This window comes from Aeromonas sp. S9(2024), from assembly GCF_041403185.1.
Lineage (GTDB): Bacteria > Pseudomonadota > Gammaproteobacteria > Enterobacterales > Aeromonadaceae > Aeromonas > Aeromonas enteropelogenes.
In genome coordinates this window covers 1-56785 of the sequence record NZ_JBGLRE010000015.1, presented here as the reverse complement: position 1 = coordinate 56785, position 56785 = coordinate 1, and the positions used below count along the sequence as shown (strand labels likewise).

The window sequence follows — 56785 nt, the reverse complement described above, 5'->3', positions numbered from 1 at the left end:
CAGCACCCGTTTGGGCCCGTTGAACGGGCCTGCGGCCCTGACACTGGCGATCTGCTGCTGCACGGCGGCCCGGCAGCCGATGGGGTGACAGTTACGGGCGACGCAGCCCTGGATCTGGGGAGTAATGATCATGACGGTGTCTCCAAGGGAATTGGCTACAGCATAACCAAGCGCAGGGAGATTACCTTGATACCGGGCGGATTCCGGAGAAGAAAAACGGCAGAAAAACAAAAGGGAGCCGAGGCTCCCCAAAGCGGTATTCAAATGCTTTTTGTTGTTTTGTGTTCATTGCGAAGCACGGGCACATCCTATGCCTCTCCCTTGCCAGGAGCAAGCCGGGGGATGTGACCCGCTTCAAACTATTGTTCATTTAATATACAAACAATGCTGTTGTTGCGAGCAAGCGCACGCTCCCGGCAACCATTCAAGCCCGTTCAAATCCCTAAACTGTGCCCTCGGCACCATTTTAGTTTCAGCGGAGATTGGTATAGTGGGCTCAGGATCAGTGAGGAGATATCCCATGAGTGGAACCTATTACAAACACATTCTGGCCGCGATCGATCTGTCGGAAGACAACCGCAAGGTGATCGAGAAGGCGGTCGATCGGGCCCGTTCCAACGGCGCCAAGTTGTCGGTGATCCATGTCGATGTGGACCTCAAGGACCTCTACACCGAGATGATCGATATCGACATCGACAACGTGCAGGATCAGGTGATCGCCGAAGCGAAGGAGAAGCTGGAGACCTTCCTGGCCTCGGTGGACTACCCCATCGAGAAGAAGCTGGTGATCTGCGGCGACCTCAGCGAACGGGTCAACCAGGCGGTCAAGGATTACCAGATCGACCTGCTGGTGTGCGGCCATCGCCAGAGCTTCTGGAGCCTGCTCACCTCCAGCGCCCGCCAGCTGATGAATACCGTGCCCTGCGATCTGCTGGTGGTGCCCTTGCAGAAGTGATCAAACAGGCGTAGCTTGATTTGCCATGAATATGACCATCTTCACTCACAACTACTGGTGGTGCTGCTTCTAAACAGGCGGCACTGCTTTTCTATGTGAAATTTTCCCGAAGAAAACACCGTGACCGCCGAGAGGCGGTCAACTGTTTTTACTCCCTTGTCGCCTCCCGGCCCACCCCCAACTGGAGAGAGTGACATGCAAAACCCCGTTATCCTGACCGGCGATCGCCCCACCGGCAAACTGCACATAGGCCACTATGTCGGCTCACTGCGCCAGCGCGTCGAGGCCCAGCACCATTACCGCCAGTTCGTGATGATCGCCGATCTGCAGGCGCTGACCGACAATGGCCACAACCCGGCCAAGGTGACCGATCACGTGCTGGAAGTGATGGCCGACTATCTGGCCGCCGGTCTCGACCCCGCCAAGACCACTTTCTGCCTGCAAAGTGCCCTGCCCGCCCTCGCCGAGCTCACCACCTATTACCTCAATCTGGTCAGCGTCGCCCGGCTGGAGCGCAACCCCACCGTCAAGGCGGAGATCCAGCAAAAAGGGTTCGAGCGCAGCCTGCCGGCCGGTTTTCTGGTCTATCCGGTCAGCCAGGCCGCCGACATCACCGCCTTTCGCGCCACCCATGTACCGGTGGGGGAAGATCAGCTACCCATGCTGGAGCAGACCAACGAGATAGTGCGCCGCTTCAACGGTCTGGTGGGCAGGGAGGTGCTGACCGAATGCCAGCCGATCCTGAGCGACACTGGCCGCCTGCCCGGCATAGACGGCAAGGCCAAGATGTCCAAGTCCATCGGCAACACCATAGAGCTCGGCATGTCGAGCGACGAGATCAAACAGGCGGTGTTCGCCATGTATACCGACCCGGACCACCTCAGGGTGAGCGATCCGGGGCGGGTGGAGGGCAATATTGTGTTCGCCTATCTGGATGCCTTCCATCCCGACAAGGCGTTGGTGGCCGAGATGAAGGCCCACTACCAGCGCGGCGGCCTGGGAGACATACGCTGTAAGCAGGTGCTGAACGACTGCCTGCAAACCCTGCTCGCCCCCATGCGGGAGCGGCGCCAGGCCGCCATCGCCGACAAAGATAGCCTGCTGGCGTTGCTCTATCAGGGCACGGAGCAAGCCCGCCTTCTCACCGGCGAGGTGCTGGCCGAGGTGAAGGGCGCCCTGGGACTCGACTACTTCGCCAGGCTGCGCTGAGCGGGAGAGCCCAGCGCATCGTCGCCATAGAGGTCGAAGGCGATCCGGTGCAGCAGACTCTTGAACCAGCCGATCGCCTCGTCGTGGGCGGTGAGCGGATGGCCCGCCATCAGATAGACGATGGGGATGGCGGGATCCAGCTGATGGAGGCGCAGTGGATAGTAGCGGCAGAAGTGGCGCCCGATCATCTCGGGCACCACAACAAGATAGCGGCCGGTCGCCATCAGCGGCGGCACCGCCATAAAGCTCGGCAACCTGACCCCCAGTTCACGCTCCACCCCGAACCGGGCCAGCCAGAGCTCTACCATGGCCTGGCTGTGACCCCAGCTGGAGGTGTGGATATGGGGTCGGCTGACCAGCTCGCGCGGGCCCAGCGCATCGGGCAGTTCACTGCCCAGCGGTGACAGGCAGACCAGCGGGTTGTTGAACCAGTCCTCGCGCCACAGCCGGGGCGAGAGGTGGTTGGCACCGGCAAACCCGATCACCAGATCCAGCTCTCCCTTCTCCAGCTCCCGTTCGTAGTCGCTGTCCGCCAGCTCGCACACCTCCAGCCGACAGTGAGGCGCCTGCCGGTACAACCGGTCCACCAGCACAGGAACCAGACCATGCTCTACCGATCCCGGGGTGGCGATGCGAAAGATCCGTCGTGCGCTGGCAGGATCGAACCCCTTGGCCTGACGCAACCCCTGCTCCAGCATGGCGAGCGCCTGACGCACCGGCCCGGCCAGCGCCTTGGCCCGCTCGGTCGGCATCATCTCGCGCCGGCTCATGACAAACAGCGGATCGTCGAGCGCCGTTCGCAACCGCCCCAGGGCGTGGCTGACGGTGGACTGGGAGAGGTGCAGCCGCTCGGCGGCACGGGTGACGTTGCGCTCCTGCATCAACATGTCGAACACGGTGAGCAGGTTAAGGTCGAGGCGGGAGAGGGAAGTTTCCATCGATAATGACCATAGTTGAATGCCAACAATTCATTTTTGACATAGTAACAGATTGCCTAGAATGCGCAGGCTCAATACATCGGAGATTAAAATGCGTAGCTATTTGTTATTGCTGGCCATTGGCCTGCTGTGGGGTTCCCAGTTCATCTTCATGCACCAAGCCGTTGCCGAGTTGCCCCCCATCCTGGTGGCTGCCGGTCGTGCCCTGTGCGGCAGCCTGACCCTGGGTCTGCTCTGCCTGTTCATGCGTCTCAAGAGCGAGCACACCCCGTGGCGCACCTACATGCTGATCGCCCTGCTGGATGCCACCATCCCCTTCATCATGGTGGCCTGGGGTCAGCAGTATGTGGATAGCGCCATCGCCGCCGTGGTGATGGGTTGTATCCCGTTTGTCACCATCCTGATGGCACCGCTGTTTATTTCTGGTGAAAGAATCACCAAGAGCGGCCTGCTCTCCGTGGTCATCGGCTTTGCCGGTGTGCTCACCCTGTTCTGGCCGAAACTCTCCCAGGGCATGAACGCCGGCCTGCTCGGCTCCATGGCCATCTTGTTCGGCGCCAGCTGCTTCGCCATCGGTCTGCTGATGATCAAGCGCTTCGCCAAAGACCATCCGGTCGTGGTGGCCCGCAACATCCTGATCTCCTCTGCCACCCAGCTGCTGATTGCCGCGCCTTTCGTCGCCGATCTGGGCAGCCTGGCCATGCCGAGCAGCCAGGCCCTCAACGCCATCGCCGTACTGGGCATCTTCTGTACTGGTCTGGTCTACTTCCTCTACATGGCGCTGATCCAGAAGGCAGGCCCGACCTTCGCCTCCTTCAGCAACTATCTGGTGCCGCTGTTCGGCGTCATGCTGGGTGCCCTGTTCCTCGGCGAGCAGATCCAGTCCACCACGGGTGTCGCACTGGCGCTGATCCTGGGTTCCGTCGCCATGAACCAGTGGGCCCAGCAACGCCGGGTGCAGCGTGAGGCACAGCTATGTCAGGCATCCTGACAACCCTGTGCGGCGGCCTGGTGTTGATTGCCAGCTGGCAATATCGCCAGCGACTGGCCGGGGTGGTAGGCCTCTTGATGGTGCTGCTGCCCTGGTTCTTCGACAGCAAGCTGCAGGCGATGCTGAGCTATGCGCTAAGTGCCTGAGCTGACCTGAATGTGTGACGAGAGTGTGTCTCTCCTGTTTGTGGGACCGTTTTAAATAAAAAACCTCCGATTTGTCCCCGCTACCGGCGCCTTGCGCCGGTTTTTTTATGCCTCTTTTCTTGCCGTCGCCGGCACTCATATCCGGTAGCGATAGCTCAGCCCCTCGTTCTTGCGCGGGCCGGTGATCTGCCAGGTGAGCAGAAAGCCGTTGTCGGTCGGCGTCAGTTCGGCACGGTAGTGATCCTGACCGCACAGGTGGGGCTCGGCGGTAAACCAGCGGCCATCATCCCCCGGCCTCAGCTCGAACAATTCGACCGGTTTCTCGTGACGCAGGTGGGAGAGGCGCACTCCCTGTTCGGTGCGCTGCCACCAGAAGCGATTGTGCATCGCCAGCACCCGGCCATGGGGCGTGGTATAGCGGCCCGTCTCGACAAACAGCCAGCCGCCATGATGATCGGTCACCTGCACCTCCCCCTCCCCGCGACCATTCCAGTCGGTCGCCGAGCCCACTCCGTTGTTCGCCGCAAAGGCAAATGCTCCGATCTGTGGCAACTGGCGCCATAAACGCTGGATCACGGCTTCCATCTCGGCCATCATAGCCCCCTTTCAAATTGACAACTGACGACAAATCAACCACATGAACTACTTGATAGGGGTTACCCTGCTCTGGTCATTCTCCTTTAGCCTGATCGGGGTCTACCTCGCCGGCCAGGTGGATGCCTACTTCTCGGTGCTGACCCGCATCGCCCTCGCCAGCCTGGTGTTTCTCCCCTTCCTGCGTCGCCGCTGGCTGCGACCCGAACTGGTGCTCAAGCTGATGGCGCTCGGCGCCATCCAGCTCGGCATCATGTATCTCTTCTATTACCACTCCTTCCTGCTGCTGACGGTACCGGAAGTACTGGTGTTCACCATCTTCACCCCCATCTATGTCACCCTGATCCACGATCTGCTGGAGCGGCGCTTCAAGCCTGCCTATCTGTGGGGTGCCCTGCTGGCAGTAGCCGGCGCTGCCATCATCCGTTTCGACGGACTGACCGAGAGCTACATCCTGGGATTCCTGGTGGTACAGGGGGCCAACATCTGCTTCGCCCTGGGCCAGGTCGGCTACAAGGTGGTGCTGGCCCGGGAGGCAGAGCAGCCGCCGCAACAGGCGATCTTCGGCTGCTTCTATCTGGGGGCCCTGGCCGTCGCCCTGCCCGCTTGGTGGCTACTGGGCAAACCCCAGTATCCGACCAGCGAACTGCAGTGGGGCATATTGCTGTGGCTGGGGATTGGCGCCTCGGGACTTGGCTACTTCCTGTGGAACAAGGGGGCGACGCTGGTCAGCAGCGGCGTGCTGGCGATCATGAACAACGCGCTGATCCCGGCGGGCCTGCTGGTCAACCTGCTGCTCTGGGGCAAGGATACCGATCTGGTGCGGCTGACCCTTGGCGGCCTCTTGATGCTGGCCTCCCTCAAGGTGTGCCAGCGCCACGCAACCACCTCCTCCTGACGACCGTCAGCCGACGACTGTGTTGTGTTCCCGTCTGGCCTGGCCATGGCAGCTCGCCAGACGGGCCAGCAGGTGATCGAGCATCTCGCCCGGCTGGCTCTGCACCAATCCGACACTGACGGTAACCGGCCGCTGGGGCAGCAAACTGGCATCGGCTATCTCGAGGCGCAGCCGCTCGGCGATCTCCAGGCCGCTCGCCCGCTCGGTCTGGGAGAGCATCAGGATAAAGCCGTCTTCGTCCCAACGGGCGAAGGGGTCCTCCCGGCGCAACTCGTGACGCACGATGCGCGCCAGCTTGGCCAGCATGGCGTCACAGGCCGCCTCGCCAAACAGCTGCTGGATCTTGGTCATGTGATCGACGGAAAACTGCATCAGGCTGAAACTGCCGCTATCGGTCGCCAAACGATCCTCCAGCAGCAATTCGAAGCTGTTGCGGCTCTCCAGCCCGGTGAGGGGATCCGTGCCGTGACGCTCTTCAACCGACTCCTCGACCGAATCAAGATGGCGCACCGCCCCCAGCAGATGGCCGCGCTCGTCACAACGAATGCGCTCTTCCAGCCGGATGTAGTGGCCGTGGTGATGAAGGATGCGGTACTCGAGGCGCAGAGTGGCGCTGCGGCCACTCTGGCAGGCGAGCAGCGCTTCCTCCAGCCGGGAGACATCGTCGGGATGCACCCGATCCAGCCAGCCCATGTCATCCGGCCAGCTATCCCCCAGCCCCAACAGATGCAGGCAGCTGGGGTCCCGGCGCAGTCCCTGCTGCACAGACCAGGTCCAGAGTCCCGCCTCCAGCAGATTCATGGCGTCAGACAAGAGACCCGGGTCAAGCCGGGTCGTCACATCCACCAAAGGTGTCTTGAGTGTTTCCATGGGGCACCTCGAAACCAGATCTAAATAGCAGCAGCTCAATAAGTAACATTGGCTCCGGCGGCGAGCAACAGGGTCAGAGCGCTTTTCCCTGATAGCCCTTCATCAGGGTTTGCCAGTTCTCCGGTACGAAGTGGAAACTGGTATGCAATTGGGCCTCTTTATTGAAGGAGCGCAGCAGCCGCTCCAGATTGGCCTTCTGCCACTCCCCCGGTGCGCGGATGGCGCCCTTGTCAAAGTCGATCACCCACACCTTGCCCGCCTTGTCGATCAACAGGTTGTGGCTGTTGAGATCGGCGTGATAGACGCCCGCGTCGTGCAGCTGGCGCACCGTCTGGCCGGCTTTGTGCCAGAGCTCGGGGGCAATCGGTCCCTGTTTGAGCAGGGCCACCATGTCTTTGGCACCGCGGATGCGCTCGATCAGGATGTCGGCACGATAGAAGGGCCCCTGCTTGACCATGCGGGCACCAAACGGACGTGGCACCGGCAGCCCCAGCTCGCTTAACTTGGCGAGCAGGGTGTATTCGGCCATGGCGCGGCTCGATTCCACTCCTTCGAACCAGAAGCGATCTCGCACCACCTTACCCACCATGCCGCCGCGATAGTAGTGGCGCAGCACCAGATGGCGGGATTCATCCTTGACGAACCAGGTCACTCCCCGACCTAAAGAGGTCCCCACCACCTGTCGATTGCTCTGCCACCAGGCAGGATCGAATAACTGGGGAGAGGGGTCGCGAAAGGCCCCTTCGGCATACCAGCAAATTTGGTTGTGTTCGGTCTGTATTCGCATCATGAGCTCCCGCTCGGTGGGTCATTGCTCGCTAGGTTTGCAACTGCGATGAGGCTGTCGTGGCAACCACCTGCAATATGGTCAATATCCTGTGCCGGCACAGGTCAGCCACAACCGGGAGGTCATGGCGAAACCGGGCTGGCGATTGCGCGCAATTTTACAATCCACAGGGGAGTTTGCATAATGCCATCCACCCTTTTTGCCAGCCGTGCCGCACATCATGCCGCTATTTCAAACGCCTCCTTCCTCCATCTGCATCCTGCGGCTCTCCGCCATCGGCGATTGTTGCCACGCGCTGGCACTGGTTCGCGTTATTCAACGGGAGTGGCCGCAGACCCGCATCACCTGGATCACCGGTAAAATCGAGGCCACCCTGTTCGCCGATCTGCCTGGGGTGGAGGTCATTGCCTTCGACAAGAGCAAGGGTTGGCGTGGCTATCGCGATCTGTGGCACACCCTCAAGGGACGCAAGTTCGATGCCCTGCTGCACCTGCAGGCCGCCATGCGGGCCAGCATTGCCACCCTCGGCATCAGGGCAAACATCAAACTCGGTTTCGACAAGGAGCGGGCCAACGACGGCCAGTGGCTGTTCACCAATCACAGGGTACCCTCGCCTGCCTCTCCTCATGTGCTGGATGGCTTTCTCGCCTTCGCCAGGGAACTCGGCATCCGGGATCTGACGCCGGACTGGCAGTTGCCCATCTGCGCCGAGCACCAGGCCTGGGCCCAGGAGAAGATTGCTGGCAAGCCGACCCTGCTCATCTGCGCCGCCGCCAGCAAGCCTTTCAAGAATTGGACCGCCGCAGGCTATGCTGCGCTGACGGATCACGCTGCGAGCAAGGGATTCCAAGTCTATCTATGCGGCGGACCGGCCAAACTGGAGCGGGATCTGGCCGCCGACATCCAGCGACTGAGCCACAGCAAGCCGGTGGATCTGGTGGGTCAGACCAACCTCAAACAGCTACTGGCACTGATTGGTGAGGCCAGTCTGGTGCTGGCGCCCGATACCGGCCCCGCCCACATGGCCACCCTGGTGGGCACGCCGGTGATCGGTCTCTATGCCCATCACAACCCGGATCGCACCGGCCCCTATCTGTGCCGCGATTATGTGGTCAGCGTCTATCAGGAACTGATTGAGCAGGAGACCGGCAAGCCGCTAGCCGAACTGGGTTGGCGCACCCGCCTCAAGGATCCGGATGCCATGGGCAAGATCAGCAGCGAGCGGGTCATTGCCGCCTTTGACAAGCTGTGTGCCGATAAACATCTGCCCGGGCAATTCGAAAATCCCGAGCAATAAGGCAGGGATAACCTGATGGCCCCGCCCCAATAGCCACGGCAAAATGGCAACCAATGTGGGTTACGCTCCCGCAGCAAGCTACGAATCCTTTGATCGGCTGGAATATGATTCCGGCCGTTTTTTTATTCGCCACCTTCTGTTAAAATTCGCCGCCTTTACATCCCCCTGATTCTGAATTTTTCCGCGTTTTGCGTTGGGCTGTCTCCCTTTCGGGCACAAGACGGCGGCCTCTGCTACAACCAAAAACACGGTTATCGATTAAAGGTAATAACATGGCGCAACAAGGCACTCTCTATATCATCTCCTCCCCGAGCGGTGCGGGTAAATCCAGCCTGCTCAATGCCTTGCTGACTCACCATAACGCGGCTGGCAAGATGCAGCTGTCGGTCTCCCACACCACTCGTGCCACCCGCCCCGGTGAAGAAAATGGCGTTCACTACCATTTCGTCCCGGTGGAAGAGTTCAAGTCGCTGATCGAGCGCGGTGATTTTCTGGAGTGGGCCGAAGTGTTCGGCAACTACTACGGCACCTCTCGCGCCGCCATCGAGGCCTGCCTGGCCCAGGGCATCGACGTCTTCCTCGATATTGACTGGCAGGGTGCCCGCCAGATCCGTGAACTGATGCCGACCAAATCCATCTTCATCCTGCCTCCCAGCCGTGAAGAGCTGGAACGCCGCCTGATTGGCCGCGGCCAGGACAGCGCCGAGGTGATCAAGGGGCGGATGGAGAAAGCCATTGCCGAAATGGTGCACTATGACGAATATGACTATGTCATTATCAATGAAGACTTTGAGCTGGCACTGTTCCAGCTGAGGGCCATTATTGAGTGCCAACGGCTGGAAATGCGTCAGCAACAGCAGGCACAACAAAACTTGCTGCAACAGTTACTGGCAGAGTAAGCCAAAAACGAGTAAACTTTTGCGTCATTTTTAAACACCGCTTTTCTAAACACAGAAAGCCCACATACTGGAGTCCTGCATGGCACGCGTTACTGTAGAAGATGCTGTAAAACAGGTTGGTAACCGTTTTGACCTGGTGCTGGTCGCCGCACGCCGCGCCCGTCAAATCGCGGTTCAAGGCAAAGATCCCCTGGTTGAAGAAGAGAACGACAAGCCGACCGTGATCGCCCTGCGTGAGATCGAACTGGGTCTGGTAAACAACCAGGTGATGGACACCCAGGACCGTTACGAGCAGCAAGAGCAGGAAGCCGCTGAGCTGGCTGCCGTTGCTGCCATCGCCGAAGGCCGCGGTTAAGTCATTCTTTCGGTTGGCACCCGCCCGGGTGCCAACTGTTCATCCCCATTTACAACCGCTCCAAAACCTCGCAAACTCAGGGCTATACCCTCGATTCCACGAATTGCCGTTTCACCGCAGCGGGGACTGTCTTGTATTTATTTGAAAATCTTAAAGAAATAGCCAGTTCCTACCTGCCGGCAGAGCAGGTCGAGAAGCTCAGGCAAGCCTATGTGGTGGCCCGTGATGCTCACCAGGGTCAGCTGCGTTCCAGCGGTGAACCCTATATCACCCATCCGGTCGCCGTAGCCCGCATCCTGGGCGACATGCGCCTCGATCATGAAACCCTGATGGCCGCCGTGCTGCACGACGTCATCGAAGATACCCCCGTTACCAAGGACGACCTGGCCGAGCAGTTTGGCGACGCCGTGGCCGAACTGGTTTCCGGCGTATCCAAGCTCGACAAGCTGAAGTTTCGCGATCGCAAGGAGGCCCAGGCCGAGAACTTTCGCAAGATGGTGATGGCCATGACCCAGGATATCCGGGTCATCCTGATCAAGCTCGCCGACCGCACCCACAACATGCGCACCCTGGGCTCACTGCGCCCGGACAAGCGCCGCCGCATCGCCCGCGAGACCCTCGAGATCTTCGCCCCCATCGCCAACCGCCTCGGTATCCACACCATGAAGAACGAGCTGGAAGAGCTGGGCTTCGAGGCGCTCTATCCGATGCGCTCTCGGGTGCTGCGCGAATCGGTGCGCCGTGCCCGCGGCAATCGCCGCGAGATCATCGACTCCATCCAGAGCGAAATCAGTGGTCGGTTGCGGGAGGCGGGTATCGAGGCCCAGGTGAGCGGCCGTGAGAAGAACCTCTTCTCCATCTACAACAAGATGGAAAAGAAGGAGCTGCAATTTCATGAGGTGATGGATATCTACGCCTTCCGGGTCAAGGTGAAGGATATCGACACCTGTTACCGGGTACTCGGCCAGATGCACAGCCTCTACAAGCCGCGCCCCGGTCGCTTCAAGGATTACATCGCCATCCCCAAGACCAACGGCTACCAGTCCCTGCACACCTCCCTAGTGGGGCCGCACGGGGTACCGGTGGAGGTGCAGATCCGCACAGAGTTCATGGACCAGATGGCCGACAAGGGGGTTGCTGCCCATTGGGCCTACAAGCAGGATGGTGACAGCTCGGGCACCACGGCCCAGATCCGCGCCCAGCGATGGATGCAGAGCCTGCTCGAGCTGCAGCAGAGCGCCGGCAGCTCCTTTGAATTCATCGAAGGGGTCAAAACCGATCTCTTCCCGGACGAAATCTATGTCTTCACCCCGGAAGGGCGCATCATGGAGCTGCCCGCCGGCGCCACCCCGGTGGACTTCGCCTACACGGTGCACACCGACATCGGTCACGCCTGCGTCGGCTCCCGGGTCGACCGCCATCCCTATCCCCTGAGCAGCCCGCTGCACTCGGGCCAGACGGTGGAAATCATCACGGCCCCCGGCGCCCGCCCGAACGCGGCCTGGCTCAACTTCGTGGTGACCACCAAGGCGCGCTCCAAGATCCGCCAGTTCCTCAAGAACCTGCGCACCGAAGAGTCGGTGGTGCTGGGCCGTCGCCTGCTCAACCATGCGCTCGGCGCCAAGAACATCGAAGACATCCCCGAGCCACGCATCAAGCAGGTGCTGGCCGATACCAAGCACGAAAACCTGCAGGGGCTGCTGGCCGACGTGGGCCTTGGCAACGCCATGAGCGTCATGGTGGCGCGCCGCATGCTGGGTGACGAACTGCCGCCGGAAGATCAACCCAAGTCCAGCAGCAAGAAGATGCCGATCAAGGGTGCCGACGGCATGCTGGTCACCTTCGCCAACTGCTGCCGCCCGATCCCCGGGGACGCCATCATCGCCCATATCAGCCCGGGCAAGGGACTGGTGATCCACCAGGAAGCCTGCCGCAACATCAAGGGCTACAGCAAGGAACCGGACAAGTACCTGCCGGTCCAGTGGGAAGTGGACAAGGAGCAGGAACAGGAGTTCCGCACCGGTATCAGCATCGAGATCATCAACCATCAGGGTGCTCTGGCCGAGCTGGCCAACGTGATCGCCGCCACCGGCGCCAACATCCACGCCATCAGCACCGAAGAGAAGGATGGCCGGGTCTATCAGGTCAGCCTGCTCATCACTACCAAGAGCCGCATCCACCTGGCCAACATCATGCGCAAGATCCGCGTGATGCCCAACGTGCTCAAGGTGAGCCGGCAGAAGAACTGAACACAGGCGGCGCAAGCCGCCTGCTGTTTTTACAGAGACAATGGAATGGCCCACTGCGCTGCCAGCGCGCCACCGGCATGCCAGCCCGATATGACCATCTGCAGCACCAGCCTCATCGCATAGAAACTGATATGACACCTGAACGCTTTAAACGGATTTCCGACATGCTGGCCCAGCGCCAACTCGATTTGACCGTCTGCATGGAAGAGGTGCACAAGCCTCACAACCTGGCCGCCATCGTGCGCACCGCCGACGCCATCGGCATCCACCGGGTACACGCCGTCTGGCCCAAGACCTGGATCCACAAGCGCAAGGGCACCGCCCGCGGCAGCCAGAACTGGGTGGATGTGAAGCTGCACCCGGACATCGGCAGCGCGGTGGCAGAGCTCAAAGCCAGCGGTATGCAGATCCTGGCGACCCACCTTTCCGACAGCTCGGTGGACTTTCGCGCCATCGACTACACCAAACCCACCGCCATCCTGGTGGGCCAGGAGAAGCACGGCATCGGCGAAGAAGCGCTGGCCCTGGCCGATCACCATATCGTCATCCCCATGGTGGGCATGGTGCAGTCTCTCAACGTCTCGGTGGCGGCCGCCGCCATTCTCTACGAAGCCCAGCGCCAGCGCGAGCTGGCCGGTTGCTATCAACGCGGCTGCCCGCTCAGCCTGGAAGAGCAGAACAGCATACTGTTCGAGGGGGGTTACCCCGTCTATGCCCAGCTCTGCAAAGAGAAAGAGATACCCTATCCCCAGCTCGGCCCGGCCGGCGAGATCCTGGCGGACGAGCGCTGGTGGCAGCAGATGCAGCTGACCCGCAAGGGCTGGGCTGCCCAGCAGGAAGAGGATGAATGGCAGGAGCAATGATGGAAAATCCATTCGGTAGCTGGCTGGAATCCCAAGTAATACGGGATCACCTGACCAATCCCAATATCGAGGCCGGGGAGTACAGCTACTACTCCGGCTACTACCACGGCAAATCATTCGAAGATCACTGTGTGCGCTACCTGCTCGGCGATGGGTCGACCCGCGCCACCTGGGAGAGCGGCATCTGGGGTGACGTAGATCGCCTCATCATCGGCAAGTTCTGCTCCATCGGCTCGGGGGCCACCTTCTTGCTGGCGGGCAACCAGGGTCATCGCATGGAGTGGGCCTCCACCTTCCCGTTCGATCCGGGCACCTTTGGTGAGGGGGTTCGCAACGGCTTCCAGCGCAAGGGTGACACCCGGGTTGGAAACGACGTCTGGATCGGCTCGGAGGCGATGATCATGCCGGGCATCACCATAGGGGATGGGGCCGTGATCGCCACCCGCGCCGTGGTCACCCGGGATGTGGAGCCCTATACCATAGTGGGGGGCAACCCGGCCCAGCCTATCCGCCGCCGCTTCGACGAGGAGCAGATCGCCATGCTGCAAGCCATGCAGTGGTGGGGCTGGCCACTGCCCCGTTTGCAGGCCGCCATGCCTCTGATCTGCTCGAGCGACATAGCGGCGCTCTACCACCATTGGCGAGAGGAGCTTGCCCGATGACATATTTCTCTCTTCCCCTGCTGGCCCTGACCCTGTTTTCTGCCGGAGCCCTTGCCGTGAACAACCCCTATCAGCTGACCATTGAAGCCGACGTACCCACCCTCTATCAACAGACCCTGCCCGACTTCTGGCGCGAGCATGCGGTGGAAGGGGAGTTCAAGGGCAAGGACGGGATCAGCATCCGCTATGCGGCCCTGCGTCAACCTAAGGTCGATCGCGCCATCCTCATCGTCAACGGCCGGGTCGAGAGCTACCTCAAGTATCAGGAGCTGGCCTGGGATCTGTGGCGCCAAGGCTACAGCCTCTACCTCATCGACCACCGCGGTCAGGGAATGTCGGATCGCATGCTGAACGATCGGGAGAAGGGATATGTCGACCAGTTCGACGATTATGTGGTCGATCTCAAGCAGTTTCATGATGAGGTGATCCTGGCGGACAAGCCCGCCAAGCTGTTCCTGCTGGCCCACTCCATGGGCGGCGCCATCTCGGCCCGCTATCTGGAACGCTGGCCGAATGACGTCAAGGCCGCCGTGCTCTCCTCCCCCATGATGGGCATCAACCTCGGCGGCCTGCCCAAGTGGCTGGCCAAAGGACTGGCTGCCACCATAGGTTCCGTCGGTGGCTGGTTTGGCGAGGCCCCTTACGGCCCGGGCCAGGGCCCCTATCAGGATCAGGGCTTCGCCGACAACGAGCTGACCCACAGCACGGTGCGCTATCAGGCCTTCCGCCAGATCTACGAACAGCATCCACAGATCAAGCTGGGCGGGGCCACCGCCCACTGGATCCATCAAGGCATTACCGGGGCGGATGCGGCGATCGCCGATGCCGGCGCCATCAGGACGCCGCTGCTGCTGCTGCAGGCCGGTGAGGACAGCGTGGTGGACAACGCCGCCCAGGATGCCTTCTGCACCAGGGCCAACTGTGAAGGGAGCAAGCCGCTGCGCATCGAGGGCGCCTGGCACGAGCTCTTCATCGAGGCGGATCCCCAGCGTCAGGCCGCGCTCAATGCGACTCTGGCCTTCTTCGCGCGCTACTAAAACTGGTTATTTTTTGGATCCCAAAAGAAATGGGGTGACACACGACGCTGGGGTACACTGCGCCAGCGTTCAATAGATGGTGAGGTAATGATGTTCAAGGTAGTTGTATCCGATCTCGATGGCACCCTGCTCAACAAGCAGCACCAGATCTCCCCCCGCACCCGTGACACCCTGCACCGTCTGGTGGAGCAGGGAGTGAAGTTCGTGGTGGCCACCGGTCGGCACCATGTGGATGTGCGCAGCATCCGCGATACCCTGGGGCTGGACATCTACCTCATCACCTCCAATGGCGCCGTCGTCCACGACAAGCAGGATCAGCTGGTCTACAACCAGGCGCTGCCGGATACGGTAGCCGCAGAGCTGATCGCGCTGGAGCGGGATCCCTCCATCCACCTCAACGTCTACTACGGCGACGAGTGGCTGGTGGAAGAGGAGCTGCCCTGGCTGCTGCAATTCCACCACGATTCCGGCTTCACCTACCGCCTGACCGATCTCGCCAGCCACCCGATGGACAAGATCAACAAGGTGTTCTACATCGGCGAGCACGAGAAGCTGCTGAAGATCGAAGCGCACCTGAACCAGCAATATGGTGATCGACTCAACGTCACCTTCTCCCTGCCGGATTGTCTCGAGGTGATGCACGCCGGGGTGCACAAGGGCAATGCCGTGCGCGCCGTGCTGGAACAGCACGGGCTGGAGATGTCCCAAGCCGTGGCCTTCGGCGATGGCATGAACGACTTCGAGATGCTGAGCATGGTGGGTCGCGGCGTGGTGATGGGCAACGCCCATGACCGTCTCAAACTGGCACTGGCGAATCACGAGCAGACCCTGAGTTCGGATGAGGATGGCGTCGCCGTCTATCTGGAGCAGCTGTTCGCCCTCGACAAGGTCAACGCGGCCTGATCCCTTAGCCATGGATACCACACCGGGTGGTATCCATGGGCTCGCCTGTCAACGCTCGAAGCTGTGACCGCACCCCTGGCAGCGGTATTGCCGGGAGATCTGGCGATCCAGGGTGCGGCCAAGCCACAATCCCGCCCCACCGCCGGTCGCCCCACCCAGCAGGGCGCCGCCCAGCGCACCGGCGATGGCGCCGAGAGGCACACCAATCCCCCCCAGAGCGGCCCCCATGCCGGCTCCCACCTTGGCGAAGCTGGCGGCACAGGCAAAGCCGCCTGCGGCGCCGAATCCCATGGCACAGGCCCGCCCCACCCGTTCATCCAATGCCTTATCAACCCCCTCTTTCAGACACCTCGGACATCTCATGATGCACCCCCTTGGCCGGCAGAACTGAATTCCCTGTTCATTCCCTGAACAGTTTCGCTCTTATCGGCATTGACTGCACTCGATTATGTGCCGGTAATAACTCAATTTTTTCCTGATCCCACCCGATAGCGTGATCCTCGTCTGAACCCCCAGCACATCCGAAGCCCGATAATGGAACGTCATTCATCTCCCCTTGCGAGACTCACCGTCATGACACTTCTCAATCGCTTGTCCCTCACGACCAAAACCCGTCTGCCCGTGGTGATTGTGCTGACCATCATGTCCAGCGTGGTCGCCGTCGCCTACACCAGCTTCACCGAGCAGCAGCGGGTCAATCGCACCGTCGTCGAGCAGATACTGCCGGTACAAAATTCACTGGAAGATGCCTATCGCGATCTCTATCAGGTCATTGCTGCAGGTCAGGGGCTCATCGTGGGTGGCCTCACCACCGACAACGTGGCGCATCAGAAAGCGGAGTTTCTTGATAATGGCAACAAGGCGAGAGACAGGATGAGCCAGGTGCAGACCCTGATCGATGCGGGCCTCATCGGCAAGCAGCACCAGACCACGCTGGACCTGATGCTGGCAGGATTTGACGACTGGCTCGCCCACTATCAGGCCGTCTTTGCCGATCCCCACGAGAGCAGCCATCTGCTCTCCAGCCAGTTCCAGGCCTCGCAGCAGCAGTTCACTACCATCCGTCAGCAGCTCAATCAGCTCAAGGATGCCATCGAGCAGTCCCAGCAGGAGCTCAGACTGGAGGTTCAGAATTCGAGCCAGCACGCCCAGCTGGTCCTGAGCCTGGGCACCCTGATCGCCATTGCGCTGGCCCTGGTGCTCACCTGGGTTGTCACCCGACTCACCCTCAAGCCCCTCAACCAGATGCAGCAGGCCCTTGAAGATATTGCCCAGGGCGAAGGTGATCTTACCCGTCGTATCACCATCACCTCCCGCGACGAGATTGGCACCCTCGGCGCCACTTTCAACCGCTTCATCGATCAGGTGCACAGGATAGTCAGCGACGTCAGCCAGACCGCCAGCACGGTGCAATCGGCATCACGCCAACTGTACTCCCTGATGGAGGGGATGGTGACCAACGCCGAGGATCAGCAGCGCCAGAGCGATCAGATTGCCGCCGCCGTGGAGGAGCAGAGTGCCACCAGCGCCCTCATGGTGGCGCACGCCAGCCAGACCGAGAACGCCTCGGCCGAGGCGGCCAGCCAGGTACAGAGCGCCACGACGGATCTGATGAACACCGTCACGGCGATGGAGGCACTGGCGCGGGACATTCACGTGTCTGAGCAGGGTATCCAGCGGCTGGAGCAGGATGTCGGACACATCTCCTCCGTGCTGGAGGTGATCCGCGGCATCGCTGATCAGACCAACCTGCTGGCACTCAACGCCGCCATCGAAGCGGCCCGGGCCGGAGAGCAGGGGCGTGGTTTCGCTGTGGTGGCCGACGAGGTGCGCACCCTGGCCAGCAAGACCCAGCACAGCACGGGTGAAATCCAGCAGATGATCGAGCGGTTGCAGCAGGGCAGCCAGGAGGCGGTGCAGAAGATGGGGGCCAGCAGCCACAGCGGCACCCAGGCTGTCGCCCAGGCCCACCAGACCCGGGAGAGCCTGGGTCAAATGACCCGGGCTATCACCATCATCAACGAGATGAACGGCCAGATAAGGGACGCCGCCCATGAACAGAGCGGCGTCAGCACCGAAATAAACCACAACCTGAGCGTCGTCGCGGGCAATGGTCGCGCCATGCTGGAGAATCTGGAGATCATTCGCCAGACCTGTGGCCAGCTGGAGGCCCAGAGCCGGCAACTGGCCACCCGGGTGCAGCAATTCAAGCTCTGAGGGCTCAACCGGCGGGCTTGAACTGATCCTTGTCGAGGTTGTGCTTTTTCATGCGCAGATAGAGCTTCTTGCGCGGGATGCCGAGGTACTGGGCTGCCTCGGTCACCCGGCCGGAGAACAGGAACAAGGTATCCTCGATCACTCGCCGCTCAAACTCTTCCACCAGATCGTCCAGCGGCTCCTTGGCATTGGCGAGCGGCATGGCCCGCTCTACCCCGGCCAGCTTGACGATGCCCACCGCATAGAGCTCGGCCACGTTGCGAAGCTCCCTCAGGTTGCCTGGCCACTGGTGACGCTTGAGGGTCTCCAGATAGGCGCGATCGACCGCCGGCACCGGCTTGCCAATCCGCTTGCATCCCTGGCGCAGGAAGGCGCGAAACAGGGGGATGATGTCGCAGCTGCGCTCCACCAGGCGGGGCAGCTTGAGCCGTACCTGGGAGAGGAAGTAGTAGAGCTCGGGCATCAGTTGCTGCTGTTCTACCAGCCCTTCCGGTGACTCCTCGAACAACGCTATGGTGCGCAGCGACTTGCCCCCTCTGCGCTCCTGCTCCAGCAGATGGTTGCCGAGCCAGCGCTGGCACTCGGCCGTCAGCCGGGCCGGCGATTGCAGTACCAGAGTTCCCTGTTCAGCCTGCGCCAGGCTCTCCTGCACTTCGGCCAGCGAACTTGCCGACGCGCAGTCGTGCAGGTGGAAAGCCTGCTCTCTGCGGGCACTGATCTTGTGCAGCAACAACGCCAGGGTGTGGCGTCCCGAGCCAGCCGGCCCCTCCAGCATCAGATCCTTGTCGGTCTGCGCCAGCTGGTTGATCTGGTTGCGGATGGCGACGATCTGTGGGCTGGTGCCGATCAGCTCGTCGTCGATCGTCTCCTGGATCTCGTTGCGCCGCGCCAGCACCTCGCTGCGCTGCTTGCAGGCCCGCTCCAGCAGCCCCAGCAGAGCCTGCGGGTTGAGCGGTTTCTCCAGGAAGTCGAATGCCCCCTGCTTCACCGCCTTCACCGCCAGGGGGATGTCGCCATGACCGGTGATCATGATGACCGGGATCTCGGCATCTATCTCGTGAACCCGGGTCAACAGCTCCATGCCGTTCATGGCGGGCATGTAAATATCGGAGACCACCACACCGGGCCACTGGCTGGCCAGCAGTTCCAGCGCCTCGTGGGGGGAGGTGGTCGCCTTGGGTTGATAGCCGGAAAGCCTCAGCAGGTGACAATAGGACTCCAGCACGTCCTCATCGTCATCCACCAGCAACACGTTGGCCGGGCGGCTACGGGGTAACAACATCGACTGACTTCTCCTCATTCAAATACGCTTTGGATTCGGCGCCCTCCTGCGACCGGGCCGACGGGGGCTCGCCAAACTCCAGGATCACCATGGCCCCTCCCCCCAAGTCGGAGCCCAGCAAGATCCCGGCATCACAGCGGGCCAGCAGGGAGCGACAGATGGTCAGCCCCAGGCCCAGCCCCACCTCCTTGGAAGTGGTGAAGGGGGTAAACAGCCTGGGCAGTATGGCCTCGCCAAAACCGGCGCCGCTGTCGGCGATCCCGATCTTCAGCTGGCTGCCACGCTGCTCCAGCAGCAACAGACGGATTTCGCGGATATCCCGCCCGGCGATGGCATCCATGCCGTTGACCAGCAGATTGACCAGCACCTGCTCCACCAGCACGGGATCGGCCTCGATCCAGAGCCCGGCGGGCAGCTCATTTTTCAGGGTACAACCATCCCGCTTGGCTCGGGTCTCCAGCAGCAGCAGCGCCTGATCCGCCAGCTCCCCGAGATCGAGCCGAACCCGGGTCTCCTCGGTCGGCGACTTGCGGGCAAAGTTGCGCAGGGCATTGATGATGCGGCTCATGCGCTGGCCCAGCATCTCTATCTTGCCGAGATCCTTGTCCAGCAGCTGGAACTCTCCGGCCCCGATGGCGGTACGGCTGGTGTAAAGATACGTCATCATGGCCGACAGGGGCTGGTTGAGCTCGTGAGCCAGGCTGGTCATCGCCTGCCCCACCACCGCCATCTTGGCCGCCTGGATCAGCTCATCCTGGGTCTGCAGCAGGTTGCGCTGGGCCTGCTGGCGCTGCACTACCTCCGCCGCCAGCAGGCGGTTGTTCTCGGTCAGCTCGCGGGTGCGCTCCTCCACCAGCTGGCCCAGCTCCCTGGCGGTCAGCTCCTGGCGGGTCACATCCGTGACCGTGATGATGAAGCGATAACCGCGTCCCTGCTCGAAGCGGCGCAGGTTGAAGTGCAAAAAGCGCGGCTCGTCGTGGGGCCCGGTGGCCACGGTGCATTCACTGTGACCCAGCCGGTGCAGCGGCTGATCAGGCTCAAACTGGCTGGCCAGCACGGCGCCAGCCTCCTCGGGGAAAACTTGCCACAGCGGCAGATCCGGGCTGATGGTCGCCTGCCTGAACAGGGTCAAGGCGCTCGGGTTGACCGATTCTATGGTACCGTCCGGATAACAGGTGATGAGGCAGGCCTGGGTGTTGTTGATGAGGTTCAGGGCGTTGGAGCGCTCCATCTGCTGCAGTTGCTGGCAGAAGTGGCGCAGGTTCTCGCCCAGCTGGCCAATCTCGTCCCGCCCGCTGGTCTGGATCGGCACATCCATCTTGCCAGCCGCCACCCGGGCCAGATCCTGGCCCAGCACATCAAGCCGCCCGATCAGCCTCCGCCCGATCAGCACCACCAGCACGAAGATGCTGAGCAGGATGGCGAGGGCCAGCACCACCAGGATCACCAGCTTGCCGGTCGCCACCATCTGGCTGCTGTTGTTGCCAAGCACGTGGAGAGAGCGGTTCGCCTCGCTCACCGTCTGGCTGACCTTCCGGTGATAACGCGAGACGGCATCATCCAGCTTGGGACGCAGGGCCATCAGCCGCTGATGAGTCAGGGCGTCGGCTTGCAACAACCGGTGCAGCTGGCCATTCGGTTTCACCAGGGTGACGATATCCTGCAGGATCTGGCGATAGCTGACGGTAGAGGGGTACTCGGCCAGCCGGGAAGTCAGTTCGTCCATTTCATCGATCTTGTAACCGATGAACAGGAAGGCGCTCTGCAGATCCTGCTGGTAGCGCTGGTCGATCACCTCATTGACCAGCGCCTGCAGCTCGTTCTCCTTGAAGGTAAGGTCCTGCAGGGCGGAGAACTCCTTGATGACATTGCCAAATTCGCTCATGTCGTCGGAACTGTTCACCATGCTGGTCAGGTGCCACTCCACCTCCTGCAGCAGGGGCGCCACGTCGTCCACCAGATCCTGATGCAGCCAGTTGCTGCGCTTTTGCAACTGCTGCAGGGTTTCGGCATGGACGATTTGCTGCTTCAGGTAGCGGGCGTGATCCGCCACCAGGGCACTCAGCTCCTCGAACGCCCGCTGCTGGGAGAGCGCCTCGTCATCATCCTGCGACCCCAGCAGGTAGGCATTCTGGATATCCTGCAGTGTGGTGGAGACCGAGAGGGAGAGCCGCTTGTACTGCACCGGGTCCCGGGTATCCCGCAACTGCGCCAGCAGCAACAGCAGACGGGAACTGGCCCGCTCCAGCTGGTAGGCGCTGCCGATGGCGGGCAGGCTCTCCCTGACGATCTGGTTGACCTGCTGTCCCAGCCGATCCCACACCATGTAGGCCGCCATCCCCATGATCCCGGTCAGGGTCGTGATGGCCAGGAAGGCGAGGATCAGCCGCCGTCCCAGGCTGCTCGGCAGACGCAGGCTGCGCCCCAGGCGACTCATGGCTTGCTGGCCTGTTCGACCAGCCGCTGTGCTTCGTTCAGCCGCGCCTCCGTCGTCTGGCGCCACTGGTGCATCACGCGCTCGGCCCGGGGGTTGCTCTGATCCCGCTCGTACATGCCGTCAAACAGCGCCAGCAGCGCCGGATCCCTGGCCTCCTGCTCGCTCAGGGGCGGCGTACTCGCCAGCACCTTCGCCTGCTCGACCAGCTTGATCCGTTCGGGATCGTTTCGGGTGTCCGCCCCGTTGATCCCCCGCCAGGTCATCTTCAGTTTGGGCAACTGCTGGGTGATGGTCTGTTCGAACAGGGCCTTGAGCAGACCCGCCCGCCGGTAGAGCAGCGCCTTGTCGGTCACGTAATGGATCTTCCTGGCCAGCTCGGGCTGACTCAGGGTCGCCTTGGCCATGCCGGGGGTGCCGATGATCGCCTGCCCCTTGTCGGAGAGCAGGTACTGGATGAACAGGGCACCGTTTTGCGGATTGTCCGTGCTGCGGGGCACCCCGAGGTAGGTCGGCAGGATCACCGAATCCGCCATGGTGCTGAAGCCGATGTGCTTGAAGAGTGCCTGGCTGTTGAGGGCATAGCTGTCGATCACCGGGCCGGCCCCCGCCAGACCGCGGGCGATACCGTCACTCACTCCGAAGCTGCGCGCCGTGATGGCGGACAGGTTGCTGCCAAGGCGCATCAGCAGGGCCCAACCCCGATCCCAGCCATATTGTTGCAGTATGCTCTCCACCATCATGTGGGTGGTGCCGGACTGGGAGGGAGAACTCATCATGACATGGCCCATGAACACCGGCGACGCCAGCTGTTGCCAGCTGCCGGGTTGTGGCAATTGATATTTGGCCAGATAGTGGCGGTTATACATGATGCCGCTGCTGGAATATCCCACCACCGCCACCTTGTTGCTTAATCCCAGGGTATGGGGACTCAACCAATCCGGTGGAATGGTGGCCGTTGGCAAGGGAGCCAGTAAACCTTCTTTATCGAGGGTGTTAAAAAATGTCGGTGACGATGACATGATAATATCGACCGACGGCGCCTCTGCCTCCGTTAATAAGCGCAAAGAGGGGATGGTTCGCCGATAAATAACCTCGACCCGGATCCCGGGATATTGCTGAACGAATCCGTCTATCACCGATTTGACCGGCGTCTCCGAAAAAGAGGTGAGCACGGTCAGTGACCCGGCCTGAGGGGCGCCAAAGGGCAACAAAATAGCCACCAGACTCACAGGCAGCAGTCGAGAAAATAGAGACATGGGGGTCGTTCTGCTCACTATCAAAAACGGATTATGTGCGGTACATCTAATAATTGGTAGTTCACATTATTTTTATTAGAGAGGGGATGAGCCAATTCTGACTCATATCTCTCTGGTGATATGACTATTGTTATTCATCGCTTATCAATAGGACAGTCAGAATATGCCATTTCTGACTCATGGTTTTCCCTCGCTCGAGTCATAAATGACTCATTTCCGACTTTTTGCCGCCTTAATTTCTCCCTTCATATCATGGCATCCGTGATCAGAGCTTCCTCTGAAACCATGCTGCCAAAATAGAAACGGAGAACACCATGTTCAACTTCTTCAAGACGCGAGCAGACCTACCGGTCATGGATGCCTCGCCAGATAAAATTCGCTCGATTTACCGCAAGTACCAATGGCAGGTCTTCCTGGGCCTGGTACTCGGTTACGCCATGTTCTACGTAGTTCGTATGAGCCTTAACGTAGTCAAGAAGCCCATGCTGGACTCCGGTGTGGTCACTCTGGAAGAGCTGGGCGTCATCGGTTCTGCCTTCCTGTTCACCTACGCCGTCGGCAAGTTCTCCAACGGCTTCCTGTCCGACTACGCCAACATCGGCCGCTTCATGTCGGTGGCCCTCGGCCTGTCGTCCATCTGTACCATCCTGATGGGCATGAACACCGCCACCTTCTTCCTGGTCCTGATGTGGGGTCTGAACGGCTGGTTCCAGTCCGTCGGTTCAGCGCCGTCCTGCGTCTCCATCTTCCAGTGGTTCTCGCCCAAGCAGCGGGGCTCCGTCTACTCGGTCTGGGGCGGCTCGCGCAACATAGGTGAAGGCATCTCCTGGATCCTGACCGCTACCATCGTCAGCTACTTCGGCTGGAAAGCCGGCTTCATCGGCGCCGGTATCGCCTCCCTGATCGCCGCCCTGTGCATGTACCTGGTGCTGAAGGATCGCCCGCAGACCTACGGCCTGCCGGAACCTGCCGTTGCCTTTGGTGAAGAGCCGGAGATCTCCAAGAAAGTGGAGCCGGCCGAAATTCGCCGTGCCCAGCTGTTCGTGCTCAAGCAGCCCACCGTGTGGCTCATCGCCGCCGCCTGTGCCTGCATGTACATGTCCCGCTACGCCATGAGCTCCTGGGCCGTGCTCTATCTGCAGGAGCAGAAGGGTTACAGCCTGATCGATGCCGGTTTCGCCATGTCGGCCTACCCCATCGCCGGTTTCCTCGGCGCCATCCTGGCCGGGATCATCTCTGACAAGGTGTTCAACGCCAACCGCCACATCCCGACCCTGCTGTACGGATTGGCCAACATCGCCGGTATGTGCCTGATGTTTTGGGGCCCGCAGAGCCGCATGATGGATGCCGTCGCCCTCGCCCTGATCGGTTATGCCATCGGTGGTCTGGTGGTCTTCCTGGCCGGTCTGACCGCCTGTGACCTGATGCCCAAGACTGCGGTCGGTGCGGTGAAAGGCTTCATCGGCCTGTGCTCCTACATCGCCGCCTCCATTCAGGAACTGGTCTCCTCCGCGCTGATCAAGACCGACGTGATCGACGGCGTGACCCGCTACGACTTCAGCAACGCCCAATACTTCTGGCTGGGTGCCTCCGTGGTCTCCATGCTGCTCGCCATGACGGTGTGGAACGCCAAGAAAGTCGTCAACTACTGATATTTGCCCATAAAAAGGGTGGTCCGGTGACCACCCTTTTTCACGTCGTCGCAACAGGAGTAACCCATGCGCAAGACCAAAATTGTTGCCACTCTGGGCCCCGCCAGCTCATCGGAAGCCATGGTGGAGAAGCTGATCCTGGCGGGAGCCAACGTCTTTCGGCTGAACTTTTCCCACGGCACCGCGGAGCAGCACCTGGCGCTGGCCACGCGGATCCGCGCCACCGCCGCCCGCCTCAACACCCATGTCGGCATTCTGGCCGACCTGCAGGGCCCCAAGATCCGCATCGCCTGCTTTGCCGATGACAGCATCCGGCTGCAGATCGGCGATTCCTTCGTGATCGATGTCGGCCTCGGCAGCCATGAGGGCGACCAATATCGGGTCGGTACCGACTACCCGGCGCTGGTCCATGAAGTGCAGGCAGGCAACACCCTGCTGCTGGACGATGGCCGCATCCAGCTGCATGTCGAGCGGGTGGAAGGGGAACAGGTCGTGACCCGCGTGCTGGTGGGCGGCATCCTCTCCAACCGCAAGGGCATCAACGTACTGGGTGGTGGCCTGAGCGCCCCGGCTCTGACCACCAAGGACAAGGAAGACATCCTTACCGCGCGCCAGCTGGAAGCGGACTTCGTGGCCGTCTCCTTCCCCCGCAGCGCCGCTGACCTCGAAGAGGCGAGAACCCTCATTCGCGCCACCGGCAGCAAGGCGGCCATCGTCGCCAAGGTGGAACGGGCCGAGGTAGTGGCATCCGTCGAAGCTATGGACGAGATCATTCAAGCCTCTGACATCATCATGGTCGCCCGTGGCGATCTGGGGGTGGAGATCGGGGATGCGCGCCTGCCGGGGGTACAGAAGAAGCTGATCAAGCGCTGCCGCGCCCTGGGTCGCCCCGTCATCACCGCCACCCAGATGATGGAGTCCATGATCGGCAACCCCATGCCGACCCGCGCCGAAGTGCTGGACGTGGCCAATGCGGTCATGGATGGCACCGATGCCGTGATGCTGTCGGCCGAATCGGCGGCGGGACTCTACCCGGTCGAGGCGGTCGAGGCCATGGCGCGCATCGCGCTGGGTGCCGAGCAGGAGATGGAACCCATACAGCCACGCTGGCGCCGGGAGAGCAGCCAGGCCGACCACTCGGGCCGCTGCATGGCGCTGGCCGCCATGACCTCCGCCTTCAGTCAGGATCGCTCCTGCGGCATCGCCGTGTTGACCAATCAGGGAGAGGCGGTGATCGCCATCTCGCGCGGGGGTCTTCACAACCCGATCTGGGCCCTGTCGGACAATCCGCAGCTGCTCAACCAGATGACCATACTGCGTGGGGTCACGCCGATTTTCTTTCAGGAAAATGCTCCCCAGCCCCATCACGAGCACCTGATCGCGGCCCTGCAACAGGCCGATCAGCTGGATGGCATCCACTCCCTGCTGATTAGCCGCCTCGACTCCCTTGAGGGGGCTGGCCATGAGGATGTCTGCCGTCTGGTCTCCCTGAGCGGCGTCGCCCATCAACCCGTACCGGCGGCCCCCGCCACGGTCGCTGTCAGCCACTCACACTGAGTTCAAGTCACCTCGAATGGACGAAAAGCCTCAACGGATGAGGCTTTTCAACTCCAGCTGCTCCAGCAGACTCTCTTCACGCTTCCACTCGAAACTCTGGTTGGCCCCGCCAAAGCACTCCGCCAAGCGCAGCGGAGTACCCGGCTTGTGACGACGTCCTGCCACATCCAGGCAGAGCGCGGCCTGCCGATTGAACAGGCGATCCCCCTGCCACTGCCATTGATAGCTCGTCTCCTGGCACTCGGCCACGGCCAGTTCGCTCCGGCCACTGGCGACCAGACAGCCCCGGGCCAACTCCAGCGCACCGGCATCCCAGCTGAACTGCTGATTGGCGCTCTCGTCACAGGGTTGGGTAAGCAGCTGCTGGCCACTCAGGGTCACGCAGAAGCCTGCACTGGTCACCAAAGCGGATGTGATATCGGTGCGCTGCATAGGTGCAGAGCCCATCAGGAGATCGTCTGGCGTGGGCTTGTACGAACAGCCGCTGATCACCACGGCAACCAGCGCCAGCATACTGACGCGAACGGAATTAGGGTGCATATGAGGTATCTGCCTGAAATGTGATCCATGATGCCCGCTTGCTGCGGATCTGCGCTCAGCATACGCGAAGCCGGGTTGGGAGAAACCAGCAAAAATGTAAACAGACGTGACGGGGAAAAGGCAGGAAATGGCGACACCGGAAAGCAAAAAACCTCGCCTAAGCGAGGTTTTTCTGAAATTGGTCGGTGATAAAGGATTCGAACCTTTGACCCTCTGGTCCCAAACCAGATGCGCTACCGGGCTGCGCTAATCACCGAGATTATTTTAAAAATAGTGTTTTTCAAAAAACAAAGACGACCAAAAGGTCATCCTCGTTATACAGCAAGTATGGTGCGAAGAGAGGGACTCGAACCCTCACACCCGGGGGGCACTAACACCTGAAGCTAGCGCGTCTACCAATTCCGCCACCTTCGCGTACCTGACAAGCTGTAAAATGGGGTGGCTGATGGGGCTCGAACCCACGACAACCGGAATCACAATCCGGGACTCTACCAACTGAGCTACAGCCACCACAGCTGTTTTCGTTCCACAACACCGCCCGTTTAACCGGCGCACTTTTGATGGTGCGCCCGACAGGATTCGAACCTGTGACCTCTGCCTCCGGAGGGCAGCGCTCTATCCAGCTGAGCTACGGGCGCTACGCTGTCGAACGGGGCACGATATTAATGATGGGGGGCATGCTTGTCTACACTTTTTTTCTTTTGCTGAATCAACCGTTGTTTTTTCAAACACATTGAGCACTTTTTTAGCGTCTGTGACGAGATATTCCACCGGACTGGGATATTTTTCGGCTTCAACCCCCGTGTAGCCAATACGAATCGGTTTGCTGCCTTGACTTGGTTTAAGGCCCATCTAGAATGAATGAACGTTCATTCACAAGGTGATGCCGATGAGTCAGGATAAAAACCAGGACAAAAAAGAGAGCATCTTCAACGCAGCCCATGAAGTGCTGGGTGAACGGGGTTTTCACGGCCTGTCGATCGCCGAGGTAGCCAAAAAAGCCAATGTGGCGACCGGCACCATCTACCGCTACTTCAGCGACAAGGATGACCTGATCCGGCAACTGTATCAGCACACCATATTGCAGTGCGTCCCCATGGTGATGGCCGATGTGGATGTTGAAAAGGTTTCATTTGAGCAGTTTCAAAAGATATGGCGAAATATCCACGCCATCTTTGTCAACGACCCCAACGCCATCAAATGCAAATTGCAGTATGAAAGCTCTCCTTTGGGAGCCGCACTGGAAACCGAGCCGGTCATGCTGGCTGCATGGGGGCCACTGGACAGTTTTTTTGCCCGGGGCGTTGAGCAGAAGCTGTTTGTGGATTTACCCATACGGGCACTGCAGGTGTTGAGCCTGGATTGTGTCATGCATCTGGCCCTGCAATGCAGGGTTCACCACTTTACGCTGACCGAGGTGCAGTTGGAGACTGCCATTCGTGCCAGCTGGAATGCCATTTTATCCCCCCACATTTCCACCTCAGGAGCCTGTTCATGAAAAAATGGATGGCCATTATGTTGCTGATCGCGATTGCCCTGTTTGGCAGCGTGATCGGCTTCAATGTGTTCAAGCAGAAGATGATTGCCGACTATCTGGCCAACCGGCCGGAGCCCGAGTTCCCGGTGACTTCCATGGTCACCAAGGCACAGGACTGGGTGCCCACCATCGAAGCCATCGGCTTCATCGAGCCCAATCAGGGGGTCACTCTCTCCACCGAGCTGGCGGGCACCATAGATGCCATCAGCTTCGAATCGGGCAAGCCGGTCAAGGCAGACCAGCTGCTGCTGAGCCTGGACTCCAGTGTGGAAAAAGCCAATCTGCGCGCCTCCCAGGCCAAGCTGCCGGCAGCGAAGGCCAAGTTCGATCGTTTCCAGAACCTCTACAAGACCAGCTCCATCTCCAAGGAGCAGCTGGATGAGGCCGAAGCAGCCTATCGCTCGCTGGAGGCCGACATCGAGAGCCTGAAGGCCACCATAGCCCGGCGCGAGGTGCGTGCCCCCTTCAGCGGCATGGTCGGCCTGCGCAACGTCTTCCTCGGTCAGTATCTGCAACCGGGCACAGATATCGTGCGGCTGGAAGATACCAGCGTGATGCGCCTGCGCTTCACCGTGCCCCAGACTGACATCTCCAAGATCACCCTGGGCCAGCCCATCGAAATCAAGGTGGATGCCTACCCCCAGACCCGGTTTGATGGCCATATCTCCGCCATCGAGCCCGCCGTCAACTTCCAGAGCGGCCTGATCCAGGTCCAGGCGGACATCCCGAACAACGATGGCCAGCTGCGATCCGGCATGTTTGCCCGCGCCAGCATCATTCTGCCCACGGTGAAAGATCAGATCGTGATCCCGCAGACCGCCATCTCCTTCACCCTCTACGGTCAGAACATCTACGTGATCAAGGAGAGCGAGGAGACCGACAAAGATGGCAACAAGGTGAAGGTCAAACGAGCCAAGCAGGTAGTGGTCAAGGCGGGCGAGCGTCGCGGCAACGACGTGCACGTGCTCTCCGGCATCCAGGCTGGCGACGAGATAGTGCTCTCCGGCCAGGTACGCCTGAGCAACGACACCAGGGTGCGCGTGGTCCAAAACGATGCCCTGGCCGTCCCGGCACAAACCCCGATGCTGTAAGCGCGGAGATCAGCGATGCGATTTACTGACATTTTCATCAAACGGCCTGTGCTGGCGATCTCGCTCAGCTTTCTGATCGCCCTGCTGGGCTTTCAGGCCATCTTCAAGATGCAGGTACGGGAATACCCCGAGGTGACCAATACGGTGATCACCGTCAGCACCAGCTACTATGGCGCCGGTGCCGACCTGATCCAGGGGTTCATCACCCAGCCGCTCGAACAGGCGGTCGCGCAAGCCGACAACATCGACTTCATGACCTCCTCCAGCCAGCTGGGCAGCTCCACCATCACCGCCTACATGAAGCTCAACACCGACCCCAACGCCGCGCTGTCCGACATCCTGGCCAAGGTCAACTCGGTGCGCTCCCAGTTGCCGAAAGAGGCGGAAGACCCCTCGGTCACCTCCTCCACCGGCTCCACCACGGCGGTGCTCTACCTCGGCTTCACCAGCCCGGAGCTCAACTCCAGCCAGATCACCGACTATCTGGAGCGGGTCATCAAGCCGCAGCTGTTTACCGTGGGGGGCGTTTCCAAGGTGGATCTGTATGGCGGCGTCGAGTTTGCCCTGCGGGTATGGCTGGATCCGGCCAAGATGGCAGCCTTCAACCTGACCGCCAGCGACGTGATGACGGTGCTCAACAGCAACAACTATCAATCAGCCACCGGCCAAGCCACCGGCTATTTCACCTTGTTCAACGGCAATGCCGAGACCCAGGTGAGCGATACGGACGAGCTCAAGCGGCTGGTGGTTGCCACTCGCGACAGCAAGGTGATCCGCCTCTCCGACATCGCCAAGGTGACCCTGGAGAAGAGCCACGACATCTACCGCGCCAGCGCCAACGGCCGCGAGGCCGTGGTCATGGCGGTCAACGCCGCCCCGACCGCCAACCCCATCAACATCGCCCACGATGTGCTGGAGCTGCTGCCGAGCCTGAAGCGCAACATGCCGAGCACCCTGCAGGCTGACGTGCTCTATGACTCCACCATCGCCATCAACGAATCCATCAGCGAGGTGATCAAGACCATCCTCGAGGCGGCCGCCATCGTACTGGTGGTGATCACCCTGTTCCTCGGCTCGTTCCGGGCGGTCATCATCCCCATCATCACCATCCCCCTGAGTCTCATCGGCGTGGTGATGGTGATGGACATGTTCGGCTTCTCCATCAACCTGATGACCCTGCTGGCCATGGTGCTGGCCATCGGCCTGGTGGTGGACGATGCCATCGTGGTGCTGGAGAACGTGGATCGCCACATCAAGGAGGGTGAGGAGCCGTTCCGTGCCGCCATCATAGGTACCCGCGAGATCGCCGTGCCCGTCATCGCCATGACGGTCACCCTGGCGGCCGTGTATGCGCCGATCGCCCTGATGGGGGGCATTACCGGCTCCCTGTTCAAGGAGTTTGCCCTGACCCTGGCTGGCGCCGTGTTCGTCTCGGGCATCATAGCCCTGACCCTGTCACCCATGATGTGTGCCAAGATGCTCAAGGCCAACGAGCAGCCGGGCAAGTTCGAGAGCAAGGTGCACCACCTGCTCGACCGCATGACCGACCGCTACGACAGCATGCTGCACGCCGTGATGCAAAAGCGTCTCGTGGTAGTGGTGTTCGCCGTCATCGTGTTCGCCAGCCTGCCTCTGCTGTTCAAGTTCATCCCGAGCGAGCTGGCCCCGTCGGAGGACAAGGGGGTCATGGCGGTGCTGGGCACAGCGCCTTCCAACGCCAACCTGGACTACATCGAAAACACCATGGCGGACGTGAACAAGATCCTGGACGACCAGCCGGAGATCGCCTTCTCCCAGGTCTTCTCCGGGGTGTTCAACTCCAATCAGGCGTTCGGTATCGCCTCCATGGTGCCCTGGAGCCAGCGTGAAGCGAGCCAGAAAGAGGTGCTGGACCGGGTCGCCGGCCTGGTGAAGGACATCCCCGGCATGGCCATCACCACCTTCCAGTTCCCTGAACTGCCGGGTGCCTCCAGCGGCCTGCCAATCCAGTTCGTCATCACCACGCCGAACAGCTTCGAGAGCCTGTTCCTGATCGCCGGCGAGATGCTGGCGGCGACCCAGGCCAACGGCCAGTTCGTCTATTCGGATCTCGATCTGAACTACGACTCCGCCACCATGAAGATCCGCATCGACAAGGACAAGGCCGGCGCCTATGGCATCACCATGCAGGACATCGGCATCACCATGGGCACCATGATGGCGGATGGCTACGTCAACCGGATCGACCTGGATGGCCGCTCCTATGAGGTGATCCCGCAGGTCGAGCGCAAATATCGTCTCAACCCCGAGTCCATCAAGGGGTATTACGTGCGCGCCGCCGATGGCAAGTCAATCCCGCTCGGCAGTCTCATCAGCATCGAGGTGGTCGGTGAGCCCCGCGCCCTGCCCCACTTCAACCAGCTGAACTCGGCCACCATTGGTGCCGTACCCGCTCCGGGCGTCGCCATGGGGGATGCAATCAACTGGTTCAAGGCCACCGCCGAAGAGAAGCTGCCGCAGGGTTACCGCTACGACTTTATGGGGGAAGCCCGCCAGTTCGTGACCGAGGGTAACGCGCTCTACGCCACCTTCGCCCTGGCCCTGGCCATCATCTTCCTGGTGCTGGCGATCCAGTTCGAATCGGTCCGCGACCCGCTGGTGATCATGGTGTCGGTGCCGCTCGCTATTAGTGGCGCCCTGATCGCCCTGGCATGGGGACTGGCCACCATGAACATCTACTCCCAGGTGGGCCTCATCACTCTCGTCGGTCTGATTACCAAGCACGGCATCCTGATCTGCGAAGTGGCGAAGGAGCAGCAACTGCTGCGCGGCGTGAACCGGATGGAGGCCGTCATGCAGGCCGCCAAGGTGCGTCTGCGTCCGATCCTGATGACCACGGCCGCCATGATTGCGGGCCTGATCCCGCTGCTCTACGCCACCGGCGCAGGGGCGGCCCAGCGCTTCAGCATCGGCATCGTGATCGTGGCGGGGCTGGCCATCGGTACCCTGTTCACCCTGTTCGTGCTGCCGGTGATCTACACCTTCCTGGCTTCCACCCACAAGCCGCTGCCGGTATTCGACGAGACCATTCCGCCCAAGGCCAACGGCGGACACTGATCGCGTCCATCACCAAGAGGTCCGCCGTGGACCCCAGCAACAAAACACCCCGCCAGAAGCGGGGTGTTTTTTTATCGAGGCTTGAGTAAGGCCACGCCGTAGTTCATGAGTGGCGGCAGTGAACTAACGGAGAAGGCCCCATAGCATCGGCAGCCAGTAAACAGGGAGCAACAAAAAGGGGCCTTGGCGGCCCCTGATATCAGATGAACTCGTAGGCATCGCCGAAGATGCGCTCCGGCTCGGCGCCGAGGATCTTGAACTCCTCTCGCGCGGCCCCCGCCATCTCGAAGCGACCGGCCACATAGATGTCGTAGTCGTGCAGGCTGACGAAGTCATCCATGATGGCCTTGTGCACCAGCCCGGTCTTGCCGGTCCAGTCGCTTTCCGGCTCCTGCACCACGGGGATGTAGGTGAGCGGAGCATAGTCGCGCTCCCACTGCTGCATCTGCTCCTGCTCGTAGAGCCAGTGTGCCTGACGCACGCCCCAGTAGAAGAACACAGGACGCTTGCTGCCGGTCGCGATCAGGTATTCCAGAATGGATTTGGCGTAGGAGAAACCGGTGCCGCCAGCCATCAGGATCAGCGGACGGGGGGATTCGTCGCGCAGGAAGGCCTTGCCAGCCGGCAGTTCAACCTCGATCTCGCCCTGCTCGCGCATGCGGGCCAGCACTTGGCCGGCGTAGGCGTTCTCGGGGGTGGCACCGATCTGCAGCTCCAGCACGCCGGAACGGGTCGGCGAGTTGGCGATGGAGAAGGGACGCTTGTCCGAATCGCTCATCACCACCAGCAGATACTGGCCCGGCTTGAAACTGACCTCTTGCAGCGGCGTCAGGGCCACGTGCCAGATGGTGTCGACATATTCGCGCAGTTCCTCTACGCGGCACTTGATACGTTGCATTCTTGTCCTTGTAACGGGCTCGCTCGGCCCGTTTTCGCTCATTGATTCACTGTGAACGGGTGACCAGCGACCTGGTCTTGCCCGTCGAGAATACCCAATTCAGGCGAAATGGCATCTCTTTTGCGGCGCGGTGGCCGGTCAGGCCACCGCTCACTCTTCTCAAAGGATATTCAGCTCATCCCAGATGGCATCGATCTTCTGCTTCACCGCCTCGTCCTGGACGATGGGCTGACCCCATTCGCGGTTGGTCTCGCCAGGCCACTTGTTGGTGGCGTCGAGCCCCATCTTGGAGCCGAGCCCGGAGACCGGGGAGGCGAAGTCCAGGTAGTCGATCGGCGTGTGCTCGATCATGGTGGTGTCGCGGGCTGGGTCCATCCGGGTGGTGATGGCCCAGATTACGTCTTTCCAGTCGCGGGCGTTGACGTCGTCGTCACACACCACCACGAACTTGGTGTACATGAACTGGCGCAGGAATGACCAGACCCCCAGCATCACCCGCTTGGCGTGGCCCGGGTAACGCTTCTTGATCGTCACCACCGCCATCCGGTAGGAACAGCCCTCCGGCGGCAGGTAGAAGTCGACGATCTCGGGGAACTGCTTCTGCAGCAGCGGCACGAACACCTCGTTGAGCGCCAGACCCAGCACCGCCGGTTCATCGGGCGGGCGGCCGGTGTAGGTGCTGTGATAGATGGCATCACGGCGCTTGGTGATGTGGGTGATGGTGAACACGGGGAACTCGTCCACCTCGTTGTAGTAACCGGTGTGATCCCCATACGGCCCTTCCGGTGCCATCTCGCCTGGCTCCAGATACCCTTCCAGCACGATCTCGGCACTGGCGGGCACCTCCAGATCGCAGCTGATGGCCTTGACCACCTCGGTACGGCTGCCCCGCAGCAGCCCCGCGAAGGCGTATTCGGAGAGGGTATCCGGCACCGGCGTCACGGCGCCGAGTATGGTCGCCGGATCGGCACCCAGCGCCACCACTACGGGGAAACGCTCGCCCGGGTGGGCCTCCTGCCACTCGCGAAAATCGATGGCACCGCCGCGATGGTCGAGCCAGCGCATGATCAGCTTGTTCTTGCCGATCTTCTGCTGGCGGTAGATGCCGAGGTTCTGGCGCTTCTTGTAGGGGCCGCGAGTGATGGTCAGACCCCAGGTCACCAGGGGTGCCACGTCCCCCGGCCAGCAGTGCTGGATCGGGATCTGGTCCAGGTCGACCGCATCCCCCTCCAGCACCACCTGCTGGCAGGGGGCGGACGAGAGACGCTTGGTCGGCATGTTGAGCACCTGCTTGAAGATCGGCAGCTTCTCCATCAGCTCCTTGAGGCCGCGGGGCGGCTCGGGCTCCTTCAGGTAGGAGAGCCACACCCCGACCTGACGCAGGGCGCTCACATCCGGCTGTCCCATGCCCATGGCGACCCGATCCGGCGTACCGAACAGGTTGGTCAGCACCGGCATGGTGTGGCCTTTGGGGTTTTCGAACAGCAGGGCCGGGCCCCCCGCACGCAGGGTGCGATCGCTGATTTCGGTCATCTCCAGATAGGGATCTATCTCGCGCGTGATGCGCCTGAGTTGTCCGTTTTGTTCCAGCTGCGCGATAAAATCACGCAAGTCCTTGTATTTCATGCGGGTTCCCAACCGGATTCAGGGTGTACTGCATTATAACCCTGGTGTCACACCGGGTGTACCCGAATCGGGTAACAGGCTCGGTGCAATGGGGGGCATGTCACGGCGTCCCAGGTGTTTCGCCAACGCCGAGAGCATTAGGGGTTCGTCCACCTCCAGCAACAGGGCAACCACCTGGGCGCCATACTGGCGATTGGTGAGTTCGGCCAGCAGATAGCTCCTCGCCTGCTCCGGCAAGGGGGAGAGGGTACCCAGCTGATGCAGGGCAGCGCCTTTCAGCTGAGGATTGGCGCTGGCCTCGATCAGCAGCCTGCTCGCCACCACGCCCTGATGGAAACGGTTGATGGTGGGCAGCGCCGCCAGGGCATCCTGATCCACCGGCTGGCGCCACAATCTGGCATAGAGCCCGGGCTCCCCGGTGCGCTGCAACAGCTGCAACAACAGACGGTTGTCGGGCAGGTAGATGTTCTGGGAAGCCAGCTGACGCGCCTCCCGCAGCCAGACTGGCAACGGCAGTTGCTCGAAGGCCTGTAGCAGCGCCTGTTGCTGCTGGGCCAATTCGGGGTTGGCCCGGTAATAGATGGATTTGAACTGGAAGCGGCCGAGGGCCAGTTGCTGGCGATACTCTTCCTGCCAGGTCTGCTGCTGCCAGCGCGACAACAACAGGCGCGCCTGGGCGGCAAAATCATAGGCAGGCTGCTGCACCAGAAAACCGTTCTTCTCCTTTTCGACCAACCAACCGGGCACTCTGGCCGACTGGGCACGCACCCAGGCCAACTGGTCCGCACTGGCTGGAGCCGGTTGTTGCTCGAGGGTTGCCAGCAGCTTGCTCAGCAGGTACTCCCGTTGACCGAGGGCCAATGAATCCAGCAGCGCATCGATGGCCGCATACTGCTCCTGTTGCAAGCGATCCGTGAGATAGGTGAGATGTTCGGCCACCCCTTCGTCGGCCACCAGCACAGGAGCCGTGGCAGCGGTCAGCTGGAGCGGTGTGCCGGCCAGGGCTGCGAGCAACAAGATGATGCGGATTGTCATGACGTCTCCATCCTTGTGACATCGAAAATAGGGGTGCCGTCTCTGGCATATGGCCGGCATTCCTGCGCCCGGCCATGCATACTCAACGCTTCAATGGCCTTCCATAGTACTCAGGCGAGCGGCCAATCCATAAACAAAAACCGCGACCTGGGCCGCGGTTTCGTCATTTCTTGACCGGATTACTTCTGCTGGCGCCGCATGGCATCGAAGAACTCGTCGTTGGTCTTGGTCATCGCCAGCTTGTCGATGAGGAACTCGATGCCGTCAATCTCGCCCATCGGGTGGACGATCTTGCGCAGGATCCACATCTTCTGCAGCTCGTCGCCGGTGGTCAGCAGCTCTTCCTTGCGAGTACCGGAGCGGGTGATATCGATGGCCGGGTAGACACGCTTCTCGGCGATCTTGCGCGAGAGGTGCAGTTCCATGTTGCCGGTACCCTTGAACTCTTCGTAGATGACTTCATCCATCTTGGAGCCGGTATCGATCAGCGCGGTGGCGATGATGGTCAGGCTGCCGCCTTCTTCCACGTTACGGGCCGCACCGAAGAAGCGCTTCGGACGGTGCAGGGCGTTGGCATCCACACCACCGGTCAGCACCTTGCCGGATGACGGGATGACGGTGTTGTAGGCACGGGCCAGACGGGTGATGGAGTCCAGCAGGATCACCACGTCCTTCTTGTGCTCGACCAGACGCTTGGCCTTCTCGATCACCATCTCGGCGACCTGGACGTGACGGGATGCCGGCTCGTCGAAGGTGGAGGCGATCACTTCACCCTTCACCATCCGCTGCATCTCGGTCACTTCTTCCGGACGTTCGTCGATCAGCAGGACGATCAGTTCACAATCCGGGTGGTTGTAGGCGATGCTCTGGGCGATGTTCTGCAGCAGCATGGTCTTACCGGCCTTGGGCGGAGCGACGATGAGACCGCGCTGACCCTTACCGATCGGGGAGGCCAGATCCAGTACGCGGGCGGTGATGTCTTCAGTCGAACCGTTGCCACGCTCCATGCGCAGACGCTCGTTGGCGTGCAGTGGAGTGAGGTTTTCAAACAGGATCTTGTTGCGGGAGTTTTCCGGACGGTCGTAGTTGACCTCGTTGACTTTGAGCAGTGCGAAGTAGCGTTCGCCCTCTTTCGGTGGCCGGATCTTACCGGAGATGGTGTCGCCGGTGCGCAGGTTGAAGCGGCGGATCTGGCTCGGGGAGACATAGATGTCATCAGGACCCGCGAGGTAGGAGCCGTCTGCACTGCGCAGGAAGCCAAAACCATCGGTCAGGATTTCCAGCACACCGTCGCCAAAGATATCTTCACCACCCTTGGCGTGCGCCTTGAGGATGGCAAAAATAATGTCTTTCTTGTGCGCCCGAGCCAGATTTTCCAACCCCATGGATTCGCCGAGCTTGACCAGCTCAGACACAGGAGTGTTCTTTAATTCAGTCAGATTCATAGTGGTGAAAGTCTGTAAGCAAGGATTGAAATGAGGAGACAGTCTGCTGGATTGATGCTGATCGGATTTGATTTGCCAGGCTGATGTGTGAGCAAAGAGTCAGGCAAAAAGGTTAGCAAACGAGCGATAAATTAGCACCAATCGGGGTGAGCGTCTAGGTGATAAAACACAAGGAGCGCATTATTGCAATGCGCTCCTCTTGGATTATTACAGGTTGCCGTCCAGGAACTCTTTCAATTGAGTTTTGGACAGTGCACCGACCTTGGTCGCTGCCACTTCGCCATTCTTGAACAGCAAGAGGGTCGGAATACCACGAATGCCGTACTTGGGCGGAGTATCAGAATTATGGTCGATGTTCAGTTTGGCAACGGTCACGCGACCGGCGTACTCTTGGGCAACTTCTTCCAGGATCGGGGCAATCATTTTGCACGGACCACACCATTCGGCCCAGAAGTCTACCAGAACGGCACCATCGGCTTTGATTACATCTGCCTCGAAGCTGGCATCGCTCAGCTGAACAATCTTGTCACTCATCTCCAACTCCAGTCAGTAAATAAGACTTTATTGACATGTCAATAAAGGCAATAGTTGCCCTATTTGAAATGATCCTGTTTATTATTGCAAGCCTAACCTGATAACCTACCGCCATGAGCAAAACACACTTAACGACCGACAAATTCGCCCAAATGGGCCTCGAACCCGAAGTTCTGGCTGGTCTGGAAGCAAAGGGATTTCATTATTGTACGCCTATCCAGGCACTGTCTCTGCCACTGCTGGTAGAAGGTCATGACCTCGCTGGTCAGGCCCAGACAGGTACCGGCAAGACTATTGCCTTCCTGGCGGCGACATTCAACTATCTATTGACTCATCCACTGACCAAGCCCCGCCTGGTAAACCAACCCAGAGCCATCATCATGGCCCCCACCCGGGAGCTGGCAGTACAGATTTACAATGATGCCGACAGCATGGCTGCGAGCACCGGCCTGAAACTCGGCCTCGCCTACGGTGGTGAAGGGTACGACAAGCAGCTGGCCGTGCTGGAGCAGGGCGTCGACATCCTGATCGGCACCACTGGCCGCATCATCGACTACTTCAAGTCCAAGGTGATCGATCTGAGCAACATTCAGGTCGTGGTACTGGACGAAGCGGATCGCATGTTCGATCTCGGCTTCATCAAGGACATCCGTTTCCTGTTCCGCCGCATGCCGCCCGCCACCGAGCGTCTGAGCATGCTGTTCTCGGCCACCCTCTCCCTGCGAGTGCAGGAGCTGGCCTACGAGCACATGAACCATCCGGAACACGTGCAGGTCGAGCCGGAACAGATGACTGGCGTGCGGATCAAGGAGGAGCTGTTCTACCCCTCCAACGAAGACAAGATGTTGCTGCTGCTCTCCCTGATGGAAGAGGAGTGGCCGGAGAAAGCCATCGTCTTCGCCAACACCAAGCATGTCTGTGAAGACGTCCACGCCTGGCTGGAAAACGACGGCCACCGTGTCGGCCTGCTGACCGGCGACGTGCCGCAGAAAAAGCGGATGAAGATCCTGGAAGAGTTCACCAAGGGATCCCTCGACATTCTGGTCGCCACCGACGTGGCCGCCCGTGGTCTGCACATCCCCGACGTGACCCACGTCTTCAACTACGACCTGCCCGACGACTGCGAGGACTACGTACACCGCATCGGTCGTACCGGTCGTGCCGGCAAGAGCGGTCACTCCATCAGCCTGGCCTGTGAAGACTATGCCTTCAACCTGCCGGCCATCGAGGAGTACATCCATCACCCGATCCCGGTCAGCAAGTATGATCGCGAGGCGCTGCTGGATGACGTGACTCCGCCGAAGCGGGTGTTCCGCAACCGTCAGCCGGTGAACCGCAACATGCGGGATCGCCAGGGTGGTGGCAACAGCAACAATCGCCGTCGTCCGCCCCGCAAGAGCTGAAGGATCGGCCCAGTTGCACAACTCGCCTCTCTATGCGGCCATCGACCTCGGCTCCAACAGCTTTCACATGCTGGTGGTGCGCGAGGTCGCTGGCGCTCTGCGCACCGTCACCAAGGTCAAACGCAAGGTACGCCTCGCCGCCGGACTCGATGCCGAATTTCGTCTCAGTCGTGCCGCCATGGAGCGGGGCTGGGACTGTCTGCGCCTGTTCGCCGAACAGCTGCAAGACATTCCGGCCGACAACATCCGGGTAGTGGGTACCGCCACCCTGCGTCTGGCCACCAACGTCGATGAATTCCTTAGCGAAGCGGAACGGGTCCTCAACCACAACATCGAGATCATCTCGGGTGAGGAAGAGGCCAAGACCATCTATGAGGGGGTCTCCTGGACCTCGGCGGGGGAAGGCAACCGGCTGGTGATCGACATCGGCGGCGCCAGCACCGAGCTGGTGATCGGCGAGCACAGCGAGGCAAAACTGCTCAATAGCCTGCACATGGGCTGCGTCACCTGGCTCAACAACCACTTCGGTGACGGCGAGCTCTCCGAAACCCGCTTCAACCAGGCCATCGCTGCCGCCAAAACGGTGCTGGAGAGAGTGGCTGACGAATATCGCACTCTCGGCTGGCGTACCTGCGTCGGCGCCTCCGGCACTGTCCAGGCGCTGCAGGAGATCATGATGGCCCAAGGCAAGAGCGAACGGGTCACCCTGCCGAAATTGCAGGAACTGATGGCACAGGCCATCGCCTGCGGCCGGCTGGATCAGCTGCAGTTGGAAGGGTTGGCGGCCGAACGGCTGACCGTGTTCCCTTCCGGTCTCGCCATCCTGATCGCCATCTTTGAGACCCTCGGCATCGAGAGCATGACGCTGGCCGGCGGCGCCCTGCGTGAAGGGCTGATCTACGGCCTGCTCGGCAACAATCACGACTGTGACGCCCGGGATCGCACCGCAGACAGCCTGATCAACCGCTACCAGCTCGATAAAGAGCACGCCGAACGGGTGCGCGATACCGCCATCGAGGCGTTCACCCAGCTGCAACCGGCCTGGCGCCTCTCCAAGCGCTACGGTCGGCCGATCCTGCGCTATGCGGCCCTGCTGCACGAGATCGGTCTGTGCATCGAGTACAAGAAGGCGCCGCAACACGCCGCCTACATCATCGACAACATCGACATGCCGGGCTTCACTCCTGCGCAAAAGAAGCTGTTGTCGGCCCTGCTGTTCAACCAGCGGGACGAGTTCAAGCTGGAGCCGCTGGAGAAACAGGGCGCCGTCACCGCCCGTCAGGCGATCCGGCTGGCCCGCATCCTGCGCATCGCCCTGATCCTCTGCATGCGCCGCACTCAGGGCACTGTGCCCCGCTTCACCCTTGAAGCCGAAGAGGATGCCCTGACCCTGACCCTGCCCAAGGGTTGGCTGGAAGAGCATTATCTGCGCGCCAGCGAGCTGCGCCTCGAGGTGGAGCGCCAGCAGAAGATGGGGTGGCCCACCCGCCTGCAGGAAGCCTGATCCCCTCTCCCATCAAGGAGCAGACCATGACCGATTACCACCCCATCAGTTGCGACCTCTACGACTGGCTCGAGATCGCCGCCAGCTGGCAATTGCCGGTGACGCTGACCTGCCGGGACGGGCGTCAGTGGGCAGACAGGATCCGTACCATAGAGGCCAGGGACGGCGTCGAGTACCTGTTGCTGGAGAGTGGGGAGCGACTCTGTCTGGCCGAGCTGGCCACCCTCGACCTGCTATGGCAGGGCGAGCAAAAACAGATCCGTTTAACTCCCGAATCTTGATAACTCCCAAACCTTGAGCGCCGGATAGCGGCCAACAAAAAGGAGGGACAACCTGGTTGGCCCTCCTCTCTATTTGATTCACCCAGACAGTTGATCAAGCCGCCGTCATGGCTGCCAGCACATAGACATCGAAGCGGTTGCTCTTGGTCTCGATGGCCATGCTGGGCTTGTGTTCGTTGAGCCAGCCCGCGTAGTCGGGGCGCTTCACCACCACCCGCTTGTCGGCCATCTTGAGCGCCGCCGGCAACAGGGCATCGGCGTCGAGATCCGGCCCCACCAGCGACTGGAACACCCGCATCTCCTTTTTCACCAGCGCCGACTTCTGCTTGTGGGGGAACATGGGGTCGAGGTAAACCACCTCGGGCCGCTCCGTCAGCGCCAGCAGGGTGTCCACGGCAGGCCCTTGCAACAACTGCATCCGCTCGCTCACCCAGGGGCCTATCTCGGGATCCTGCGCCGCCCGCGTCAAACCATCCTGCAGCAGGGCCGCGACGACCGGGCTGCGCTCTATCATGGTCACCCGGCAGCCGAGGGAGGCGAGCACGAAGGCATCGCGTCCCAGCCCGGCGGTGGCATCCACCACGGTTGGGGTCGCCCCCGCCTTGAGCCCCACCGCCTTGGCGATGGACTGGCCGCGGCCACCACCGAACTTGCGGCGATGGGCGACCGCCCCTTCGACGAAATCCACATAGACGGCGCCCAGCTTGGGTTCATCCAGCTTGCGCAGCTCCAATCGCTGTTCGGTCAGCACCAGCGCAAAGGGGGCCGGAAACTCCACGTCGGCGAGGCGCTGGCGCAGGGCATCGAGCTCGCCGTCGCGGGCGGGCACTTCACTGAAAACCTGGATATGGGGCATTGGGAACAGACTCATGACACGCACGGAAGCGGCCATGATAGCAGAAGCGCCGGATCACCTCACGATGGAGAGGTTCATTCCCTGGCGGTTGAGATCGAGATAATCGGTCAGGTCATCGAACGTCAGCGGGCGGCTAAGCAGATAGCCCTGAGTGAAGGCACACCCCTTCTGGCAGAGGAAGTTGAGCTGCTCGCGGGTCTCCACCCCCTCGATCACCACCTGCATACCGAGGTTGTGCACTATGTTGATGATGCCGTCGAGCAGCATGCGATCCTGCTCGTTGAACGGGATGTGACGCACGAAGGAGCGATCTATCTTGACCAGATCCACCGGGAAGGTGCGCAGATAGTTGAGCGCCGAATAGCCGGTTCCGAAATCATCGATGGCCAGCTTGCACCCCGCCTCGCGCAGCGCCTCGATCCGGATCCTGTGCTGGTCGCTGCTCTCCATCAGCAGGGATTCGGTGATTTCGATGACGATGTCGGCAGGATTGAGCCCGAAGTGATGGATCACCTTGAGCCATTCGCTCGCCTCCGGATCTATGGTCTGGAACTCCATGGTGGAACGATTGATCGACATCTGCAGCTCCGGAAAACCGGATTGCTGCAGGCGCGCCAGATCCCGGCACGACTGCCACAGAACCAGGGCCCCCAGGCTCTGGATCAGACCAGCCTCTTCCGCCAGCGGGATGAATTCGGCGGGAGAGACCTGCCCCCAGTGCGGGTGATACCAGCGCACCAGAGCCTCCAGCTTGGCCACCCGTCCGCTGCGGTTGTCCCAGATGGGCTGGTAGGCCATGGTCAGCTGCTCCTGCTTGATGGCCTCCGCCAGATCCTGCTGCATCTGGTGGCGCTGGCGCACCTCTTCGCGCATTGAAGCGCAGTAGGTGCCGATCAGCCGACCCTGCCGCTTGGCGGCAAACAGGGCCTGCTCCGCATTGCGCAGCAGCTCGTCACTCTCACCGCCATCGCTGGGGCAGAGGGTCATGCCGATGGTGGCCGTCACATAGAGGTGTTGGTTGGCCAGCATGAAGGGGCGGGCAAAGCTGCCGATCACCTGCTTGGCAAACACCTCAGCCTGGCGGCGGGTAACGATGCCGGGCACCAGAAAGGCAAACTCGTCGCCACCTATACGCGCCACCAGATCCTCGGTGCGCACCCGGCTCACCAGGCGATCCGACACCTCGCGCAGCAGGGCGTCACCGGCATGGTGATCCATGCTGTTGTTGACCGCCTTGAAGTTGTTGAGATCCAGCACCATCAGGGCGAAGCGCTCACCCCGCTCGCAGAAGCGGGCGAGACAGCGGCCAAACAGCCAGCGGTTGGGCAGGCTGGTAAGGTTGTCGTAGTTGGCTTGGGTCGCGATCTTCTGCTCGGCCAGCTTGGTCTGGGAAAGATCGCTGAAAATGGCGATATATTGCTGGATTTTGCCCTCTTCCCTCAGGGTGCTGATCATCAGCTGCTGGGGATAGAGCTTGCCATTCTTGCGCTTGTTCCACACCTCGCCACGCCAGACGCCTGCCCGCTCCAGTGCGTGGTACATATCGGCATAGAAGGCCTGGTCGTGCAGTCCGGACTTGAGCATGCTGGGGCGCTGACCACACACTTCCTCGCTGCTGTAGCCGGTGATCTGCTCGAACGCCGGGTTGACCGAGATGATGCGGCTGTCGGCATCGCACACCAGGATCGCCTCGGAGAGGTTGTCATAGACCCGGTGAGAAAGTTTGAGCTGCTCGGCATGGCGGCGCAGGGGATCGATATTCTCCAGCAGCACCATCAGGTAGTCCGGCCGCTGCTCGGCATCACGGATCAGGGTAACGGTCACCCGTCCCCACAGGACCTCCCCCCCCTTGCAGCGATAGCGCTTCTCCTGGGTGAAGCTGTTGCGCTCGCCACGGTAGATCTGCTCGTAATGCTCGGTGCTGCGCAGCCAGTCCTCCGGGTGATTGATGTCGGAGATGGAGTACTGGAGCAGCTCATCAAGGGGGTAACCCAGCATCTGTTCGATGGCCGGGTTGACCCAGAGAATACGGCCGCCGAGATCCAGCTTGCCAATCCCGACCGGCGCTTGGCTCAACATGTTCTGCAGCTCGTGGGGCGTCTCGGGAAACAGGGTTGGAGACGACCTTTGTGGCAGCATCAGTGCCAGTTCACGGCCCGCCAGCGGCGCCAGCAGCCTGAGCAGCCCCATCACCTTGGCCATGTTGTCCTGGGGATGACGATAGAGGAGGCTGCAGAGACCTATGGTCTGTCCTTCGGCATTTTTGAGCGCAATGCCGGCATAAGCCTGTGCCTGCCACTCGTGTGCCAGCGGGGTATGGGGAAACAGTTGCAGCAAGCGGTCGCTGAACCAGGCTTCACCCTCCTGCCAGGTGATGGCTTCCGGGGTGGCGGTCAGCGGCAAATCCAGAGAGGCAGGATCGAGCGAAGCCGGGTAGGCGGCATGTCCCCTAAGTTGGCCAGAGGAGGCCTCCCAACTGGCGATCAGGACGACATCGGCCATCAGGGCCGAGGCGATTTCACTCACGAAGGTATCAAAATATTCCCGACCACTCGAATGAGCCAGACTGGAGATGATTTGATAGACAGAATCGAGTGCTCGCCTCATGGCAAGTGGCATTGCCCCCTTGAAAGTTTAGAGACGACTCTACTTTAAGAGGCGCCGAAAGTGCAAATATGCAGTCAGCAAGATATTAAAAAGCATTGAGAAAAGGGACCATCAGGTCCCTTTTTATCTCAAAAATCACGCGGCGATCTCACTATGCCGCAAATTAGCCGCAAAAGTGTATCTGCTTGAAGCTCGCACCTACGGGTGTCACGCGGCAATCCCGCTATGGCGCAGCAGGGCATCCACTCTGGGCTCGCGGCCACGGAAGGCCTTGAACAACTCCATGGGCTCTTTTGAACCGCCTTTCTCCAGAATGTGTCTGAGGAAGGACTGGCCGGTGACCGGGTTGAAAATCCCCTCCTCCTCGAAACGGGAGAAGGCATCGGCGGAGAGCACCTCGGCCCACTTGTAGCTGTAGTAACCCGCCGCATAACCGCCCGCGAAGATGTGGGAGAAGCTGTGCTGGAAGCGGTTGAACGCCGGCGGCGTCATCACGGCAACCTGGCTGCGTACTTCGTCCAGCAGGGCCGGGATCTGATCCGGTTTGGCCGGGTCAAACTCCTGATGCAGGCGGAAATCGAACAGGGCGAATTCCAGCTGGCGCAGCATCTGCATTGCCGCCTGGAAGTTGCGGGCCGCCATCATCTTCTCCAGCAGATCGGCAGGCAGTGGCTCGCCGGTCTCGTAGTGGCCGGATATAAAGGCCAGCGCCTCGGACTCCCAGCACCAGTTCTCGAGGAACTGGCTCGGCAGCTCCACCGCATCCCAGGCCACGCCGTTGATGCCGGCCACTCCGGCCACATCGACCCGGGTCAGCATGTGGTGAATACCGTGACCGAACTCGTGGAACAGGGTGACCACTTCGTTGTGGGTGAACAGGGCCGGTTTGCCATCCACCGGGCCGTTGAAGTTGCAGGTCAGGTAAGCCACCGGTTTTTGCAGCGAACCATCGCGACGGTAGCGGCGACCCAGGCAGACATCCATCCAGGCACCGCCCTGCTTGTGCTCGCGGGCATAGAGGTCGAGGTAGAAGCTGCCACGCAGCTCGTCATCGGCATCGAAGATGTCATAGAAGCGCACATCCGGATGCCAGGTATCGATACCGAGGCGCTCGCGCACCTTCATGCCGAATACCCGTTTCACCACCTCGAACAACCCCTTCACCACCTTGCTGGCCGGGAAGTAGGGGCGCAGTTGCTCATCGGAGATGGAGAACTTGTGCTGCTTGAGCTTCTCGGCGTAGTAGGCGAGATCCCAGGCGGCCAGTTCGCTCTGGCCGTGCTGCTCGGCGGCGAAGGCACGGATCTCCTCCAGCTCCGCCTTGCCCTGCGGCAGGGAGCGCCGGGCCAGATCGGTGAGGAAGTTCACCACCTGTTCTGTCTTGTCCGCCATCTTGGTGGCCAGGGAGAGCTCGGCGTAGTTGGCAAATCCCAGCAGCTGGGCCAGCTCGCGGCGCAGGGCGAGCAGCTCGGTCATGATGGCGGAGTTGTCCCACTTGCCCGCATTCGGACCCTGATCCGAGGCGCGGGTGGTGAATGCCTCGTACATCTCGGCGCGCAGCTCGCGGTTGTCGGCATACATCATCACCGGCAGGTAGGAGGGGATATCCAGAGTGAACAACCAGCCCTGCTTGCCTTTCAGCTCGGCCATCTGGCGAGCGGCCGCCAGCACGCTCTCCGGCAGACCGGCCAGCTCGGCCTCGTCAGCCACCAGCTTGTGCCAGCCCTGGGTCGCATCCAGCACGTTGTTGCTGAAGCGGGAGGCCAGCTCGGAGAGGCGGGCCTGGATTTCGCCGTAGCGCTGCTGCGCCTCGGCAGGCAGTCCGATACCGGACAGGCGGAAGTCGCGCAGGGTGTTCTGGATCTCCTTGCGCTGGGCATCGTCCAGGCGCGGGAAGTCGTCGCTCTCGGCCAGCTCGCGATAGGCCTGATAGAGCCCTTCGTGTTGACCGACATAGGTCTGGAATTCGGAGAGCAGCGGCAGGCAGGCGTCGTGGGCCGCACGCAGCGCTTCGCTGTTGAGTACCGAGTTGAGGTGGCTCACTGGCGACCAGATCCGCGCCAGACGGTCATTGACCTCTTCCAGCGGGGCGATCAGGCTGTCCCAGGTATGGGGCTCCTGTTTGGCCAGCACATCGGCGATCTTCTGTTTGCAGTCGGCAATCGCCTGCGTCACTGCAGGTTGTACCTGTTCGGGCTCGATCTGGCTGAAAGGGGGCAGCGAGTCCATTGTCAGCAAAGGGTTAGTCATCCGGCGATACCTCTAAATTCTCTACAGCCCCTGCCGTCCAGAAGCTTGCTTGGACTACCTAAGATGTAGGCAGAAACCCCATTAATCAAGCCCTTGCCGCCGAGAGCGGGGCCGGTTGCCCACTTTTGGTCAAAACATGTACACAAAATGACCAGATTGGGCGCCAGAGACGACAATGCCGGCTCCAGGGCCGGCATTGTCTGCACTGAAAGATATTGAGCCATCAGGCCCGGGCATCTTCCTTCAGCCACTGCGCCACCCTTTTGGCGAAGTAGGTGAGGATGCCGTCGGCCCCGGCGCGCTTGAAGCAGAGCAGGGATTCCAGGATGCACTCCTTCTCCTTGAGCCAGCCATTCTGGATCGCCGCCATGTGCATGGCATATTCACCGCTCACCTGATAGGCGAAGGTCGGCACGCCGAACTGATCCTTCACCTGACGAACCACGTCCAGATAGGGCATGCCCGGCTTGACCATCACCATGTCCGCCCCTTCCTGCAGATCCAGCGCCACCTCGTGCAGGGCCTCGTTGCCGTTGGCCGGGTCCATCTGGTAGGTGGCCTTGTTGCTCTTGCCGAGGTTGCCGGCGGAACCGACGGCATCGCGGAACGGGCCGTAGTAGTGGGAGGCGTACTTGGCGGAGTAGGCCATGATCTGGGTGTTGATGAAGCCGTTCTCTTCCAGCGCGGCGCGGATGGCACCGATACGGCCATCCATCATGTCGGACGGTGCCACTACATCGGCCCCCGCCTCGGCGTGGGAGAGCGCCTGCTTGATCAGGATCTCGGTGGTGATGTCATTCAGCACATAGCCTTCGTCATCAATGATGCCGTCCTGACCGTGGGTGGTGAAGGGATCGAGCGCCACATCGGTGATGACTCCCAACTCCGGGAAGCGGGCCTTGAGGGCACGCACGGTGCGCTGGGCCAGGCCATCGGGGTTGTAGGCCTCTTCCGCCATCAGGCTCTTGCTCTCCAGCGGAGTCACCGGGAACAGGGCGATGGCAGGCACCCCGAGTTCCACCAGCTCGGCCGCTTCCTCCAGCAGCAGATCGATGGAGAGACGCTCCACCCCCGGCATGGAGGGCACGGCCTCACGGCGCTTCTCCCCCTCCAGCACGAACACGGGGTAGATGAGATCGTTGGCCGTCAGTACGTTCTCGCGCACCAGACGACGGCTGAAATCATGTTTGCGCACCCGGCGCAGGCGGCGGCCCGGAAAGGCGCCCGGAAGAGTTGTAGCCATGAGTCACTCCAAAAGAGGAAGTTGGAAAAATGCGGCGGAGGTGGCCCGGGTATGGGCCAGCAAGGCCTCGGGCGCTTCACCACGGCAGGCCGCCACCACCTGGGCGATGTGCGGCAAAAAAGCGGGTTCATTGCGTTTCGGTCTGGGTTTCAAATCCCGCGGCACCAGATAGGGGGCGTCTGTCTCTATCATCAGGCGGCCAGCCGGAATACGAGCCACCTGCTCGCGCAGCAGCTGACCGCGGCGCTCGTCGCAGAGCCAACCGGTCACCCCGATATGCAGCCCCAGCGTCAGGCACTCGTCCAGCTCCTCGTCGGAGCCGGTGAAACAGTGCAGCACGGCCCCGGGCAAGCAGGGCAGCCAAGGACGCAGGATCTCGATGAAACGGGTGTGGGCATCGCGGCAGTGCAGGAACACCGGCATCCCGAGTTCGGCGGCCAACGCCAGCTGGGCGTCAAATACCGCGTCTTGCACCGGACGGGGGGAGAAATCCCGGTTGTAGTCGAGACCGCACTCGCCGATGGCGACCACCTGTGGCAGGGCCGCCAGCTCGCGCAGGGCGGGCAGGGCGGGCAGTGTCAGTTCATCGACACTTTTGGCATCGTGGGGATGCACCCCGGCGGTAGAGAAGCAGTAACCGGGCCATTGGGCAGCCAGTTCGGCGCTTTCCCGGCTGCCGGCCAGATCAGTGCCGGTCAGGATCAGCGCTTCCACGCCGGCGGCGCGGGCACGGGCCACCAGTTCTGGCTGTTCACCGGCAAACTGGCTGCTGGTGAGGTTGAGACCAATATCGATCATGATGCGAGACGTTCCGGATAAAAAGGCGGCATATCAGGTATTTGAAAACCATCTACTCGATGGGGCATCACCATACGCCTCGAACGGGTGCATGAAAAGAGGAAGGGAGCCTCAGCTCCCCTCCTCGGTCTGTTCCTGCTGTTCTTCATCCTCTTTCTTCACATAGAAACGGGCGAAGAAGAGGCCCAGTTCCCACAGCGCCCACATGGGGATCGCCAGCAGGGTCTGGGAGAACACATCGGGCGGTGTCAGCAGCATGCCGACCACGAACACCCCGACGACGACGTAGGGGCGCTTCTCCTTCAGGCTCTTGGGCGTGGTCACGCCGGTCCAGCACAGCAGTATGGTGGCCACCGGAATTTCGAACGCCACCCCGAACGCGAAGAACAGGGTCAGTACGAAGTCCAGATAGCTGGCGATGTCGGTCGCCACCGTCACCCCGGTAGGGGCGGTACTGGTGAAGAAACCGAACACCAGCGGGAACACCACGTAGTAGGCAAACGCCATCCCCGCATAAAACAGCACGGCGCTGGAGGCAACCAGCGGCATGATGAGTCGCCGCTCGTGCTGGTACAGACCGGGGGCGATGAAGGCCCAGGCCTGATAGAGCAGATAGGGGATCGCCACGAAGAAGGAGACCACCAGGGTCAGCTTGATCGGCGTGATGAAGGGGGTCGCCACATCCGTCGCTATCATGCTGGTGCCCTCCGGCAACTGGCTGAGCAGCGGCTGGGCGATGAAGTCGTAGATGTCGTTGGAGAAGTAGATCAGCGCGACAAACACCAGCAGGATGGCGGCAACGGAACGTAGCAGGCGCGTTCTCAGCTCCACCAGATGGCTGATGAGGGGTTGCTCGGCCTGGGTCATGGCTTCACCTCCTCTTTGTCTTTGCCGGCCTGCTCGCTGGCAACGCTCGCCGGCTGCTGGCTATCGACCGGCGGCACCGCCGCAGCTGCCGCAGGGGCGGGCTCGACGGAAGCAGCCGGGTCAGCCTGGGTCGGCCGGATCTCGTTTTCCACCTGATAGGGCCGGTTTACGGACTGGGCCGCCGACTTGAGCTGTTCGATGGACTCTTGCAGCTCTGGGCTCAGATTGCTCATCTGCAGCTTCTCGGCCTTTTTCAGGTCGTTGTGCAGCTCTTGCAACTTGAGCTCCTGCTCCAGCTCGGACTTGACCGAATTGGCTGTCGAACGAATGAGCCGGATCCAGTGGGTGGCGGTACGGATGGCAACCGGCAGCCGCTCGGGCCCCAGCACCAACAGCGCCACCACGCCGATGACGATCAGCTCCCAAAAACCGATATCGAACATGGCTTAGGCCTGATCTTTATCTTTCTGCTTGGCGGGCTCGCTGCTCTGAGCAGCCGTTTCGTTCAGCTGTTTCGGGGGAAAATCGGCATCTTTCTGCTCGGGTTTGGCGTCGGCCGGCTCATCGGAGAGCGCCTTCTTGAAGCCCTTGACCGCCGCACCCAGATCGCCACCAATCCCGCGCAGTTTCTTGGTACCGAACAGCAGCACGACGATGACAGCGATGATCAACAATTGCCAAATACTGATACCACCCATGATATTTCTCCAGAATTGGCGCCATTCGGCGCACTTTTTGTTTAATGGGAGCGGGCGCGCAGCCAGCCGAGCAACCAGCATAACCCGGCGCCGGCGAGACTGATTTGTCCCCACTCAATATGTTGTTTTTGGGTCAGCAAGAATACACCCGCCAATAGCAGGCTGGCTCCCACCCCTAAGAGGTAGCGAGCCTGCCCCTGCCGCCGGCTGTGGCGGCGGAACTCGGCAAACATCTGGTCGAAATGCAGCTGCTGATGGCGAGTCTGGCGCAGGGTCTCGTAGACCAGCTCCGGCAACTCGGGCAGCTTCTCGGCCCAGAAGGGCGCCTTCTCGCGAATCGCATTCAATACCGCCTTCGGCCCCACCTGCTGGTGCATCCAGTTTTCCAGATAGGGTTTGGCTGTCTGCCACAGATCCAGCTGGGGATAGAGCTGGCGCCCCAACCCTTCCACATAGAGCAGAGTCTTCTGCAGCAGCACCAGCTGCGGCTGCACCGTCATGTGGAAACGGCGCGCCGTGTTGAACAGGTTGAGCAGCACGTGACCGAACGAGATCTCTGACAGCGGCTTCTCGAAGATGGGCTCCAGCACGGTGCGGATGGCGAATTCGAACTCGTCCACCTTGGTGTCGGCCGGTACCCAGCCGGACTCCACGTGCAGCTCGGCCACCCGGCGATAGTCGCGGTTGAAGAAGGCGAGGAAGTTCTCCGCCAGGTAGCGCTTGTCTTCCCGGTTGAGGGTCCCGACGATGCCGCAGTCGATACCGATCCAGAGCGGATTCTCCGGGTGATCAAAGGAAACGAAGATGTTGCCCGGGTGCATGTCGGCGTGAAAGAAGCTGTCACGGAACACCTGGGTGAAGAAGACCTCCACCCCGCGCTCGGCCAGCAGCTTCATGTTGGTGCCGTTGGCCTCCAGCGCCGCGATGTCGGACACCGCGATGCCGTAGATGCGCTCCATCACCAATACCTGCTCGCGGCAGTGATCGGTGAACACCTCGGGCACATAGAGCGCTTCGGAGCCGGTGAAGTTGCGGCGCAGCTGGATGGCGTTGGCCGCCTCGCGCATCAGGTTGAGCTCGTCGAGTATGGTCTTGCGATACTCCTCCACCACCTCGATGGGGCGCAGCCGTGCGCTCTGGGGCACAAAGCGGGCCACCAGACGGGCCAGCGCCTGCATCAGGCGCAGGTCGGCCTCGATGACGTGTTCGATGTCGGGGCGGATCACCTTGATGACGATCTCGCGGCCATTCTCCTTTAGCCGTGCGGTATGCACCTGGGCGATGGAGGCGGACGCCAGCGGCGTCTCGTCGAAGTCGTCGAACAGGGTCTCGATGGCGCAGCCCAGACTGCACTCGATCTGCTGACGGGCGGCCTGGCCGCAGAAGGGGGGCACCCTGTCCTGCAGCAGCGCCAGCTCTTCGGCGATATCCGGCGGCAACAGATCGCGCCGGGTCGAGAGCATCTGGCCGAACTTGATGAAAATGGGACCGAGCGCCTCGAAGGCGAGCCGGATGCGGGCACCACGGCTGAGATCTGGTTGTTTGTTCTTCAGCCAGAACAGGCTGCGCCGGGCCAGACGACCGGGCCAGGGTTGATAGCGGGCGGGCACCAGTTCGTCGATGCCCTGCTCCAGCAGTATGGTGACGATGCGATAGAGGCGTTTGAACTCCTTCGGGGTCATCAGGTCACCTGCTGTTCGAAACGGGCCAGGCGCAGTTCAATGGCCTTGAGTTGCTGGGCCAGCACCTCGACATCGTCGTTGAAGCTCGCCACTTCCAGCGGACCCGGCGCGAGGCGGATCTCTTCGGTCAGGTACTCTGCCAGCTGACGCTGGGAGCGGCACAGCTCACGACCCACCAGGCTCCTGGCCTGACGAGCACCCCGCAGCAGAGTGTGAGCCATCACGTCACCGGTATAGCGGGAGAGTTCCTCTTCCCAGTCGATGTCGAGCTCCCCAAGCAGCACGCTGAACGCCTGAACCAGTTGGGGATCGCCGCTCAGATCCAGCTTCTCCTCGCGGATGTAGCGGGTCAGGGCGGACGGATCTTTCAGCAGACCGAGCGCCGTCAGCGACAGGCTGAGGACCGCATCTGCCTCCCCCTCGTAGCGGGCCAGCACGTCCAGCCGACGATCGGAGAAGACAAACCAGAGCGGCTTGAGTTCACGCAGCTCCAGCTTGAGCACCTTGCCGGTCAGCTTGCGCAGCCGCTCCGGGCTCTGCTTGTCCAGTTCCAGCAGCCGGTTGAGGCTGGTTTCGATCACCGCGGTGACCATGGCATCCATCGGCATAGGCAACCTTAAAACTTGTAACCGCGGTGCAGGGCAACGACGCCCTGAGTCAGGTTGTAGAACTCGACCTGCTCGAAGCCGGCCTCTTCCATCATGCCGGCCAGAGTCTGCTGGTCCGGGTGCATGCGGATGGACTCCGCCAGATACTTGTAGCTTTCGCTGTCGTTCGCGACGATTTCGCCCATTTTCGGCAGCAATTTGAAGGAGTAGAGATCGTACATCTTGGCGATCACCTCGCTGACCGGCTTGGAGAACTCCAATACCAGCAGGCGTCCACCCGGCTTCAGTACCCGGAACATGGAGGCCAGCGCCTTGTCCTTGTTGGTCACGTTGCGCAGGCCGAAACCTATGGTGATGACGTCGAAGTGATTGTCCGGGAAGGGCAGCGCCTCGGCGTTGGCCTGCACGTAGGAGACGTTGTTTGCCACTCCCAGGTTGCGCAGCTTGTCGCGCCCCACCTTGAGCATGGAATCGTTGATATCCGCCAGCACCACCTGGCCAGTCTCGCCGACGATGCGGGAGAACTTGGCGGTCAAATCGCCGGTGCCCCCGGCCAGATCCAGCACCTTCTGGCCCTTGCGAACCCCGGAGCAGTCAATGGTGAAGCGCTTCCACAGGCGGTGGATGCCGAACGACATCAGATCGTTCATCAGATCATACTTGGCCGCCACCGAATGGAAGACGCCTGCCACCAGAGTTTCTTTCTCGGTTGCAGCCACGGTTTTAAAGCCAAAATGCGTTGTCGTTGCTTGTTCTGACATCCTCTAAACACCCATAGAGCAAAGAATGGTCGCCAGTTTACCAGAGCCAATGGCGTGCGGACACCTTAAACCCGGCTCGCCACCAACTGCATGCCCAGCACAACCATGGCCAGACAGAGGCTCAGGTTGAGCACTATGTTAAGCAGCGCCTTGAGATAGGCGCCATGCTGAGCCAGCACCACGGTATCGAGTGCGAAGGAGGAGAAGGTCGTCAGGGCTCCCAGGATCCCCACCATCAATAGCGGTTTCATCGGGTGCTCGACGACATGACTATGACTGATGAGGGCATAGGCCACCCCCATGATGAAGGAGCCGATCACGTTGACCAGCAGGGTGCCGTAGGGAAAATGGCGCCCCAGCAACAGGGCCATCAATTCGGCAATCCCAAAACGAAGGGAGGCACCGATGGCCCCCCCCGCAGCAACATATAACCAGGTTTGCATGGCGTTACTCCTTCAGGCTCAGGCCGACATTATGCGCAATGCCGGCCATTGTGCCCAGAGGGGGAACTAATCGCCCAACCGGTTGATTGAAAACTTATCGCCGAAAATCAATCTGTTCCGGCTGACCGAGCAGGATTTCCGTCTGCGCTGGCCGGGTTTGGGCGATGACCTTGCCGTGGCGAACGGAGTAACGCACCGGCACCTGGCGGCGCACCGCCTCGAAGCCGTTTTCTGCGGGCAGGATCAGCAGGTTGGCTGGCTTGCCCACCTCGATGCCGTAGCGATCCTGCACATTCAGGGTACGGGCGCTGTGGCTGCCAATCAGCTTCAGCCCCTCGTTGATCTGCTCATAACCCATGATCTGGCAGACATGCAGCCCCATGTGCAGCACCTGCAACATGTTGGCCGTGCCCATGGGGTACCAGGGATCGAACACATCATCGTGGCCGAAGCAGACATTGATGTTCGCCTCCAGCATCTCCTTCACCCGGGTGATGCCACGGCGCTTGGGATAGGTATCAAACCGCCCCTGCAGGTGAATGTTCACCAAGGGGTTGGCGACAAAGTTGATACCCGCCATCTTGAGCAGCCGGAACAGGCGGGAAGCATAGGCGCCATTGTAGGAGTGCATCGCCGTGGTATGGCTGGCGGTCACTCGATGGCCGATACCGTGCTCGTAGGCCAGGGTCGCCAGGGTCTCGATGAAGCGGGACTGTTCATCGTCGATCTCGTCACAGTGCACATCCACCAGAACCTGATACTTCTCGGCCAGATCGAAGATGTAATGCAGACTTTCGACCCCATATTCCCTAGTAAATTCAAAATGGGGAATGGCACCGATCACGTCGGCCCCGAGCTTGAGAGCCTCCTCCAGCAAGGCCTTGCCATTGGGATAGGAGAGGATCCCCTCCTGGGGGAAGGCCACGATCTGCAGCTCGACCCACTCCTTCATCTCCTCTCGCACTTCCAGCATCGCCTTCAGGGCGACCAGGTTGGGATCGGAGACATCGACGTGGGTACGGACAAACTGGATGCCATTGGCGATCTGCCACTTCAGCGTCTGGATTGCGCGTTGTTTTACATCTTCATGGGTAAGCAGCGCCTTGCGCTCGGCCCAGCGCTCGATCCCCTCGAACAGGGTGCCGGCGAGGTTCCAGCTCGGCTCACCGGCGGTCTGGGTGGTATCGAGGTGAATGTGAGGCTCGATGAAAGGGGCGATCACCAGACCACCCTCCCCGTCCAGTACATGGCCTGCCACCGCATGTTCATCATGGGGTTCGATAGCGGTGATGACGCCATCCTGGCTGCGGATCTGCCAAAAACCTTCCCGGTCGACGAGGCGAATATGTTGAATCAGCATTTGTCTGCTTCCTGTACCAGAATCGGTCGCGGCGTGAGCCGAACCAGAATGAAATAGGTGAAGGCGGCGCCCAGCACCGCGTTGAGGGGCACTATGCCTGGCAGCCACTTGCCGACGGCTACTCCGACGGCGGTGGCAACCAGCGCCTGCCAGCGAATGGCTTCGAATTGCTGGTCGGCAAATTGACGATAACGTTCACGATTGAGCAGGAAATCCATGATGATGATGCCACCGATGGGCGGGATCGCCGTACTCAGAAAAGCCAGCCAACCGACGAAGTTGTTGTACAGCCAGAGCGCACAGGCAGTACCGACCAGGCCATTGATCACGCTGAGCGGCTTGCTCTTGAGACCCGTGATGTTGGCAAAACCGAGGCCGGAAGCATAGAGGGCATTGTCGTTGGTGGTCCAGATATTGAGGCCAAGCACCAGGATGGCGGGGATCAACAGCCCCTGCATCAGCATCACTTCAGAGATATCGGCTTGACCGGTCACAGCCGCGCCGGCAGCCCCAAAGACGAACATCAATGTGTTGCCCAAAAAAAACGCCACCATGGTAATCATGACGGCGCCCCAGGGTTTGCGACCAAAGCGGACAAAATCAGCGGTCAGGGTTCCTGCACTGATAAAGGAACCGACCACCATGGTCAGCGCCGTGGTGAACTCGATGGGATTGGATGGCTGAACTTGCTGCAGGGCTTCCATACCACCGGCGGAAGTGACAGCCAGCCAGACGGAGTAACCACCGAGCAACGCGATGGCCGGTACGGCGACAAAGCTCAGCACCATCAAGGCAGAAATACCGAAGTAGACGGTGACCGTCATCAAGATGCCCGAGATGGCGATCAACCAGTTCACGTCGATCCCCGTGGCCTTCTGTACCGGTAGGGCAAACATCGCCACCCCGACACCAAACCAACCTACCTGGGTACCGCCCAACAGCAGCGAAGGCAGCCAGGAGCCTTTGACGCCGAAGGAGTAACGCGCCAACAGATGAGTAGAAAGGCCGGTCGAGGCACCGATATAGCCCAGACAGGCGGTATAGACCCCCAGCAGCAAATTGCCCAGCAGCACGGCCTTGATGAAGTCGTCAAATACCAGACCGGTACCCAGCGCCCCACCAGTCCACATGCTGGCAGAGAAGAAGGTCAGACCCAGCATCACCAGCATCAGCGACAGCACACCCTTGCGCCCCTTGGCAGGAACGGCTCCCAAACAATATTCATTATCCTGCGCCATGCTTTCTCTCCACGTAATAGGCAAAACGCGGCGGATTCTACATGTAAAACGTTTCCCGTCAATCAACAACGGACAATTATCTGGATTAAACCATCAATAACAGCCAAACAAACAGCAGAAATGAGGATGCCCGAGATCAGGCAGGAGTTGAAGGGTAACGAGATCACAGAGAAATGCAGAACGAAAAAAAGCCTCCCTTTTCAGGGAGGCTTTCTATTTAATGGTGCTGATACCCAGAATCGAACTGGGGACCTCATCCTTACCAAGGATGCGCTCTACCGACTGAGCCATATCAGCACACTAACCGGTAAAGACCACGCTCACCGCGTA

The 56785-nt window shown here is 60.9% G+C and carries 51 protein-coding genes and 5 tRNA genes (1 of these 56 cut by a window edge); 22 read left to right on the top strand and 34 right to left on the bottom strand.

Features of this window, described 5'->3' with window-relative positions; genetic code table 11:
* Positions 1-132, bottom strand: the start of a protein-coding gene (fabV, locus tag ACB028_RS19360) for an enoyl-ACP reductase FabV (RefSeq protein WP_342011246.1). The gene continues 1056 nt to the left of window position 1, outside the view; only the first 132 of its 1188 coding nucleotides appear in the window; it begins with the start codon at positions 130-132; its stop codon lies off the left edge, out of view.
* 388 nt (positions 133-520) lie between these two features.
* Here fabV and ACB028_RS19355 point away from each other — a divergent pair, with 388 nt between their 5' ends.
* Together ACB028_RS19355 and trpS are read left to right on the top strand one after the other, a co-directional pair.
* On the top strand, positions 521-955 hold the full coding sequence (locus ACB028_RS19355) for a universal stress protein (protein ID WP_026456230.1): 435 nt from the start codon (positions 521-523) through the stop codon (positions 953-955).
* A gap of 195 nt (positions 956-1150) precedes the next feature.
* A complete protein-coding gene (gene trpS / locus ACB028_RS19350; RefSeq protein WP_371144972.1) occupies positions 1151-2164 on the top strand; it encodes a tryptophan--tRNA ligase in 1014 nt (337 codons plus the stop codon).
* On the opposite strand, the gene ACB028_RS19345 is transcribed toward trpS, so the two are convergent.
* Complete coding sequence (locus ACB028_RS19345; protein WP_042071418.1) at positions 2143-3102, bottom strand: LysR family transcriptional regulator; 960 nt, start codon at positions 3100-3102, stop codon at positions 2143-2145. The two genes, trpS and ACB028_RS19345, sit on opposite strands and share 22 nt — an antisense overlap.
* 91 nt (positions 3103-3193) lie before the next feature.
* Between ACB028_RS19345 and ACB028_RS19340 the strand changes: the two genes are divergently transcribed.
* The gene (locus ACB028_RS19340) at positions 3194-4093 is read left to right on the top strand and encodes a DMT family transporter (protein ID WP_026456233.1); all 900 of its coding nucleotides are present in this window, start codon (positions 3194-3196) and stop codon (positions 4091-4093) included.
* On the top strand, positions 4078-4239 hold the full coding sequence (locus ACB028_RS19335; RefSeq protein WP_124238287.1) for a hypothetical protein: 162 nt from the start codon (positions 4078-4080) through the stop codon (positions 4237-4239). The genes ACB028_RS19340 and ACB028_RS19335 overlap by 16 nt, the downstream gene beginning before the upstream one ends.
* A gap of 135 nt (positions 4240-4374) precedes the next feature.
* Here ACB028_RS19335 and ACB028_RS19330 read toward each other — a convergent pair whose 3' ends face one another.
* Positions 4375-4833: a DUF6314 family protein gene (locus ACB028_RS19330; RefSeq protein WP_342011254.1), complete on the bottom strand. Its 459-nt coding sequence runs from the start codon at positions 4831-4833 to the stop codon at positions 4375-4377.
* Positions 4834-4876: 43 nt separating this feature from the next.
* Here ACB028_RS19330 and ACB028_RS19325 point away from each other — a divergent pair, with 43 nt between their 5' ends.
* Positions 4877-5731: a carboxylate/amino acid/amine transporter gene (locus ACB028_RS19325; RefSeq protein ID WP_042071414.1), complete on the top strand. Its 855-nt coding sequence runs from the start codon at positions 4877-4879 to the stop codon at positions 5729-5731.
* A gap of 6 nt (positions 5732-5737) precedes the next feature.
* Here ACB028_RS19325 and ACB028_RS19320 read toward each other — a convergent pair whose 3' ends face one another.
* Positions 5738-6601, bottom strand: coding sequence for a GGDEF domain-containing protein (locus tag ACB028_RS19320; RefSeq protein ID WP_371144971.1), 864 nt, complete (start codon positions 6599-6601; stop codon positions 5738-5740).
* 73 nt (positions 6602-6674) lie between these two features.
* Positions 6675-7388: a 3-deoxy-D-manno-octulosonic acid kinase gene (locus tag ACB028_RS19315; RefSeq protein WP_026456237.1), complete on the bottom strand. Its 714-nt coding sequence runs from the start codon at positions 7386-7388 to the stop codon at positions 6675-6677.
* Between the two features lie 220 nt (positions 7389-7608).
* Here ACB028_RS19315 and ACB028_RS19310 point away from each other — a divergent pair, with 220 nt between their 5' ends.
* From ACB028_RS19310 to ACB028_RS19275, 8 genes are all read left to right on the top strand, one after another.
* Positions 7609-8685 carry a glycosyltransferase family 9 protein gene (locus ACB028_RS19310; RefSeq protein ID WP_223379564.1) on the top strand — a complete coding sequence of 359 codons (1077 nt, stop codon included), beginning with the start codon at positions 7609-7611 and terminating at the stop codon, positions 8683-8685.
* A 272-nt stretch (positions 8686-8957) separates the two neighbouring features.
* Entirely contained in the window at positions 8958-9584 is a 627-nt protein-coding gene (gene gmk / locus ACB028_RS19305; protein WP_124238291.1) for a guanylate kinase, read from the top strand.
* Between the two features lie 79 nt (positions 9585-9663).
* A complete protein-coding gene (gene rpoZ, locus ACB028_RS19300) occupies positions 9664-9939 on the top strand; it encodes a DNA-directed RNA polymerase subunit omega (protein ID WP_026456240.1) in 276 nt (91 codons plus the stop codon).
* Positions 9940-10070: 131 nt separating this feature from the next.
* Positions 10071-12188, top strand: coding sequence for a bifunctional GTP diphosphokinase/guanosine-3',5'-bis pyrophosphate 3'-pyrophosphohydrolase (gene spoT, locus ACB028_RS19295; RefSeq protein WP_042026803.1), 2118 nt, complete (start codon positions 10071-10073; stop codon positions 12186-12188).
* A gap of 131 nt (positions 12189-12319) precedes the next feature.
* Positions 12320-13051, top strand: coding sequence for a tRNA (guanosine(18)-2'-O)-methyltransferase TrmH (trmH, locus tag ACB028_RS19290; protein WP_371144970.1), 732 nt, complete (start codon positions 12320-12322; stop codon positions 13049-13051).
* Entirely contained in the window at positions 13051-13713 is a 663-nt protein-coding gene (locus ACB028_RS19285) for a CatB-related O-acetyltransferase (protein ID WP_371144969.1), read from the top strand. Before trmH ends, ACB028_RS19285 begins: the two co-directional genes overlap by 1 nt.
* Positions 13710-14750, top strand: a complete 1041-nt coding sequence (locus tag ACB028_RS19280; protein WP_371144968.1) for an alpha/beta fold hydrolase — start codon at positions 13710-13712, stop codon at positions 14748-14750. The genes ACB028_RS19285 and ACB028_RS19280 overlap by 4 nt, the downstream gene beginning before the upstream one ends.
* 90 nt (positions 14751-14840) lie before the next feature.
* Positions 14841-15653: a Cof-type HAD-IIB family hydrolase gene (locus ACB028_RS19275; RefSeq protein ID WP_371144979.1), complete on the top strand. Its 813-nt coding sequence runs from the start codon at positions 14841-14843 to the stop codon at positions 15651-15653.
* A 48-nt stretch (positions 15654-15701) separates the two neighbouring features.
* On the opposite strand, the gene ACB028_RS19270 is transcribed toward ACB028_RS19275, so the two are convergent.
* Positions 15702-16016, bottom strand: a complete 315-nt coding sequence (locus ACB028_RS19270; protein ID WP_026455752.1) for a hypothetical protein — start codon at positions 16014-16016, stop codon at positions 15702-15704.
* Between the two features lie 210 nt (positions 16017-16226).
* On the opposite strand from ACB028_RS19270, the gene ACB028_RS19265 reads away from it, so the two are divergent.
* Complete coding sequence (locus ACB028_RS19265) at positions 16227-17870, top strand: methyl-accepting chemotaxis protein (RefSeq protein WP_371144967.1); 1644 nt, start codon at positions 16227-16229, stop codon at positions 17868-17870.
* 4 nt (positions 17871-17874) lie between these two features.
* Here ACB028_RS19265 and ACB028_RS19260 read toward each other — a convergent pair whose 3' ends face one another.
* The 3 genes from ACB028_RS19260 to ACB028_RS19250 are packed head-to-tail and all read right to left on the bottom strand — an operon-like array spanning position 17875 to position 22845.
* A complete protein-coding gene (locus ACB028_RS19260; RefSeq protein WP_371144966.1) occupies positions 17875-19152 on the bottom strand; it encodes a sigma-54-dependent transcriptional regulator in 1278 nt (425 codons plus the stop codon).
* The gene (locus tag ACB028_RS19255; protein WP_371144965.1) at positions 19136-21589 is read right to left on the bottom strand and encodes an ATP-binding protein; all 2454 of its coding nucleotides are present in this window, start codon (positions 21587-21589) and stop codon (positions 19136-19138) included. The genes ACB028_RS19260 and ACB028_RS19255 overlap by 17 nt, the downstream gene beginning before the upstream one ends.
* Positions 21586-22845: an ABC transporter substrate-binding protein gene (locus tag ACB028_RS19250; protein ID WP_342011236.1), complete on the bottom strand. Its 1260-nt coding sequence runs from the start codon at positions 22843-22845 to the stop codon at positions 21586-21588. Before ACB028_RS19250 ends, ACB028_RS19255 begins: the two co-directional genes overlap by 4 nt.
* Before the next feature lie 314 nt (positions 22846-23159).
* Between ACB028_RS19250 and ACB028_RS19245 the strand changes: the two genes are divergently transcribed.
* Positions 23160-24497: an MFS transporter gene (locus ACB028_RS19245; RefSeq protein WP_026455756.1), complete on the top strand. Its 1338-nt coding sequence runs from the start codon at positions 23160-23162 to the stop codon at positions 24495-24497.
* Positions 24498-24563: 66 nt separating this feature from the next.
* Complete coding sequence (pyk, locus tag ACB028_RS19240) at positions 24564-26054, top strand: pyruvate kinase (RefSeq protein ID WP_371144964.1); 1491 nt, start codon at positions 24564-24566, stop codon at positions 26052-26054.
* Positions 26055-26084: 30 nt separating this feature from the next.
* On the opposite strand, the gene ACB028_RS19235 is transcribed toward pyk, so the two are convergent.
* From ACB028_RS19235 to ACB028_RS19215, 5 genes are all read right to left on the bottom strand, one after another.
* Entirely contained in the window at positions 26085-26594 is a 510-nt protein-coding gene (locus tag ACB028_RS19235) for a ricin-type beta-trefoil lectin domain protein (protein WP_371144963.1), read from the bottom strand.
* 179 nt (positions 26595-26773) lie between these two features.
* Positions 26774-26850: transfer RNA gene (locus ACB028_RS19230), tRNA-Pro, on the bottom strand.
* A 72-nt stretch (positions 26851-26922) separates the two neighbouring features.
* Positions 26923-27008 (bottom strand) — tRNA-Leu (locus ACB028_RS19225).
* A gap of 20 nt (positions 27009-27028) precedes the next feature.
* Positions 27029-27104: transfer RNA gene (locus ACB028_RS19220), tRNA-His, on the bottom strand.
* Positions 27105-27155: 51 nt separating this feature from the next.
* Positions 27156-27232: transfer RNA gene (locus ACB028_RS19215), tRNA-Arg, on the bottom strand.
* A gap of 251 nt (positions 27233-27483) precedes the next feature.
* On the opposite strand from ACB028_RS19215, the gene ACB028_RS19210 reads away from it, so the two are divergent.
* The 3 genes from ACB028_RS19210 to ACB028_RS19200 are packed head-to-tail and all read left to right on the top strand — an operon-like array spanning position 27484 to position 32318.
* Positions 27484-28092 (top strand): TetR/AcrR family transcriptional regulator, encoded by a 609-nt coding sequence (locus ACB028_RS19210; protein ID WP_371144962.1) that lies wholly within the window; start codon positions 27484-27486, stop codon positions 28090-28092.
* A complete protein-coding gene (locus tag ACB028_RS19205; RefSeq protein ID WP_042026818.1) occupies positions 28089-29222 on the top strand; it encodes an efflux RND transporter periplasmic adaptor subunit in 1134 nt (377 codons plus the stop codon). Before ACB028_RS19210 ends, ACB028_RS19205 begins: the two co-directional genes overlap by 4 nt.
* Before the next feature lie 15 nt (positions 29223-29237).
* Entirely contained in the window at positions 29238-32318 is a 3081-nt protein-coding gene (locus ACB028_RS19200; protein WP_042026819.1) for a multidrug efflux RND transporter permease subunit, read from the top strand.
* Positions 32319-32517: 199 nt separating this feature from the next.
* Here ACB028_RS19200 and fre read toward each other — a convergent pair whose 3' ends face one another.
* From fre to trxA, 5 genes are all read right to left on the bottom strand, one after another.
* On the bottom strand, positions 32518-33216 hold the full coding sequence (gene fre / locus ACB028_RS19195; protein ID WP_042071393.1) for an NAD(P)H-flavin reductase: 699 nt from the start codon (positions 33214-33216) through the stop codon (positions 32518-32520).
* 159 nt (positions 33217-33375) lie between these two features.
* Entirely contained in the window at positions 33376-34842 is a 1467-nt protein-coding gene (ubiD, locus tag ACB028_RS19190) for a 4-hydroxy-3-polyprenylbenzoate decarboxylase (RefSeq protein ID WP_371144961.1), read from the bottom strand.
* Between the two features lie 33 nt (positions 34843-34875).
* Complete coding sequence (locus tag ACB028_RS19185; protein WP_371144960.1) at positions 34876-35877, bottom strand: hypothetical protein; 1002 nt, start codon at positions 35875-35877, stop codon at positions 34876-34878.
* A 179-nt stretch (positions 35878-36056) separates the two neighbouring features.
* Positions 36057-37322, bottom strand: a complete 1266-nt coding sequence (rho, locus tag ACB028_RS19180; RefSeq protein WP_005342418.1) for a transcription termination factor Rho — start codon at positions 37320-37322, stop codon at positions 36057-36059.
* 207 nt (positions 37323-37529) lie between these two features.
* Positions 37530-37856, bottom strand: coding sequence for a thioredoxin TrxA (gene trxA, locus ACB028_RS19175; protein WP_026455765.1), 327 nt, complete (start codon positions 37854-37856; stop codon positions 37530-37532).
* Between the two features lie 113 nt (positions 37857-37969).
* On the opposite strand from trxA, the gene rhlB reads away from it, so the two are divergent.
* Genes rhlB through ACB028_RS19160 form a run of 3 tightly spaced genes read left to right on the top strand, consistent with a single transcriptional unit; the run spans position 37970 to position 41044 of the window.
* On the top strand, positions 37970-39259 hold the full coding sequence (gene rhlB / locus ACB028_RS19170) for an ATP-dependent RNA helicase RhlB (RefSeq protein ID WP_042026823.1): 1290 nt from the start codon (positions 37970-37972) through the stop codon (positions 39257-39259).
* 13 nt (positions 39260-39272) lie between these two features.
* Complete coding sequence (gppA, locus tag ACB028_RS19165) at positions 39273-40763, top strand: guanosine-5'-triphosphate,3'-diphosphate diphosphatase (RefSeq protein WP_371144959.1); 1491 nt, start codon at positions 39273-39275, stop codon at positions 40761-40763.
* Positions 40764-40789: 26 nt separating this feature from the next.
* On the top strand, positions 40790-41044 hold the full coding sequence (locus tag ACB028_RS19160) for a Rho-binding antiterminator (RefSeq protein WP_371144958.1): 255 nt from the start codon (positions 40790-40792) through the stop codon (positions 41042-41044).
* 94 nt (positions 41045-41138) lie between these two features.
* Here ACB028_RS19160 and ACB028_RS19155 read toward each other — a convergent pair whose 3' ends face one another.
* The 15 genes from ACB028_RS19155 to ACB028_RS19085 all read right to left on the bottom strand — a co-directional run bounded on the left by ACB028_RS19155 (position 41139) and on the right by ACB028_RS19085 (position 56752).
* On the bottom strand, positions 41139-41900 hold the full coding sequence (locus ACB028_RS19155) for a class I SAM-dependent methyltransferase (protein WP_234923568.1): 762 nt from the start codon (positions 41898-41900) through the stop codon (positions 41139-41141).
* A gap of 54 nt (positions 41901-41954) precedes the next feature.
* A complete protein-coding gene (locus ACB028_RS19150; protein ID WP_371144957.1) occupies positions 41955-44507 on the bottom strand; it encodes a putative bifunctional diguanylate cyclase/phosphodiesterase in 2553 nt (850 codons plus the stop codon).
* Positions 44508-44714: 207 nt separating this feature from the next.
* Positions 44715-46757: an oligopeptidase A gene (gene prlC, locus ACB028_RS19145; protein WP_371144956.1), complete on the bottom strand. Its 2043-nt coding sequence runs from the start codon at positions 46755-46757 to the stop codon at positions 44715-44717.
* A gap of 223 nt (positions 46758-46980) precedes the next feature.
* Entirely contained in the window at positions 46981-48000 is a 1020-nt protein-coding gene (gene hemB / locus ACB028_RS19140) for a porphobilinogen synthase (protein WP_201983220.1), read from the bottom strand.
* Between the two features lie 3 nt (positions 48001-48003).
* Complete coding sequence (locus tag ACB028_RS19135; protein ID WP_371144955.1) at positions 48004-48798, bottom strand: TatD family hydrolase; 795 nt, start codon at positions 48796-48798, stop codon at positions 48004-48006.
* A 111-nt stretch (positions 48799-48909) separates the two neighbouring features.
* On the bottom strand, positions 48910-49665 hold the full coding sequence (gene tatC, locus ACB028_RS19130) for a twin-arginine translocase subunit TatC (RefSeq protein ID WP_042026836.1): 756 nt from the start codon (positions 49663-49665) through the stop codon (positions 48910-48912).
* A complete protein-coding gene (gene tatB, locus ACB028_RS19125; RefSeq protein WP_371144954.1) occupies positions 49662-50108 on the bottom strand; it encodes a Sec-independent protein translocase protein TatB in 447 nt (148 codons plus the stop codon). The genes tatC and tatB overlap by 4 nt, the downstream gene beginning before the upstream one ends.
* A 3-nt stretch (positions 50109-50111) precedes the next feature.
* Entirely contained in the window at positions 50112-50363 is a 252-nt protein-coding gene (gene tatA, locus ACB028_RS19120) for a Sec-independent protein translocase subunit TatA (RefSeq protein ID WP_026456307.1), read from the bottom strand.
* A gap of 41 nt (positions 50364-50404) precedes the next feature.
* Positions 50405-52045 carry a ubiquinone biosynthesis regulatory protein kinase UbiB gene (ubiB, locus tag ACB028_RS19115; RefSeq protein ID WP_371144953.1) on the bottom strand — a complete coding sequence of 547 codons (1641 nt, stop codon included), beginning with the start codon at positions 52043-52045 and terminating at the stop codon, positions 50405-50407.
* Positions 52045-52653 (bottom strand): SCP2 domain-containing protein, encoded by a 609-nt coding sequence (locus ACB028_RS19110; RefSeq protein WP_224210686.1) that lies wholly within the window; start codon positions 52651-52653, stop codon positions 52045-52047. The genes ubiB and ACB028_RS19110 overlap by 1 nt, the downstream gene beginning before the upstream one ends.
* 8 nt (positions 52654-52661) lie before the next feature.
* The gene (gene ubiE, locus ACB028_RS19105) at positions 52662-53414 is read right to left on the bottom strand and encodes a bifunctional demethylmenaquinone methyltransferase/2-methoxy-6-polyprenyl-1,4-benzoquinol methylase UbiE (RefSeq protein ID WP_042026843.1); all 753 of its coding nucleotides are present in this window, start codon (positions 53412-53414) and stop codon (positions 52662-52664) included.
* Between the two features lie 65 nt (positions 53415-53479).
* Positions 53480-53857, bottom strand: coding sequence for a fluoride efflux transporter CrcB (gene crcB / locus ACB028_RS19100; protein ID WP_026456303.1), 378 nt, complete (start codon positions 53855-53857; stop codon positions 53480-53482).
* Positions 53858-53951: 94 nt separating this feature from the next.
* Complete coding sequence (locus ACB028_RS19095; protein WP_371144952.1) at positions 53952-55217, bottom strand: cytosine deaminase; 1266 nt, start codon at positions 55215-55217, stop codon at positions 53952-53954.
* Complete coding sequence (codB, locus tag ACB028_RS19090; RefSeq protein WP_225633720.1) at positions 55211-56455, bottom strand: cytosine permease; 1245 nt, start codon at positions 56453-56455, stop codon at positions 55211-55213. The genes ACB028_RS19095 and codB overlap by 7 nt, the downstream gene beginning before the upstream one ends.
* 221 nt (positions 56456-56676) lie before the next feature.
* Positions 56677-56752, bottom strand: a tRNA-Thr gene (locus tag ACB028_RS19085).
* Positions 56753-56785 lie beyond the last annotated feature (33 nt).

Bases quoted from the DNA above. Each gene is read 5' to 3' on its own strand.
- ACB028_RS19325 (WP_042071414.1), top strand. From the start codon at position 4,877: ATGAACTACTTGATAGGGGTTACCCTGCTCTGGTCATTCTCCTTTAGC.
- ACB028_RS19210 (WP_371144962.1), top strand. From the start codon at position 27,484: ATGAGTCAGGATAAAAACCAGGACAAAAAAGAGAGCATCTTCAACGCA.
- tatA (WP_026456307.1), bottom strand. From the start codon at position 50,363: ATGGGTGGTATCAGTATTTGGCAATTGTTGATCATCGCTGTCATCGTC.
- codB (WP_225633720.1), bottom strand. From the start codon at position 56,455: ATGGCGCAGGATAATGAATATTGTTTGGGAGCCGTTCCTGCCAAGGGG.
- ACB028_RS19310 (WP_223379564.1), top strand. From the start codon at position 7,609: ATGCCGCTATTTCAAACGCCTCCTTCCTCCATCTGCATCCTGCGGCTC.
- ACB028_RS19355 (WP_026456230.1), top strand. From the start codon at position 521: ATGAGTGGAACCTATTACAAACACATTCTGGCCGCGATCGATCTGTCG.
- ACB028_RS19315 (WP_026456237.1), bottom strand. From the start codon at position 7,388: ATGCGAATACAGACCGAACACAACCAAATTTGCTGGTATGCCGAAGGG.
- ACB028_RS19330 (WP_342011254.1), bottom strand. From the start codon at position 4,833: ATGGCCGAGATGGAAGCCGTGATCCAGCGTTTATGGCGCCAGTTGCCA.
- ACB028_RS19275 (WP_371144979.1), top strand. From the start codon at position 14,841: ATGTTCAAGGTAGTTGTATCCGATCTCGATGGCACCCTGCTCAACAAG.
- ACB028_RS19255 (WP_371144965.1), bottom strand. From the start codon at position 21,589: ATGAGTCGCCTGGGGCGCAGCCTGCGTCTGCCGAGCAGCCTGGGACGG.
- ACB028_RS19335 (WP_124238287.1), top strand. From the start codon at position 4,078: ATGTCAGGCATCCTGACAACCCTGTGCGGCGGCCTGGTGTTGATTGCC.
- ACB028_RS19095 (WP_371144952.1), bottom strand. From the start codon at position 55,217: ATGCTGATTCAACATATTCGCCTCGTCGACCGGGAAGGTTTTTGGCAG.
- ACB028_RS19270 (WP_026455752.1), bottom strand. From the start codon at position 16,016: ATGAGATGTCCGAGGTGTCTGAAAGAGGGGGTTGATAAGGCATTGGAT.
- pyk (WP_371144964.1), top strand. From the start codon at position 24,564: ATGCGCAAGACCAAAATTGTTGCCACTCTGGGCCCCGCCAGCTCATCG.
- ACB028_RS19135 (WP_371144955.1), bottom strand. From the start codon at position 48,798: ATGATCGATATTGGTCTCAACCTCACCAGCAGCCAGTTTGCCGGTGAA.
- ACB028_RS19265 (WP_371144967.1), top strand. From the start codon at position 16,227: ATGACACTTCTCAATCGCTTGTCCCTCACGACCAAAACCCGTCTGCCC.
- rho (WP_005342418.1), bottom strand. From the start codon at position 37,322: ATGAATCTGACTGAATTAAAGAACACTCCTGTGTCTGAGCTGGTCAAG.
- ubiD (WP_371144961.1), bottom strand. From the start codon at position 34,842: ATGAAATACAAGGACTTGCGTGATTTTATCGCGCAGCTGGAACAAAAC.
- gmk (WP_124238291.1), top strand. From the start codon at position 8,958: ATGGCGCAACAAGGCACTCTCTATATCATCTCCTCCCCGAGCGGTGCG.
- ACB028_RS19110 (WP_224210686.1), bottom strand. From the start codon at position 52,653: ATGCCGATGGATGCCATGGTCACCGCGGTGATCGAAACCAGCCTCAAC.
- ACB028_RS19285 (WP_371144969.1), top strand. From the start codon at position 13,051: ATGGAAAATCCATTCGGTAGCTGGCTGGAATCCCAAGTAATACGGGAT.
- ACB028_RS19155 (WP_234923568.1), bottom strand. From the start codon at position 41,900: ATGCCCCATATCCAGGTTTTCAGTGAAGTGCCCGCCCGCGACGGCGAG.
- ACB028_RS19280 (WP_371144968.1), top strand. From the start codon at position 13,710: ATGACATATTTCTCTCTTCCCCTGCTGGCCCTGACCCTGTTTTCTGCC.
- tatC (WP_042026836.1), bottom strand. From the start codon at position 49,665: ATGACCCAGGCCGAGCAACCCCTCATCAGCCATCTGGTGGAGCTGAGA.
- ubiE (WP_042026843.1), bottom strand. From the start codon at position 53,414: ATGTCAGAACAAGCAACGACAACGCATTTTGGCTTTAAAACCGTGGCT.
- crcB (WP_026456303.1), bottom strand. From the start codon at position 53,857: ATGCAAACCTGGTTATATGTTGCTGCGGGGGGGGCCATCGGTGCCTCC.
- ACB028_RS19320 (WP_371144971.1), bottom strand. From the start codon at position 6,601: ATGGAAACACTCAAGACACCTTTGGTGGATGTGACGACCCGGCTTGAC.
- ACB028_RS19245 (WP_026455756.1), top strand. From the start codon at position 23,160: ATGTTCAACTTCTTCAAGACGCGAGCAGACCTACCGGTCATGGATGCC.
- ACB028_RS19345 (WP_042071418.1), bottom strand. From the start codon at position 3,102: ATGGAAACTTCCCTCTCCCGCCTCGACCTTAACCTGCTCACCGTGTTC.
- ACB028_RS19260 (WP_371144966.1), bottom strand. From the start codon at position 19,152: ATGTTGTTACCCCGTAGCCGCCCGGCCAACGTGTTGCTGGTGGATGAC.
- trpS (WP_371144972.1), top strand. From the start codon at position 1,151: ATGCAAAACCCCGTTATCCTGACCGGCGATCGCCCCACCGGCAAACTG.
- ACB028_RS19340 (WP_026456233.1), top strand. From the start codon at position 3,194: ATGCGTAGCTATTTGTTATTGCTGGCCATTGGCCTGCTGTGGGGTTCC.
- hemB (WP_201983220.1), bottom strand. From the start codon at position 48,000: ATGGCTACAACTCTTCCGGGCGCCTTTCCGGGCCGCCGCCTGCGCCGG.
- trmH (WP_371144970.1), top strand. From the start codon at position 12,320: ATGACACCTGAACGCTTTAAACGGATTTCCGACATGCTGGCCCAGCGC.
- ACB028_RS19160 (WP_371144958.1), top strand. From the start codon at position 40,790: ATGACCGATTACCACCCCATCAGTTGCGACCTCTACGACTGGCTCGAG.
- fre (WP_042071393.1), bottom strand. From the start codon at position 33,216: ATGCAACGTATCAAGTGCCGCGTAGAGGAACTGCGCGAATATGTCGAC.
- rpoZ (WP_026456240.1), top strand. From the start codon at position 9,664: ATGGCACGCGTTACTGTAGAAGATGCTGTAAAACAGGTTGGTAACCGT.
- ACB028_RS19250 (WP_342011236.1), bottom strand. From the start codon at position 22,845: ATGTCTCTATTTTCTCGACTGCTGCCTGTGAGTCTGGTGGCTATTTTG.
- ACB028_RS19185 (WP_371144960.1), bottom strand. From the start codon at position 35,877: ATGACAATCCGCATCATCTTGTTGCTCGCAGCCCTGGCCGGCACACCG.
- prlC (WP_371144956.1), bottom strand. From the start codon at position 46,757: ATGACTAACCCTTTGCTGACAATGGACTCGCTGCCCCCTTTCAGCCAG.
- ACB028_RS19235 (WP_371144963.1), bottom strand. From the start codon at position 26,594: ATGCACCCTAATTCCGTTCGCGTCAGTATGCTGGCGCTGGTTGCCGTG.
- tatB (WP_371144954.1), bottom strand. From the start codon at position 50,108: ATGTTCGATATCGGTTTTTGGGAGCTGATCGTCATCGGCGTGGTGGCG.
- trxA (WP_026455765.1), bottom strand. From the start codon at position 37,856: ATGAGTGACAAGATTGTTCAGCTGAGCGATGCCAGCTTCGAGGCAGAT.
- rhlB (WP_042026823.1), top strand. From the start codon at position 37,970: ATGAGCAAAACACACTTAACGACCGACAAATTCGCCCAAATGGGCCTC.
- ACB028_RS19200 (WP_042026819.1), top strand. From the start codon at position 29,238: ATGCGATTTACTGACATTTTCATCAAACGGCCTGTGCTGGCGATCTCG.
- ubiB (WP_371144953.1), bottom strand. From the start codon at position 52,045: ATGACCCCGAAGGAGTTCAAACGCCTCTATCGCATCGTCACCATACTG.
- ACB028_RS19205 (WP_042026818.1), top strand. From the start codon at position 28,089: ATGAAAAAATGGATGGCCATTATGTTGCTGATCGCGATTGCCCTGTTT.
- ACB028_RS19150 (WP_371144957.1), bottom strand. From the start codon at position 44,507: ATGAGGCGAGCACTCGATTCTGTCTATCAAATCATCTCCAGTCTGGCT.